Consider the following 43,367-nt stretch of genomic DNA (forward strand, 5'->3'; position numbering starts at 1 on the left):
CGTATGCATGTGGTTGCGCCGTCGGCTCGCTCCGACTTCATACATGCAAAAACCCACATGAATCAGGAACATGAAGACTACTGTTACCCAGTAATAAAACTCCGTGAACACTGTAGTTAGCGCATTTAAGTTGCCGTCCATCTGCGTCTCCCCATTCAGATATTCTGTTAATTCTCAGATTTGTTTTTCCGTCCACGATGCCGGAATTTTCTTATCTGTCAAATTTTTTTACTGGTAGGTAATGTTTGAGTCAGGGTGAATTGGCTGATAATTTGCCTTTGAGTCGACAATGAAATTTCCTAACAGTAAAAAAATATGAATGAAAATGTTGATTTTTGATCTGACTTCAGTCTGAATATTGCCAACGGGAAAAGTTCGGGGAGGATTTTGATGGCGATCATTTACAGGACGTCGGCGCTGGCTCAACGCCACGCCCAGATTGGCGGCCAGCTCGAAGATTGGAATGGCATGGGAACCGCTTGGTTCTATGACGATACTCCTGAACGCGCCAAGGCCGATTATGAGGCTGTCCGGACTAAGGCCGGCCTCATGGACGTATCTGGACTGAAGAAGGTCCACTTGAGTGGACCGCATGCTGCAGCTGTTATCGATCGAGCCACCACCCGAAATGTCGACAAGCTAATGCCCGGTCGTGCTGTGTACGCTACGATGCTCGATGACCGGGGCCTGTTTATCGATGATTGTGTGATTTATCGCTTGTCGGTCAACAATTGGCTCCTGGTTCACGGAACCGGTATGGGGCATGAAAGCCTTGCAATGGCTGCCTATGGCAAAAATGTCGCCATGATATTCGATGACGACCTCCATGATATGTCCTTGCAGGGTCCTGTAGCGGTAGATTTCTTGGCAAAGCACGTTTCGGGAATTCGGGATCTTGCTTATTTTGGCATTATGCAGACCAAATTGTTTGGCAAACCGGTCATGATTTCCCGGACCGGCTATACAGGCGAACGAGGTTACGAGATCTTCTGTGAAGCCCGCCATGCTCTCGAGCTGTGGGACGCGATCCTTGAGGACGGAAAAGACATGGGCATTGTGCCTGTTCAGTTCTCCACCCTGGACCTGTTGCGCACGGAAAGCTATCTGCTGTTTTACCCAGGGGACAACTCCGAGACGTACCCATTCCCGAACCAGGCATGTGGTGATTCCCTTTGGGAACTTGGTCTTGATTTCACGGTTTCTCCCGAAAAAACAGGGTTTCGTGGTTCAGAAAACCACTATGCCCTCAAGGGCAAGGAACGCTTCAAGATTTTCGGCGTCCGATTGGAAGGCACTACACCGGCAGGTGAGGGGGCAGAGCTGATCAAGGATGGTGAAGTGGTTGGTGCCGTGACTTATGGCATGAATTCCGATCTTAACGGCCATAATGTCGGCATCGCCCGTATGCCGGTTGCCTGCGCCGTAAACGGCACCCCCATGACCGTCCGCAATGCAGATGGAACTGAGATTTCCTGTGTGGCAGAAGAAATGCCTTTCTATGACAGGGACAAGGCCATCCGAACTGCCAAAGGATAACCATGCCTGTGAAAGCTGCGTGAATGCGGTGTTTTCATCTTTGCATCAACTGGTAGGGACGAGACGAAGAGAATGTCCAGATTCACATTCCCCGACAGTATTGCCAGCCGCCCCGTCTACGGCACATTGGAGCCCAAGCAAGGAAAGGCGCATCTGATGATTGCTGATGCAGAGGGGGCAGAAGCTTTGCTTGATCTAGGCATGCACAATCCAGACATTTTTAAAAACTCCCATGTGATCTTCATTCCGAAGGATACGGGGCAAACCTACATTGGAAGTTTGGCCGACCTTGATCCGGAACAATTTTATGTTGGTCCAAGCTATGACGCATCAGTCCCGCGCATTCGTCGAGTGTTGTCTGGCGCTCACATGGGATTGCAGGTTTATCTTGCGGGAACCGAAGGACTGATAGGTCAGGCGCAAAATGAGGCGATGCAAGCAGGTATTCCTCACACGGCAATACAGTCTGAACATCGGGGTTCCGTGGCCCGCCGGATGCAATGTGTGCATTGCAAGGGGATAACGGAAGATGTGACAACCGATCCGTTTGTGTGCAGTCACTGTGGCCTGAATCTGTTCGTGCGCGACCATTACTCCAGACGCCTTGCTGCGTTCCAAGGCGTCAGGGTCGATGCTGAAGATCCCGGAAACATTCCAGTACCCGTGGAGCTTTATTCATGAGCGCGGCGCCTCAGAAAGTCCGCGCAGGAGCGGAAAAGATTGACGTAACAATCAGTGCGGTCACGCCTTTGAACGAGTTGGTGACTAGATTCGAATTTGCGCGTTCGGACGGCGAACCTTTCCCGCCGTTTTCACCAGGGGCACACACAATTGTCGAGTTGAATGATGGCGGTCGAACCCGACTGAATCCCTACTCATTGATGTCGGATCCCTCAGATTTAAGCACATATGCCATTTCGGTGCGTCGTGACGATCACGGGCGCGGAGGGTCGCTGTTCCTTCACAGGAATGTCTCTGTCGGTGATGAACTCACCATCACGTACCCGGTCAATTTGTTTCCTCTTGATTTGCGTGGCAAAAAACATCTGTTTCTTGCTGGCGGTATCGGCATAACTCCATTTATGGCTATGATCGCTCATCTGGAACGGATGGGGGGGGCGTGGGAACTCCATTATTCGTGCCGTTCCCGAGCGCTGGGGTCTTACGCGGATGAGCTCAAGAAACGTTATCCCAGCAAAGTGCAAGTCTATTTCGACGACCAGGCACAATCCATAGCACTGGAAAACCTGCTCAATGGACAACCCCTCGGCACTCATGTCTATGTTTGCGGGCCCAAGGGTATGATCGACTGGGTGCATTCGATGACAGCCTCTCATGGTTGGCCGGAAGAAAACGTTCATTCTGAGGAGTTCTTGGCCCCTCAACCCGGCAAACCGTTCGAAGTGTGGTTATGCAAGTCAGACATGCTGATCCAGGTCGGCGAAAACGAAAGCCTGCTTGAAGCCATGGAACGAAGTGGTGTCGATGCGCCATTTTTATGCCGGGGCGGTGCGTGCGGCCAGTGCGAGACGAACGTCATCGAATCTGAAGGTGAATTTCTTCATCGTGACCACTGGCTTGATGATGACGAACACGCAAACGGAAAGAAAATCATGCCCTGTGTGAGCCGGTTTGTCGGCAAGAGCCTGATTTTGGATCGATAGGAACGGATGAACAATGACCATACAGTTCAACAAGGAAAGCTTCCGCGGCGATTACACGTTTCATAACTCTGACTGGGCCATCCAGCGTTTTCCGTTTCCATTCCATGAAGATAGCTACATGTATTCGGTCAACATGGAGCAGCATAGAGGTGGTCCGGAAGGCTCGGTCTATGAAAAGCGCTTTGATGTAGATGAGCACTATGTTTCAGAAATGCACGATCGAGCGCTTGTGCTGGCTGAAGATCCCTTGAGATGTCAGTCTCTGCCACACATGACACTGGCGGGATGGGACCTCCTTGAGTTGATTATGGTGGCTAAGTCAGAAGACTATCCAGAGCTATTTGAACTGCATCGCAATGGTGATACTTGGCGATGGGTCAATAAACCAATGGAGATTGACGACACATTCACGTTTCTGGACGAAACGACGTTGCCATACGGGCCGATGGAGTACATCACCAGGCAAGCACAAGGAGATTGGTGTGTCCTAGATCAGCGCGATGATATGCTCTGGATGGATGCAGGCATGGTGACAACCCAGGCTGATTGGTCTCTCGATTTTGATATCGGGATGAACTTCTTTGAATGGCACGCGCCAGTGCCGCTCGCGCATGAGATGGGTATTTTTAAACGGGCTTTGAAGTTCTTGTTGAACATTCAGCAGGGTGCGCCCGCGCGGCGCTTGAACTGGACCATGACGGTAAACCCGCTGCTTGATACAAGTCCTGAAAACTATCACAAATGGGGCGTGCAAAAGACCACACTGACGCCCAAGAATATCGGTGCCAAACAGCACCTGCGGGTTGAACTGCAGACTTTTTTCCGGCTACCGCGTTCAAATGCTCTGGTGTTTCCAATCCGGTGCTATTTGATCGCATTTCAGGATCTCGTTACTATTCCGAAATGGGGTCGTAGACTGCACCGGGTCATTCGGGATCTGCCTGACGAACTGGCAACCTACAAGGGGTTTATCGCTAACCGTCCAATGATGCTCGATTATCTGAGCCGATATGATGATGGTTTGGCGACATCTCCTGGAGTATGGCCTGACCTTGAAATAGAACCTGAGCTACAGAAGTAATGCTGATGATGCAAAGCATCAATTGGACGGAAGAGTTCAACCTTTTTGCGGGTAGCTGATGATCGACAGATAGCGCGCGGGAAGCTCTACGAGCTGTTCCGGTCCATGTGGCGCATCGGCATCGAAAAATAGAGTATCGCCCGGAGTGAGATCATAGAGTTCAACCCCATGGCGATAGGTTATGCGACCTTCCAGCATGTAGATGGTTTCAATACCAGCGTGTTGAAAGGTCTCGAATGTATCGGACTCTGAAGTCAAGACTATCAGATAGGGTTCAACGATAACTCCGCTGGAATTCGCACCAATGTGGCCGAGCAACTTGTACTGGTGACCTGCTCGTGTTCCATCCCGTTCGATTTCAACACCCTTGCCTGCCTTTGTGTGAATGGCTTCCCGGCGTTCCTCATACCCTTTGAAAAGAGCGGTGAGCGGAACAGAAAGCGCACGTGAAAGGTTTTGAAGCGTGGTGAGAGAAGGGGACGTATTTCCGTTTTCGATTTTCGACAGCATTCCAACGGATAGGTCAGTCAATTTGGAGAGTTCCGCGACAGTAATGCCGCGTTGTTTTCGAAAACTTCGAACCTTTCGGCCTATCGCGACCTCGAGTACTTTTTCGCGTTCTTCGCGGACACTGTGTGGATCTTGAAAGAACTCTGTCATCAAATTAACTGCTTCATTTTATGGCCAATTCCAAAGCACTACATTGTTTTTTGTGAAACTTCCACTTGTCTTACGAGCGTAGTGCAAAGTTTACTGTGTTGTAAAATAATTTACTGTGATTAAAATTTCTGACATCAGTGTGTGCGTGTTGGAGCAAAAAGTGACGACTAAAATTGGTTTTTTACTGTTCCCGGGTTTCCCAATGTCTTGCCTGACCTCAGTCATTGAGCCTCTTCGTGCAGCCAACGAAATATCTGGGACATCCGCATTCGAATGGTGTCTGGTTGGGGAGACGCTAGATCGTATTGAATCCAGCGCGGGCATTGTCTTTGCCCCTGAGTTTTCCCTAGAAGCAGCCAATAGGTTGTCATATCTCTTGGTACTTGCGGCGCCCTCCGTACAATTTACAGACAATCGCACTACGTCCAGACTTCGCAAAATTGAACGTCATGGCTGCAAACTCGGGGCGATCAGCGGAGGTGTCTTTCCACTCGCTCGCAGCGGTATTGTGGATCACGAACGTCTATCGGTTCACTGGTGTTATGAACTCGCGTTTGCAGCTGAATTTCCTCACATGGATCGTAGTAGCAATGTGATCGAGATTTCAAAACGACATGTCACAGCATCGGGAGCCGCTGCCGCCTTTGATTTGGCCCTCTGGATGATAGAGGAATCGTTGAATGAAGATGTCGCAAATGAGGTGGCTTGCTGGTTCCAGCATCCGGTTATTCGCAAACTTGGCGTGAAACAATCTGTTCCAGTAGAGAAGTTTGACTGCGAAGCTTCGAATGTGTCCAGTATAGTTAAACAGGCTATAGCTATATTCTCGGAAGACTTGTCTTTGCCTGTTTCAGTTGCTGACATCGCTGGACAGGTCAATCTGTCTCCGAGGCATTTGGAACGGGTTTTCAAACATTCAACCGGCCAGAATCCAAGTGGTTATTTCCGGCATTTGCGAATGAAAGCTGCCAGGCAAATTATCATGTACACAAATGATAGCATCGGTGATGTCGCTGCAGCTGTCGGCTATGCCAGTGAAAAGCCTTTTATCAAACAATATCGGTCGACATTCGGCGTCGCACCTCAGGACGATCGCAAACGTATCAATCTCTACAGGGTGGAGAGCAACAGGCCAGTACCCTCGGTCTGATCAAAAAACAGATCGAAAAGCCGTTACCAGCGCATGGTACAATGAACCGGCAGAAGAGCGAGGACCGATCACCGAGAAATGGTTCTGTGTTCTACACAATACAAAACATCCAAGATGTTCAATTGATGTGCGAACGGCTTCTCCGCCTGTAAATGCATGGGTGTCTGCTGCACATAACCGTTCGAATAGGTCTGATAATGATGGTCCTTTTAGGTCAAATCGGCACCAAGCGTCTGTTTGTTCCGTTACACTGTAGGCATTTGGAGAGGTGCCGGCTAGCCGAGCCGCAAGGTCTTCATGCGTCTCGAACGGGGCTTCAATCATCCACTGATCTGGCCCCATCCAAAATGCTGAAAGGTTATTACCGCAATGTTCAGCCGCTCCAGGTGGGGGCGTGCCGAGAAACGCCTCCAACGCGGCAGCTGTATCCTGTTCACGTCCCAGACGGGCAGAAACGGAAGCCAATGCAATATCTGTGATTTCTGTTAGCGTCACTGGGCCATATGTTTCTGTGACCGGTTCTTTGTTACCGAGTGGCGTAATTGCTTGTAGGTTAGGCACGAAGACGTTCTCCCTCAGGATCAATGAAATGGGCACTTACCACTTCAACGTCGTGATCAACGTTGGTCAGGGGGCTAACGAGACGAACAATTTCGCCTTTTCTAGTATCACCTGATTTTAGATATCCGATGCCAATGTGATGCCCGAGGTTGGGCGAATAACAAGCAGACGTCACATAACCCTGATCGTGTTTTGCATCGACCGGACTGCCCTTTGTCATCAAGTGAGCTCCAGCAGGAACCGGGTTGGCCAAGTCGACGGGCTTGAAACCGACAAGTTTTAGCGCGTCGTCTTCATTAAGGCCTTCACGTTCAGACAATGTAGAGCCGATGGAATCTTTCTTCTTGGAAACCATGCGTCCCATGCCAAGATTGAGAGCAGTTGTTGTCCCATTGAGTTCATTTCCGGCAGCATGACCTTTTTCAATTCGCATGACGCCGAGTGCTTCCGTGCCGTAGGGCACGACATCAAACTCTTCTCCCTCTTTCATCAGACAACGCATGAGAGCGTCTCCATAACGAGTGGGAACGGCGATTTCATAAGCAAGTTCGCCGGAGAACGAAATTCGGAACAACCGGGCTCTTAAACCTCCGCGCACCGTTATTTCGCTGCAAGCCATAAACGGGAATGCTTCATTGTCGATGGGAAACTCGGGGTCGACGATCTTTTGAAGCAACTTGCGTGAATTGGGACCGGCAACGGCATATTGCGCCCAGGCTTCAGTCGTTGAAATCAACTGAACATTCATGTCAGGAAACAGACACTGGCGCACGAATTCCATGTGCCTGTAGACGCCGATTGCATTGGCGGTGGTTGTGGTTACGACAAAATGATCCTCGGCCAGTCGAGCCGCGGTGCCATCATCCATGGCGACCCCGTCTTCTCTAAGCATGAGGCCGTAGCGCGTCTTTCCAACTGCCAGTTTGGCAAAGCCATTACAGTAAACCTTGTTCAAGAATTCAGCTGCGTCGTCGCCTTGTACATCAATTTTTCCGAGGGTCGTGACATCGCAGACACCCACGGAATTCCGGGTTTGTAAAACTTCGCGGTCCACACTCTGACGCCAGTGGGTTTCGCCAGCTCTTGGAAACCATTGGGCACGTAGCCACATACCCACTTCAACAAACACTGCGCCTTGTTCTTCTGCCCAGAAATGGCTGGGTGTTTTGCGAACTGGTCTGAAATGTTCGTCACGCGAACGACCAGCAAACGCACCAATAGCGGTTGGTGTGTAGGGCGGGCGGAACATGGTAGTTCCCACTTCCGGAATGTTCTTGCCGGAGACTTCTGCCATGATAGCCAAACCGGCAATGTTTGACGTCTTGCCCTGGTCTGTTGCCATCCCAAGGGTTGTGTAGCGCTTGAGATGTTCGACGCTGACAAAATTCTCTTGATGCGCGAGGGTGATGTCCTTCGCCGTCACATCATTTTGTTGATCCACCCAGGCCCGCTTCGCTCCCTGGACATGCCAAAAAGGTTCTATTTTTGCAGGTGCATCTTCAGCCTCCGGAAAGGCGATGGTTTCGCTCTTCTTTCCCAAATGTCCGAGGACTTCGGTTGCAGCTTGCTGTCCTGAACGCAATGCCCACTGTGTACTGAAAACGCCATTGGCGGCACCTGCGGGAACCAGCCCCTTTGGCAGCACGCCTCCCGGAACAAAGGCAGACAATGCCTCGTCCCACTGTGGTCTGCCGCGTTGATGACAGGTCAGTTGTACATTCGGGTTCCATCCGCCTGATACACCGAGCCCCTGAACTTCCAGCGACCGGATTGTACACGATGTCGTGGTCACCTCGACATGCGTCAGTCCGAGGCGTCCGGCCGTGTTTGTGATCCTGCCACCCGCTATCGTCTCATAAGAGCCTGATGAAGGCGCATTCTCTCGGCTGTCAATGACCGTCACCCTCACGCCAAGGGTGGTCAGATCAACAGCGGTTTTGTGACCGTCATCGTTGTTTGTGAAGACCGCAAGCGCCTTTCCGGGAGTGACTGCCCATCTGTTCGCATAGGAACGCATGGCCGAGGCCAGCATGATGCCTGGGCGATCATTATTTTCAAAGACAATGGGCCGTTCTGTGGCTCCGGCACTCAAGATGGCGTGTTTGGAATAAACCCGCCACAGGATTTGACGCGGCTTGCCGGTGAGGGGTTTGGGGCGATGATCACTGACGCGCTCCACAACGCCGTATACCCCGTGGTCGAACGAACCGATAACTGTGCTGCGGTTCATGACGCGGACATTGGGCATGGTTTGAAGTTCAGCCACCGTTTGAGCTGCCCAGTCAGCCCCGCTTTCGTCTCCAATGGTATGGGTTTCCGAATTTAGGCGGCCACCCAACAGATAATCTTCGTCCGCAAGGATGACGCTGGCCCCTGAATTGCCCGCAGTGAGGGCTGCGGCAAGACCGGCTGGGCCTGCTCCAATGATCAGCACGTCACAATGTAGGTAGCCCTTGTCATAGTTGTCTGGATCCGGCTGGTGGCTCAGTGTCCCGAGACCTGCAGCTTTCCGGATTATCGGCTCATAAACCTTCTCCCAAAAGGAGGTCGGCCACATGAAGGTTTTGTAGTAGAAACCTGCTGTCAGAAAACTCGAAAGACGGTCATTGATGGCCATTGCGTCCCATTTCAGCGAAGGCCATCGATTTTGAGACTTTGCAGTCAAACCTTCGAACAGTTCTGCGGTGGTCGCTCGTGTATTGGGTTCATGCCTCGCCCCTGTTCGAAGTTCGACCAGAGCATTCGGCTCTTCAGAGCCCGCGGTCATGGGGCCGCGCGGGCGATGATACTTAAAGGACCGACCCATGAGACGCACATTGTTTGCCAGAAGCGCAGAGGCAAGCGTATCTCCCTTGAAGCCTGAATACTGGCGGCCATCAAAGATAAAGTTGAGCGGTTGATCCCGATCTATCAGGCCGCCGTTTAATCGGTTCGGGCTTGTCATTTCGAGCGTCCCTCTGCACTGGCCACATCCCTGGCCATTTCGACCTTGCTGATTTCATGGGTCAATGTGTTGCGCGTTACGATCAGCCATGACCGGTCGCCTTGTTCATGAAACCAAAGTTCTCGATGCTCTCCGGCAGGATTGTCACGCAGATATCCGTATTTGGTGAATTGGGCGAGGGCGTCCTCTGCCTGCCAATCCGGTCGATGGATCAGATTGGCATCTCCCAAATAGACAAATTCGCTTGCATCGCGTGGGCCCAAGATGGGATGATTGATCAACATGTCCGCTGCCCCTTCAGTGCAGGTTGGGTTGGTTGCCCATGCCCTTTTCGTCAATCATCCGCCCTGTGGCGAAACGATCGAAACGATAGGCTGTTGCGGTTTGGTGTGGTGTGTCGGTTGCCAGAAGGTGTGCATATGCAAATCCTGAAGCCGGAGTTGCCTTGAATCCTCCGTAGCACCACCCACCATTGAAATAGAGGCCGTCGACATGAGTGCGATCGATGATCGGAGATCCGTCCATTGACATGTCCATAACGCCGCCCCAAGAGCGGAGAAGACGCGCGCGTCCAAGCATGGGGAGAATCGCCATCCCGCCTTCGCAAACATCTTCAATTACGGGAAGGTTGCCGCGCTGAGCATAGGAGTTATAGCCGTCAATATCACCGCCGAAGACAAGGCCACCCTTGTCCGACTGACTGCAATAGAAGTGCCCCGCACCGAAGGTGATGACTCCGGGCAGTAGCGGTTTTATACCCTCTGATACAAAAGCTTGTAGCACATGGGTTTCAATCGGTAGGCGCATAGAGGCCTTGGCCATTAGCCTGGAAGACGACCCCGCAACACAGGCACCGACTTTTTGAGCTCCAATAAATCCACGCGTTGTATCGACGCCGAGGCACCGACCGTTCTCAATCTTGAATCCGGTCACTTCGCAATTCTGGATGATGTCGACACCGCGCTGGTCGGCTCCACGTGCGTAACCCCATGCAACTGCATCGTGTCGAACAGTTCCGCCGCGGTGCTGGGCCAGTCCACCCATTATTGGAAAGCGAGCGTTATCGACATTCAAAAATGGGTAGCTTTTTAGTATTTGTTCAGTGCTTAACAGCTCGGCGTCTGCTCCGTTCAGGATCATGGCATTGCCACGACGAATGAATGCATCACGTTGGGCGTCTGAATGGATCAGGTTCAATATTCCGCGCTGACTAACCATCGCATTGTAGTTGAGTTCTTGTTCAAGACCTTCCCAAAGCTTGAGTGAGAACTCGTAAAACGGTTCATTGCCGTCCAACAGGTAGTTTGAGCGAATGATCGTTGTGTTGCGACCAACATTCCCGCCTCCGATCCAGTCTTTTTCGAGCACGGCGACGCGAGATTTCCCGAATTCCTTCGCCAAATAATAAGCAGTTGCCAGTCCGTGCCCACCACCACCAATGATGATGTAGTCGTAACTCGATTTGGGGTCGATGTCCCGCCAGGCGGGCCCCCACCCCCTATGCCCGGTCAAAGCTTCCTTGATGACCCTGAACCCTGAATATCGCATCGCTTCGGACTCCCTTTGGAGCATGATTTCAGCAATCGCGAAGCTTGTCTTGGCTCTATTCGGACCTTGTCGGGTTCAAATCGGACATTGAGATAAATAGTTGCATCTTAATATTCGATGATACTCGAAGATATTAATGAATGTCAGTTTGCGCCGTATTCAGATGCATGTGCCAGCACAATTTCGCGGAAAATCTGAGTCGCGGGCGGAAGGCGGGAGTTACTTCTTTGCAGGAGGTCAATTTGTCGCTTCAGCTGTTGTTCTGAAATTGGGATGAACAAGAGGTCATTTACCAGTGGGTCAACCACCAGACGTGGCAGTACAGTTAGTCCAATATTTGCGCGCACCATTGCCAAAAGAGAAGTCGTATTGCGAACCATCAATCGAGACGATTGAACCCGTTCCTGCAGATGTTCGTTCGGAATATGCGCGCAAAGACCATTGGCTATGAAGGGCCAAATTTGCAGATCTGTCCATTTTACAGGTCGGTCCAGGTTCGCGATTTCGTGAGACGTGTGACAAACGATGCCAAAATCATCGGAAAACAGCTCGTGGCTTTCGACCCGGCTGCTGAATTTGGAGCCGGTTGCGATGCCGAGGTCCACGCTCTCACGTTCCAATTCGCGCAAGACTGAATCTGAGTCCATATCCTGAATGTCAATGTGAACATCCGGGTGCATCTCTGCAAACAACCGGATAATCTGTGGCATCATGTTTTCGGCGATCGACGGGACAACAGCTATTCTGATGGTGCCTGCTTTTGCCTTGGCGTAGCTCTCAATTGCTTTGGTCGCCCTGTCAAAATGCTCAAGTTCTCGCGACGCTTCCTCTAACGCAAACATTCCAAGTGCTGTGAGTTTGTTTTTGCGATCTGTCTCAAAAAGTGGGGAGCCGAGATGTTCTTCCATTTGCTTGAGCATCATGGAGATTGCCGAAGGCGTACGGCCTAGCGCCTTTGCGGCATCCGATAGATTCCCGCATCGAGCAACGGTGACAAAGCTGCGCAACATGTCTGTCTTTAGTGCCAATTTCAGAAATCCTGAAGTTTGTTTCAGAAATTTGATTTTGACTGAAGTAATTTAAAGTGTCCATAGTGAAATCCTAATGAAGTCCTTCTAGACGCGACGGTATTTGGGGCGGGGATGAAAAACCAAAAATGCAACTATATCGCCGGAAAATGGGTTGCCGGTGAGACAGAAATCGAGAACCTCAACCCCTCTGACACTTCGGACCTGATTGGCACCTATGCTCAAGCCAGTTCATCACAATTGAACGATGCGCTTGAGGCTGCGGAAGCTGCCCAACGGACTTGGGGAAACAGCGGTCTGGAGCAACGTTACAACGCTCTGACGGCCATCGGTCAGGAGATGATGGCACGTTCTGCGGAACTGGGTGAGCTTCTGTCTCGTGAAGAGGGCAAACCGCGCGCTGAGGGCGTTGGAGAAGTCTATCGTGCAGGCCAGTTCTTTACCTATTACGCGGCCGAGTCGTTGCGGCAAATAGGGGATACGGCCGATTCAGTGCGTCCCAACATAGAGATTGATGTGCGTCGTGAGCCAATCGGTGTTGTCGCGATCATATCGCCCTGGAACTTTCCGATCGCGACAGCTAGCTGGAAAATTGCGCCTGCTTTGGCTTTTGGTAATGCTGTTGTCTGGAAGCCTGCAAATCTAACTCCGGCCTCTGCCGTCGCATTTGCGGAGATCATCGATCGACAAATCCTGCCTGCAGGCCTGTTTAATCTCGTGATGGGTAGTGGCGGTTCTATTGGCCAGCAATTGGTTGAAAGTTCCAGCGTTGACGCAATCTCTTTCACAGGGTCGGTGCCGGTCGGGCGGGGCATCGCGGCCGCAGCGCAAAACTTCACCAAGGTTCAGCTGGAAATGGGATCCAAGAATGCACTCGCCGTGATGGATGATTGCGATCTTGACCTTGCCGTTTCCTGTGCCTTGAACGGCGCTTTTGGCGGGACTGGGCAAAAATGCACCGCATCCTCGCGCCTCGTGGTTCACGAAAGTCTCCATGATGCCTTTGTTGAGAAACTGGTGGCAGGAGCCAAAGCTCTAAGGGTCGGACACGCTCTGGAGGAGGGCACACAAATAGGTCCGGTTGTGAGCGAGGAGCAACTGTCTGCAAATCTCGACTACATCAGCGCAGGAAATGCGGAGGGCGCCGAGCTTCTTTGTGGAGGAGATCGTTTGGAGCGAGCATCACAAGGCTATTTCATGGAGCCGGCGGTATTTGCCGGAACAAATAACTCTATGCGTATCAACCGTGAGGAAATGTTCGCGCCAATCGCCTGCGTCATTAAGGTTGGTTCGTATGAAGAAGCCCTGGATACCGTGAACGACACCTCATTCGGTCTCACCTCCGGTATCATGACCAAATCCCTTTCTCGGGCCAGCCATTTTCGGCGCAACGCGAAAACCGGCTGTGTCATGATCAACCTTCCTACCGCTGGAACTGACTACCATGTTCCCTTTGGCGGTCGTGGCGATAGTTCCTATGGACCAAGAGAGCAGGGCGGATACGCAAAGGAATTCTACACGACAGTCAAAACGGCCTACATTGCGTCTGGGGATCCGCAATGATGTCTCGCGAACGCCCAATCCGCGTTGATTGCCTGCAATACGCCAACTGGTCGGAGAAGGTCTTTCGGCAAATGCGAGAAGGCGGGGTTGATGGTGTTCATGTAACCATCGCTTATCACGAGAATTTTCGCGAGACAGTCCAAAATATCGAGCAATGGAACCGCTGGTTCGAAAGATATCCAAACCTGATTTTTCTGGGACGCACTGGCGACGATCTCACCCTAGCGCGTGAAACAAACCGAACAGCGATCTTTTTCGGATTTCAGAATCCGTCACCAATCGAGGACGATATCGGACTGATCGAGGTGCTTCACACGCTCGGTGCTCGGTTTATGCAGCTGAGTTACAATAATCAGTCTCTTCTTGCGACCGGATGCTACGAAGCGCAAGACCCCGGCATTACGCGCATGGGTCGACAAGTAATCAAGGAAATGAATCGTGTCGGCCTTGTTGTTGACATGAGCCACTCTGCTGAGCGCTCAACTCTTGAAGCGATTGAGATTTCCGAACGTCCGATTGCAATAACTCATGCAAATCCATCCTTCTGGCATCCTGCATTGCGCAACAAATCTAACGATCTCCTTCGAGCTCTGGGACAGTCGGGAGGAATGCTCGGCTTCTCTGTCTACCCGCATCATTTGAATGACGGTTCCGACTGCACTCTGGAGAGCTTCTGCCAGATGATTGCCAAAACGGCTGAATTGATGGGGCTCGAACGGATCGGGATCGGGACAGATCTTTGTCAAGATCAGCCAGACAGCGTTGTCGAATGGATGCGCGTCGGTCGCTGGACCAAGGAAATCGACTACGGCGAAGGTTCGAAAAACAGTCCGGGATTTCCAGAAATGCCTGTGTGGTTCCAGGACAATCGCGATTTCAACACGATTGAATCCGGCCTTTTGGCAGTTGGTTTCAGTTCGAATGAAGTCGCCAGGATCATGGGAGAAAACTGGCGTACTTTTTTTGACCAAAGTTTTGGTCCTGCTGACCGGCAGATCAACATGCTTGACAGAACTGCCGCCGAATAGTCGGCGCTAGGGAGGCCTCGTAGGAGGAATGCGGGGCTACAAATGAACACCTTGGGAGGGGAAAATGGCTATCAAGGCTCCGTATACGGACCTTCAGATCAAGAAGGCGCCATCTGGTTTTTATGAGGGCTACAGCATACCCATAGCCCTGATAAGCAAGTTCTCAATGGCCTTGTTGGTCATATGGGCATTGCTTTGGCCAGCAAACGCAAACGGCGTTTTGGGCAGTGTCAACGGGATGCTGCTGCAGGGCTTTAACAGCTTCTACATCGTCATTGTGGGGCTGTTTGCGTTCTTTCTGGCCGTGCTCGCAATCTTGCCCCAAAGCGGCAAAAGGCTAATGGGCCGTGAAGGCGAAAAACCGGAGTTTTCGACGTTTTCCTGGTTCTCCATGATGTTTGGGGCTGGCCTCGGTGTCGGTCTTATGGTGTTTGCAACCGCGGAACCGCTTGGTCTGTGGGGCTCCAATCCGCTTACAGTGTCAGGTGCTGTTGCGGGCAACACTGAAGAGGCTCTTACAAGCGGTTTTCGGTATACGTTCCTGCACTACGGCTTCCATGCTTGGGCCATCTATGTCGTTACCGGGCTCTCACTGGCATATTACGCCTACACGCGCGACATGCCTTTGACTATTCGTTCTGCCTTAACGCCATTGTTTGGCAAATACGTCAACGGCCTGTTTGGTCATATCGTTGATATATTGGGTGTGGTTGCGACCATCCTCGGTGTTTCCGTGACCATTGGCTTCGGCGTTAGCCAGTTCATTGACGGGATGTACGCGATCACCGGAATGGACTGGATGATGGATCTATCAGGAGAAGCTCCGAAGCCAGGAACTGTCGGTCTAATTGTCGGGCTTGTCACAATTATGGGGCTTTCCATCATTTCAGCCGTTTCTGGCGTTGGGCGCGGGGTCAAGTACCTTTCGAACCTCAACTTGGTTCTCTCTCTGATCCTGTTGCTGACCTTTGTGATCTTCGGATCATTCCTGTTTGCCATGACAACTTATGCGACGTCTCTGGTCGATTACCTGATCCATTTTGCGCAGATGTCCTTCGGGGCTTACGGGCCATTGTCACTGGAAGCCTATACGGCTTCTCTGCCTGCTGCAGCCCAGCCCCTAGCGAATGAACTCTATTCGGGCGCGACCAATGCCTGGGGATCTTTTGCAAGTTTCCAGTCAGGTTTGACCGGTGCAGCAGCTGAATTGCCTGCAGACGTTCAGCAAGCGGCTTATGCTGCTGGAAATGAAGGTCGCCAATTTGGTTGGCAATCAGGCTGGACGACATTCTATTGGGCATGGTGGATTGCGTTTTCTCCGTTTGTTGGTCTCTTTCTGGCCCGCATCTCCAAAGGCCGAACTGTTCGCGAATTCATCTTCGGCTGTGTAATTGCACCTGCACTTGTGTGTTTTGCTTGGATGACCATCCTCGGCGGAACCGCAATTGATCTGGAGCTGACAGGTTCTGCCGGTGGCAGCATCATTGCTGCATCGAACACGGCAAAACTGTTCGTCACACTTGAACAGATGATTTCGGGAGGTTTCCTCTCTGCAATTACCATCATGTGTGTTGTTCTGATCCTGACGTTTTTGGTGACCTCGGCAGATTCTGGCATTCTTGTGATGAACACGATCATGTCCGGTGGGGAGCAGGAGACAGGTATCAAGCACCGCATTGTCTGGGGTGTGATCCTGACACTTGTGATCGGAACACTTCTGGTCGCTGGAAAAACACAAGGTGGTGCTGATCCGATGGAAGCGCTCAAGAGTGCTATGATCATTGGAGCCCTGCCATTTACGATGGTCATGGGACTGATGTGCATTTCCCTGGCGAAGGCCATCTATCGGGACGGCCTTCGCGAAAAACACGCAGAGGCGGCAGTTGGACAACCTGCCGAATAAAAAAAGAATGCTCTCCCGGACCTTGTTTCGGGAGAGCGCTCCGTGTCTTCAAACCTGTAGGCTCGTTCATGACCAAGTTGGCAGAGCATCATTTCAAGGTTGAGCGCCGCTCCCCGAAGGTCGTCATGCGATTGAAACGTATGGGATCGTTTCATCAATGCCGTCTGTCCTTCATGAGAACCCTACTGCGACGTTTGAAACGGGACGGGTGGTGTTTTGAGCGTCCGGTGTTTTCAATTGATGAGACTGGAACAGGGGTCGCTGTATATTCAGGAATTGGACCTGAGCGAACCTACAGTTTGGTCTGTTTTGCGCATGACCTACCGGCAGACCAGAGATCCGATCGTGTTATCGCAGAAGCCTGGGATGCAACATTCACACTATTTGATGGAACGCCTGACACGGACGACATAGCGCGCTTGTCCAAAAACGTCCCCAAGCAGGAAGCAGGGCGGATTTCACAAAGCGAACTGACGCTTGCGCGGGCCAATCGGTCGGTCCGCCTGTTTGATTATGTGGTTGAGCGATTGGCATCGGGCAGTCAACCTGATCCTGAAATGGTCACCGACGTTGGCTATCTGATGCGAACAACCGCCGTTTATGGCTCGGGAAAGTTTGGCGCAGCGGACCGCGAAACCCTGGCGGACCGGGCAGAATTCTCAGGAGCCTTTCAGCCAGAAATGCTGAGCGTCTATCTGATCCGTGCCTTTGTTCTTGATCTTGTGGAGCATCTTGCCAAATTGCGGGCACCGGAAACGGCTGTCACTATCACCCCGGCTCTTCGCCGGCGATTTGGTGTCGGAAATTCAACTGGCCTGGGCATGGCGCCATTCATCGTCAACCATCCGGTTCTTTTGAACAATTGGATCAATGCTCGCGAAGAAGCACTTGCCCGTGTTTGTTCGTTGTCGAAGGCCACTTTGCAGGAACAGTCGACATTCCGAGAACTGGTGAAACGAGCCAGTAAAAATGTCGATGAATGGCGCTCCGCACACCCTGTTCAGATTCAAAAACTTCATGATCTGAAAGCAGACATGGAGATGTTGGATCAACATCTTTCGAAGGGGGGCTTGTCCCGGGAGCAGCCATGGTCAGCGCTTTGTAATTGGGCGGAAGAAACGCTTTCAGTTGAAGGGCAAGAATATCTGATTTCGTTGATGCTAGAACCCTACGGGGCCATTGTCGACGATCTGGTCGAGACTATGGGAGCTGATGAAACCAGCGTTTTTGCCATTCGAGGGGGCATGTCGATTGAGCGCCTCAAATCAATCCTTGAGACCACTTACGACTGGGCATTGAAAACCGACTGGCGAAATGCTGCGTGCAGGGCGCGTGTTTGGTACGTGTCGGAGGAAAAACTAGAACCGCGATTGGGGGAGCGGTTTGCAGAACCGGTTGAGCCTTATGAACAGCCGCTCGCGCCGGGGAGGGATGCGGCCAATCTCTACCAAGACTTACGCGAATGGAATGGCAACGAAACTGTCGCGGAGTTTCTCGCGCAACATGTCGAGCACCGCCATATTGTTCGCAGGGCACAAATCGCTGATCGTTTTCCCTATGCAGAAATTCGCGACAACACTATCGCATCTGATCTGATGCCGATTGACCTGCTTCGCTGCAAACTCAGCTTTTTCGGTGCGACACATTTTGATCCGCGATCTGACAGGTGGGTCCGGATCAACATGTTCCGAGATGCGCCGTTTCCAAACGAACTGGCGGATGTCGATGAAGATAACTGGTCCTATCCGCAGCTGGAGGAGGGAATTGCATGAGGACCTCCCTCAACGAAGTGGAAACAATGGCAAAGCGTGCCTGTAGAGGCGCCGGACTACCTTGGGGTATTGCAGAAGAAACTGGGAAGGCTGCCCGTTGGTTGGCTATTCATGGCTTTGATGCCGTGGGAACGATTGGAGACGTGCTTCAATTTCATGATCATGTGGACCACTCGGCGCTTTCGCCAGACACAGAAGGTGTCAATTGGATCGCTTCTGGTGGCCTAATTTCTCCGCTAATGGCGGGCACCGCTCTGTGTGATCATGCTGAGCGATTAACTGGTCAAAACGAAATTGTAATGGCGAACGTAGCCTACCCTATTGTTCTACTATCGTTTTCAGCAATAGCTGCAAAAGAACTAAACCGACCTATAGAAGTGCAATGGGAAAACGTAAGCACCGTTGTTCTTGGTGACGAATTGTCTATTGCGGGCAATTATACTGACCTAACACTCACCGATTCAGGCCAAATCCGCTGCGTGTTGGCTTCACCCAAACAAAGTGCTCGCAAGAAGCTGGACACAGGTTGTGAAACAACTGAGGTCGCCTGGCATCGGCTTAATTATTACGCACAAAGAACTTACGCGCCGGCGACAGAAGCGTCTCGGCTTGCTGGCGCTGGTGCAGGATCTAATGACAACGATTAGCTGTAGGTTTCTGGATGACTGAAATGGTCAAAATAACGTTCGATGAAATTCAAGAGCTCGCCTTTCGAGCGCTCGTTTCTGCTGGGACATCTGAAGAAAACGCAAGTCCTCTAGCTCTTGCCACGGCCTGGACTGAAGTTGACGGAATTGCGAGCCACGGTCTGGCCTACATCCCAATTTATTGTGAGCATGTTCAATGCGGAAAGGTTGATGGACAGGCGGTGCCGGTCTTGTCCCAAACCGCGCCCGCTGTGATCACAGTGGACGCGGCAACTGGATTTGCACATCCTGCCATCAAGGTCGGTTCGGAAAAACTGATTGAGACAGCCCGATCACAGGGTGTTGCGGTTCTCGCGATTCGAAACTCCTATAATTGTGGTGTACTTGGTTTTCACACCGAAGTTTTGGCTAAAAAAGGACTTTTGGGAATCGGATTTACAAATGCACCGGCTTCCATTGCCCCAGTTGGCGGGCGCAGACCGGTTGTCGGAACAAACCCGTTTTCCATCGCTGCACCGGATAAACAGGGCGAGGTAGCAATCCTGATTGACCAAAGTGCAAGTGTTATTGCCAAAAGCGAAATCATGAAACACGCCCGCGAAGGGCTTCCCATTCCCTCTGAATGGGCTCTCGACCCGGACGGACAACCGACAACCAATCCAGAAATCGCGCTCAAGGGGTCGATGGCACCAGCTGGAGGATACAAGGGGGTAGGTGTGGCCCTGCTGGTTGAACTCATGGCCGCGGCGATGACCGGCGCAACGCTAGGTGCGAACGCAAGCCCGTTTTCCGGCACTAAAGGCGGTCCACCTAAAACTGGTCAGTTCTTCATGGCAATTGATCCGAGCGCAACGTCTGGAAACGCCTTCGTTGAACGCATCGGTGCTCTTGTTGACGAAATGCGCGACCAGCCGGGAGTTCGGGTTCCCGGAGACGGGCGCAAGGCGGCTCGCCGGCGAAACCTGCGGGATGGAGTGGAGGTCAATCGGTCTACCATTGAGCGAATAAACGGGTTTCTCTAAAGGAGCACGCTGAGAAATCCGCTGAAGTCAGATTTTTGTTCGGACGATTTTATTTGCGCGGAAAATCTCAGTGCGAGCCCGCTCGAGATTGAGGCGGTTCGCCTCCAAACCAGCACGTTCCATTTCTGCCTTTAGTGGCACTTGGAAAATTTGGGTCCGGGCAAATTGCCGTTCTTGGCGAAATGGTTCGGCAATCAACGGGGTAAAATCGTCTGGGACGTTGTTCTTTCTCAAGCAGAGGCGTCATGGACAATCGCTATCGAAGGAAAGATCTAAAGCTGTACCGAATTTTTCAAGCAGTCGATATGCCCAGCCAACCATGAGGTCGGCCTCATGATGTCCTGGATCTATACGGCTTCCTGTAGTTTTTGCTGCTGTGACGAGATCACCGATCATATCATTCATGCGGTCGATTTCCGCTTTGAACAGTGCTTTAAGAGCTTCTTATTTCGTCACTTTCCAATTTCTTCGAAACCTCAGTCCTGCGAGCATCGTATTCAGGCGACGCGCCATATATCGTGCTCGATAGTGATCGGATTGTCTCAAGCTGAATGACAGCTTCTGGTTAAGGTTCGATTGCGAAACCCCTACACGAAGTCGGGGACGCCAATACCAGATGTTTCCCCGACGCTGAAGATTTGGAACGTTATGTCGACTAGCCGTGAGCGTTCGGTATTCCCGCTCTGACGGGGAGCGCAGTGGGGTGATAATGTCCATTTTCGTTAATGGACATTGTGAGGCACATTTTGGGTACGAAGAAGGGCAGCAAGAAGCGGTTTTGGTCGGATGACGAGAAGCGGTCGATCTGTTTGCAGGCCAGAGTGCCGGGGGTTTCGGTTGCGCAGGTTGCGCGCCGCTCTGCGATGAATGCGAACCTGATCCACAACTGGCTGCGTGATGAGCGGTTTGCGCCAGAAGACAGCGATTGCGTCCTTGATGGAGCGGCGTTTCTACCAGTGGAGATAGAGGGCCCGCAGGCCGCACCAGGCCACCAGATCGCGGCGCTTGCCTCGGATATGCCGTTGTCGGCTCAGCGGGTTGATATCACGCTGTCGGACGGGCGGCGGGTATTGGTGGAAGGGACGACGGCGCTGCCGACGGTGCTGGCTTTGGTTGAAGGTCTAATGCCGTGATCCCCGTGCCGTCCAACGCGCGGGTTTGGCTGGCTGCCGGGGTGACGGACATGCGGCGCGGGTTCAACACTTTGGCGGCTCAGGCGGAGAAGGTTCTGGAGCTTGAACCCTATTCTGGACATCTGTTTGTGTTCCGGGGACGGCGCGGTGATCTGCTGAAGATCATCTGGTGGGATCGACAGGGCGCATGCCTGTTCAGCAAGCGCCTTGAGAAGGGCCGGTTTGTTTGGCCTGCTGCGAAGGACGGTAAGGTCAGCGTGACGCCCGCGCAATTGTCGATGTTGCTTGAAGGCATAGACTGGCGGATGCCGCAAAAAACATGGCGGCCCCTGAGCGTCGGATAGGCCAATATATTGGCGTTTGCGCGCCTCTCGGGATTCAACTTACGCCCTTGATCTGATATAAGATCGAAGATGCTGAAGGACCTTGATATCACCCCGGAGGACCCCGCCGAATTGAGGGCGGTGAACCGCCTTCTGGCCGACGAGGTCAAGGCTCTGAGCCTCAAGGTCGAGCAGCTTCAACACCAGTTGCACGGGGCCAATCGGCATCGGTTCGGCTCCAAGTCTGAGGGTCTGGATCAGCTCAATCTCGATCTGCTCGAGGACGCCGAGATTGTTGAGGCCGCTGAAGACCAGGCAAAACAGCCCGCCCCGTCGCAGGAGGGAGTTGATCCAAAGCCGAAGCGCAAACACAGCCGCAAGCCCTTGCCGGATCATCTGGATCGGGAAGACGAGGAGCTCTCTCCCGGTGATGAATGCGGTCGTTGTGGTGGCAACTTGCGCACCCTGGGTGAGGATGTCACCGAAGAGTTGGAATACGTGCCGGGACGCTTCAAGGTGAAGCGGATCATCCGGCCCCGCAAAGCCTGTTCATGGTGCGAGGCGATTGTGCAAGCGCCGCTGCCATCGCGCCCCATTGAGCGTGGGCGGCCCGGACCGGGATTGTTGGCCCATGTTCTGGTAAGCAAATATGCCGATCATTTACCCCTCTATCGCCTGAGCCAGATCTTTGCCCGTGAAGGCGTCGATCTGGACCGCTCGACCATGGCCGACTGGGTTGGTCGCTCGACGGCCCTGCTGGAACCTCTTGCCGATGCCATCGGACGGATGGTGCGGCAAGGACCTGCGCTTTTTGCCGACGATACGCCCATCAAAATGCTGGCCCCCGGCAACAAGAAGACCAAAACGGCGCGGGTCTGGACCTATGTGCGGGATGAGCGTGCCTGGTCTGGCCAATCGCCACCCTGTGCATGGTATCAGTTCACGGTGGATCGCAAAGGAGAGCATCCCGTTGCTCATTTGTCGGGATACAAGGGCTGGGTCCATGCGGATGGATATTCCGGGTTCAACGGTGTGTTCGGTGACGACAAAGCCGATGAGATGGCCTGCATGGCGCATGTACGACGCAAGTTCGTGGATGTCTTCTCCTCGCAGGGCAGCGCCATTGCCGAAGAAGTCATCCGCCGGATTGCTGAGCTTTACGCTATCGAGAAAGAGATCAGGGGCATGCCCCCCGAAGACCGCGCTACCATCCGGCAGGCTAGGGCAAAACCGATCTTTGACGCCTTGGAAGAATGGTTGCAGACGCAATTGCCCAAAATCTCGGGAAAGTCACCACTCGCGCAGGCCATCCGCTATGCCTTGGGCCGAATGCCGAAAGCACGCCCATACCTTGAGCTCGGCCATCTGGAATTGGATAACAACACCGCCGAGCGCGCCGTTAAACCCGTCGCCATCGGACGCAAAAATTGGATGTTCTCAGGCTCCCAAGGCGGCGGCAAAGCCATGGCTATCGCTTATACCCTGATCGAAACGGCCAAGCTCAACGGTGTTGACCCTCAGGCCTGGCTGACCTGGGTCCTCGGTCAAGTCGCCGACCACAAAATCACACGCCTCGACGAACTTCTGCCCTGGCGTTACGCTGCTCAGGCAGCGTAACAGGCCGCATCGGTGTCGCGCCAGAGCGCCTTCGCCGGACGGTCACTTTGTTGCGCCATTTCAAGCAAATTGATGGGTCCTGGCCCTAGCGTCACATACAAAAAAGGCGACCCCAAAGGCCGCCTTTTCCATACTATGACACCAAAGTTGGATTAGAGCTTGTCAGAAACCGCTGTGCTGGTTGCGCCTTCCGGCTTTTTCGTAATTACCGGATCAGATCCCCCAGCCAGAAGCGTATCTACCGTTCTGTTGTAAGCCTCCATGTCCAACTTTCCATCAGACCCGGCTACGAGCTTGTTGATCTCGCCAACCATGCGAACCTGGTGCTTTTCGGTTTGCGCGCCAGTGGCATCGTTTTCCAGAACGATATCAGCAGCTTCTTCCGGGTTTTCGGCCGCATAGCTCCAGCCCTTCATGGAAGCCCGGACGAAACGCGCGAGTTTGTCGACCATGGCAGGGTCTTCAAGGCTGCTTTCCACTACATAGAGGCCATCTTCCAGCGTTGCCACGCCTTGGTCCTCATACTTGAACACCACCAGCTCGTCTGCCGGAATACCAGCGTCGATGACCTGCCAATATTCATTGTACGTCATCGTGGAAATACAATCGGCCTGCTTCTGGAGAAGCGGATCAACATTGAACCCTTGCTTTAATACCGTGACGCCGTTGTCGCTTCCGTCTGTTGGAATGCCGAGTTGGCTCATCCAGGAGAGGAAAGGATATTCGTTGCCGAAAAACCAAACACCCAAGGTCTTACCTCGGAAGTCTTCAGGCGACGTAATTCCGGTATCCTTCCGGCAGGTCAGCATCATGCCGGACTTCTGGAAAGGTTGGGCGATGTTCACCAGCGGCACACCCTTCTCCCGAGAAGCGAGCGCAGAAGGCATCCAATCGACGATGACATCCGCTCCACCACCAGCAATGACCTGAGGCGGTGCAATGTCCGGACCTCCCGGCTTGATCGTGACATCCAGCCCTTCTTCTTCATAGAAGCCCTTGTCCGCAGCCACATAGTATCCCGCAAACTGACCCTGAGTGACCCACTTCAGCTGCAGTGTAAGTTCATCTGCCGCGTTGGCTGCGCCGGCAAACATGGTTGCGGACACCGCGGTTGCTGCCATCGCCGCAACCCATGATTTGATTGCCATTCTCCCTGCTCCTCTTCCTCTCGCGAACTTATGTCAAAACATTTTGGTGGCGTGCGTCTCAATTGGCTATGCGTTTGGTTGTCGAAGCCCACTCACCGCCGGTATTTCTCTGCCCCTCCTCAACAAACATCCTGACCATTTGGTCAAGAAATCGTAGGCGGGAGTTCCGCTCGCGGTCAAGCGGAAACAATGAGTTCCGTAATTTCGGCGCCTGCCCAACTTTGCAGAGAAGGCGTTATTGTTCCATATTTACGCTACGTTATTTCTCTTATTCTACTTATTATCCTGCGCGACTTACTTAAATAGGGCTGCTGACTATGCGAAAAGGGCATACCCCACTCAGAATAGCCTTTCTATCTGCGCACGTTTTTCTGAATGGCTTTCGGAAGACCAGCGTTCACTTTGTAGCCGAAGAGTTTGCTAAACTCGGGCATACGGTTCACTTTACGACCATTAGCTACAGTATGATGAGCCGATTAAAAGGTGACGCTCGGTACTCCGCACTCAAATCTCATCAAAACAATCGATACATAGAAGTTTCCGAAGGACTTTATGCAGGAGCATACCTACCGGCCGTGCATCCCTTTAGTTCAACCTTACCCATTCCTGCTTTCATCGAAGAGGCGGCTTTTCGCGCTTACGACTAGCCATTGCCCAATATCCTTGAACCGGATGGAGCTCTTGGGCATCACATCCGGGGACCAGTGTTGGGCATCACTTGGCCGAATTAACTGAGAATGTGGATTTTCAGTCAAAAAATATTAATTATATCAATAATTTGACGTGTTTCTGGCTGAGCATTTTTTTATTCACGAACCATTCTCTAGTTTGATTGGCGGTTGCTCGGGATTTTGGCAAATGACTGCTGCTTTGAAGTTTAGAAAAACGGCGTCAAGATAGGGGCATATGGACCTGTATTGAAGTAAAAAACGAACAAAGGTATGGTGTCCAAGTGGTCAGGTAGGGGCGTCGACTTGCACGTATTTGGTGGTTAAATTCGGAAAAATTGTCATTAAGCGGAAATGGAATGTCATTTGACGGAAATCGATTGTTATCTCATGGGAAGCTGGTCCGCCCAAATGGAAATATTGACGTGAATGTTGTTGTTTGATGGGAATTGGCGTGGTCTTGAGGAATTTTGTTGGTTCTTGCTGAGGTGGAATTGTCATTCTTTGGAAACTGAGTGCGGTTTGGTATCTGCTAAATGACGATGTTGATGCGTTAGGCGGTTTGAGGCTAGAGAAGCGGTAAAGGGCGCGAGCGATTCAAAGCGCGTGTTTATTGGAAGGCCAATCTTTCAAAATTTGAACCTTTCGGAATGCGCTTGCCTTGGATGTGAAAATTACAAAATTGCCAAAACTAATCTTGCGTATGCAAATAGCAGTCCGTCCTATTTTGAGCGTGGGCTTTCCTATTTTCAAAACGTGAAGGTGCTCAAGGTTCGAGAAGGGGGTGATGAGCAAATAACGGGCATCGTGTCCGGGTCTCGCATTGCCGTTCTTAATGCGCTTTTTAGCTTCGAAAAATCTGCTGTGCTCCAGGGCTTGTGAAACTTGATGCTGCCTCAAAGTTACCCGAGCGCGCAAGGAGGGTTCAGCTACTGAAAATTCTTGATGAACTCATGAGTCAAAATCTCAAGGCTTTGGTGTTTTCCCAACTTATTAAGATTCTTCACTTGATCGAGACGGATGTTCGCCCACGAGGATGAACCCAATATCATTGATAGTTTTCGCATCGTCATAAGCTGCTGGCGCCTCAGTCGGCTCTCAAATTGGGTCAGGAGTGCTGATCCAAAGCGCTCTTAAAGCGGGTTAAATCGCGAAATTGTGACTTGAGATTGTGGATATGTGACGCTTGGTCAAATTTCACTCCATCAAGCGGTTGTATACTTCAGGTAGCAGCCAGTGCTGCCAGCCCTAGTGCAATGTGTGGCTATCTAAAAAGACCGGGGGAAGACGTGAAAATGAATAAAATTCATTGCTTTAGGGAATAGTCGCCCTGTCCGTACGGGCGGGACATGAAGCGGTGTCGCCTAAGAGTGGAAGTAGACAGATGGAGATTTATACTCGGTTCGTTGAGGACTATAGAAGCAATACCCTGGAGGAAATCTCAATCCAGGACTACCTGCTGGGATGCAGGGACAATCCGATGATGCGCGCAACCGCAGCCGAACGCATGATGGCTGCAATCGGGGACCCGGAGATCGTCGATACCAGCCAGGATCAGACACTTGGCCGTATCTTCATGAACAGAACGATCAAGCGCTACAAACCCTTTAAAAGTCTCTATGGCATGGAAAACACGATCGAACGGATCGTGGGGTTTTTCCGTCATGCCAGTCAGGGCCTTGAAGAGCGAAAGCAGGTCCTGTATCTGCTCGGGCCGGTCGGCGGCGGCAAATCCAGTATTGCCGAAATCCTAAAAAAGCTGATGGAAAAAGAGCCGATCTACGTCCTTAAGGCTGGGAACGAGATCAGCCCGCTTTATGAAACTCCGCTTGGCCTGTTCGATCCCGATCGCATGGGCGACCTTCTGGAAGACAAGTACAATGTCCCCAAACGCCTTTTGAAGGGGCTGGTTTCGCCCTGGGCAGCCAAACGGCTTAAGGACTATGAAGGGGACATATCGAAATTTTCGATCGTCAAACTCTATCCCTCGCGGCTGCACCAGATTGGTGTGACAAAGACAGAACCGGGCGATGAAAACAACCAGGATGTGTCCGCGCTGGTCGGCAAGCTGGATATCCGCAAGCTTGAAGAGTTCAGTCAAAATGACCCGGATGCATACAGCTATTCCGGTGCACTGAACCGAACGACCCAGGGCCTGATGGAGTTCGTTGAGATGTTCAAGGCACCGATCAAGGTGCTGCATCCGCTCCTGACGGCCACTCAGGAAGGGTCCTATGTCGGGACCGAGAACATTGGCGCCATGCCATTTCAGGGAGTGATCCTCGCGCACTCCAATGAATCGGAATGGCAGCAGTTCAAGAACAACAAGAACAATGAAGCCTTTCTCGATCGTGTGAGCGTGGTGAAAGTGCCTTATTGTCTGCGGGCATCGTCTGAAGCGCAGATCTACGACAAGCTTCTCCATGAAAGCGCCTTGTCGGATGCGCCGTGTGCGCCAGAAACCTTGCCTCTTTTGGCTCGGTTCAGCGTGTTGACCCGGCTGACGGATCACGAGAACTCAACGCTTTACTCAAAGATGCGGGTCTATGACGGTGAGATGCTCAAGGACACAGATCCCAAAGCCAAGTCGATGCAGGAGTATCGCGATGCTGCGGGCGTCGACGAGGGCATGAACGGCATTTCCACACGCTTTGCCTTCAAGGTTCTCTCCGAGACCTTCAACTACGATACCGATGAAGTCTCCGCTGATCCTGTGCATTTAATGCATGTGCTGGAATTGGCCATCCGCCGTGAGCAATTCGATGAGGACACAGAAACCAAATATCTGGATTTTCTGAAGTCGGAACTGGCGTCTCATTATGCAGAGTTCATCGGCAATGAAATCCAGAAAGCCTATCTGGAATCCTATACGGATTACGGCCAGAACCTGTTTGATCGCTACATCGCCTATGCCGACGCATGGATTGAAGAGCAGGATTACAAGGACCCGGACACAGGTCAGATTTTCGATCGAGACATTCTAGAGAAAGAGCTGGAGAAGATCGAAAAGCCCGCCGGCGTTTCGAACCCGAAGGATTTCCGCAACGAGGTCGTCAAATTTGTGCTTCGGGCCCGCGCGGAAAACAGCGGTCAAAACCCGGATTGGAGACAGTACGAGAAACTGCGCCAGGTCATCGAAAAACGCATGTTCGGCAAGGTGGAAGAGCTTCTTCCGGTAATCAGCTTCGGCGCAAAACGGGACAAGAAGACCGATGCCAAGCACCATGAGTTTGTCGAGCGCATGAACAGCCACGGTTACACCAAACGGCAGGTTCAGCGCCTTGTCGAATGGTACATGCGCGTCAACAAGGCCGGGTAGGACGGGGGAGGTCGAGCGAAACATGACTTACTTCGTGGATCGTCGGCTGAACCCCAAAGACAAGAGCCTGAGCAACAGGCGCAGGTTCTTGAAAAGGGTCCGGTCACAGATCAAGAAAGCGGTCGAAGAGGCAGTGCGCGACAGAGGCATTGCCGATGTCGATCGCAGCAAAAAGGTTTCGGTGCCAACAGAAGGTGTCTCCGAGCCGTCATTTCGCAATGGACGCGAAACCGGACGCCACGAGCGGGTGTACACCGGCAATAAGTCGTTCCAGACAGGCGACCGGATCTCCAAACCGCCAAGCGGGAGTGGCGGAGGCGGGGGCAAAGAGGGCGCTAATGAGGGAGAGGGCGAGGATGAGTTCTACTTCGCCCTGTCTCGAGAGGAACTGCTCGACTATTTCTTCGATGATCTGGAACTACCGGATCTTGTGAAGGAAACCCTCGCCGAGATTTCAAAGACCAAACCCTCCCGCGCGGGCTATTCTGTTCTCGGGTCGCCAGCCAATCTCAGTGTAAGCCGTACCATGAGGAACGCTTATGGTCGGCGCATTGGATTGAAGCGTCCGAAAAAGGCTGAACAGGAACAGCTTGAAACGGAAATCGAGGAGCTGGAAGCGCTCGAGACATCTGGCAAGAAGGAGAAGGATCGCCTGCTTTTCTTGCGAGAAGAGCACCAGAAGGTTGTTCGGCGGCGTCGGAGCATCGCGTATATCGATCCGCTGGATGTCAGGTACAACTATTTCGTTCAGGAGCCAGAACCCAACGCAAACGCAGTCATGTTTTGCCTCATGGATGTTTCAGCCTCCATGGGAGAGCGGGAAAAGGACCTCGCAAAACGGTTCTTCATGCTGTTGCACCTGTTCCTCAAACGCAGATACGACCGGACCGATATTGTCTTCATTCGCCATACGCATGATGCCAGCGAAGTGGACGAGGAAACCTTCTTCTACTCCCGGCAAACGGGCGGGACGGTCGTCAGCACGGCCTTGGTCAAGATGAAGGAGATCATTGCCGAGCGATACTCGCCCGCAGACTGGAACATTTACGCAGCACAAGCCTCCGATGGAGAGAACTGGAGCGGAGATTCAGATATCTGCGCCACACTCTTGTCGGAAGACCTCATGCGCATGTGCCAGTACTTTGCCTATGTCGAAATCATCGGCGAAGACGAAACCTTGATCATGAACAGCGAGGCTAGCGGCATGGAGCTTTGGGAAGCTTATCGCCGCGTTTCGGAACAGTGGCCGAATTTTGCACAAAAGCGGGTATCGAAACCGGGCGATATCTACCCGGTCTTCAGGGAATTGTTCGCGCGTGACAAGGTTGGAACGAATCATGGTTAGAAAGACCAAAGCTACAAGGAAAAAGCCGATATTCGAACAGGTTGACTGGGATTTTGACACGCTTCATCGGGCATTTGATGCCATAGAAGAGATCGCGCGCGATGATCTGGAACTCGATTATTATCCCAATCAGATTGAGATCATTTCCTCAGAGCAAATGCTGGATGCGTATTCCTCAATCGGCATGCCGCTGATGTATCACCACTGGTCCTTCGGCAAACACTTTCTCGGGCATGAGCGTCTTTACAGAAAAGGCGCGCGCGGGCTGGCCTATGAAATCGTGATCAACTCAAATCCGTGTATCAGCTATTGCCTTGAGGAAAATACGATGCCGTTGCAAGCGCTGGTGATGGCGCACGCGGCCTTTGGGCATAACCACTTCTTCAAGAACAACCACTTGTTCCAACAATGGACGGATGCTGACGGCATCCTGGACTATCTGGACTACGCGAGGAAGTTTATCGCGCGTTGTGAGGAGCGTCATGGCGTGGGAGAGGTTGAAGCTGTTCTGGATGCCGCCCATGCCTTGATGAACTATGGTGTTTTTCGCCATCGCCGTCCCCGGCAGATGTCAGTGAAAGAAGCGGACGCACAGCGCCGCGAACGCCTCGAAGCGTTGGAGCAGAGTGCCTACTATCTGGCCAACACCATGCCAACACCAGCAGGCGCTTCTCCGGACGAAACCGAGCTTTCCCTACGCAAACAGGAAATGCAGCTACCGGAAGAAAATCTCCTGTATTTCCTGGAAAAATACAGCCTGATCCTGAAGCCGTGGCAGAGGGAAACACTCGCCATTGTGCGAACCATTTCCCAGTATTTCTATCCGCAGAAGCAAACAAAGGTGATGAACGAGGGCTGCGCCTGTTTCGTTCACTACCATATCGTCAACAAGCTTTATGAAGACGGAAAGATGACAGATGGGGCGATGTTGGAAATTCTGCACAGCCACACCAATGTCGTCGCGCAATCGGATTTTGACGACCCACGTTATTCCGGCATCAATCCTTACGCGCTTGGTTTTGCCATGATGGAGGATATCAAGCGCATCTGCATCGACCCGGATGAAGAGGACCGGGAATGGTTCCCATATATTGCCGGGAAAGAGGACTGGCGTGGTGTCTTGAAGGATGCCTGGGCGAATTTTCGGGATGAAAGCTTTATCCAGCAATATCTCTCGCCAAAGGTGATGCGCCGGTTCCATATGTTCGCGCTGGCGGATGAGGTGAAGGAGCGGCACCACACGGTAACAGGCATACATGACGAACTGGGTTACCGGCATGTGCGCGATGTTCTGGCGCGCAACCATGACTACGCGACACTGGAGCCGGATATACAGGTGGTCGATGCCGACTTATTGGGAGACAGGTGCCTTCATTTGAAGGCTGTCAGATGCAATGGTATAGGGCTCGACAAATCCAGCCGCGAAGCGACGCTTACCCATGTCGAGAAACTCTGGGGGTACAAGGTCGACCTTCAGGAAGTTGATGCGCTCAACTGACTTTTTCAAAACCTTTGAGAAGCTGAAATGGCAGTGGCCGCGTAGAAATTGGGTGAGGCAAGCAGAGGATCTGCTACGTGAACATGTAGACGGCTACAGGCCAATCTCGCGGCGATGCGGTGTTTGCTTACGGTAGCCTTTTAGGCCTGCGATCTGAAAAGCGGTCAGGTTACATCGATATCAGGGATGCGCTATGGCGACGAGGACTACACTGTGCCGGTTGCTTTGGGCCGCAGCGCGGTTTGAATCAAGGGGTTCGTGACGTCTGGTCATCGGCAGTCCCACTGAGGCGATTGTCGACCTCCCTCGTATTTATGATTATGGTGATATCGTGTTTGAACCGGTGCATTACTTTGCGCCGTCTGAGCGCAATATTGCCTTGGGGTATCGCATTTGTCAGGCAGTCACTGCAGAGACCTTAATTGAGGAGATCAGCGAGAAGGAAGGACTGTCCAGACGCCGGGTGTTGCAACTGGTGGACCATGGACTTCTTGCGCCCGATCTTGTTTGCAAGGTTCTGGAAGGTCATCAGCCTGTCGGCCTGACATCGGAATGGCTTCAACGACATGCCCTGCCTCTGGACTGGCAGGAGAAGCGGCGGGTGATCGGCCTCTTGTGAATGGGCCGACTGGTCGGAGACACACAAATCCGCAAAATTCATTTTCAAGGAAATGAACATTCGGTCTTGATCGAAATAACTGCAAACTGTCAGCGGCTAACTGGGAATTAGAGACACTCGCCAAACTGGGTGATATTCGCCGATGTTTTGACGTCTCTGCGGGCGAGACAGGAGGATATGTCGCTGAAAACTCAACGGGAAAGACCAGAAGAACGAAAGAATATCAATGATATAGAACGGTTGGCTGAGCATTTTTTTATCCACGAACCAGTCTCTAGTTTGGTTGGCAGTTGTCCTGGATTTTGTCAGGGGTCTGTTGCTGCGAAATTCTGGAAATCGGCGTAAAAATAGAAGGTTATGAAAATGTGGTTAGGTAAGATACCAGTAAATGCATGGTGTGCCAGTGGGTTGGTGAGGGCGTCGATTTGGCCGTATTGTGTGGTCAAGATCGGAGAATAATTGTCATTAAACGGGAACGGATTGTCATTTGGCGGACATCGATTGTCATCTCGTGGGATTCTTTGCCTTAAAACGGAATAATCTTCGGCGTGGTGCGTTTTGGTGGGAACGTTTGCATTTTGGACGAAAGAAACAGCCGTTTGTTGGATACGAATTTTGATTTGGCGGAACAGGAATGTTTCTGGGTAAAGAAAGCGGGCAATTCCGGTATGGTTTTTGCGGTTCTAATTGCTCAATGGAAGACCAATGCCCTTATAAAGCCTCAGGGATTGTACTGTTGAAATGTAGTGCAATTGGCATTACTTTATACAAGTGGTCATGGAGGTGGAAAATGCTGGATCTGGACAACTTTGCAGAGGGGGGAGAAAAACAGACCCGGACCACACAGGTTCGCCATGGGGAACGGCTGGCGTTGTTGATTGAGCGGGCGACCGCTGCTCTGGGTGTCGATAAATCCGTGTTTTTACGCAATGCCATTGCGAGGGAAGCGCAGCGTGTCATTGATGATTACTCGCGTCATGTTTTAACGGCAGAAGATGCGAAGGTATTTGCCGCCGCGATGGATAAACCGCCAGTGCCGACTGCACGAGCCCGCGAGGCGGCCTCCTCCTATCACCGCCGTGTCGTCAATGCTGACTGAAGATTGTTTGGTTGTCATTGAGCAATGGGAACCGGCTCGCCATGATCGTTCCAGTTTTGACTGTGGCGTCGACCGACTGAACAACTTCCTCAAATTCTCGGCAAAGAAACAGCAGAAGGATGACATGACGCGCGTATATGTTGCTGTGTTGCCGGGAGAGACCATGATCCTTGGCTATCACACGATCAATGCGGGTGTAATGAATGTGTCGGAACTTGCCAAGCCGCCGAAGGGTGCAGCAAGCCATGGTGACATTCCGGTGCTGTTTCTGGGGCAGGTCGCCGTTGATAAAAGGGCTCAAGGGAATGGTCTGTGCAGCATTCTCATGCATCATGTTTTTGAAAAGGCTTGCATTGTTGGCGATGCGGTCGGGTGTTTTGCGGTATTGCTTGATGTCATGTCTGATGGTGGAGAAGATGCTTTTCGGCGCCGCAAGAATTGGTATGAGGAGTTTGGCTTCCAGAGCTTTGTTAGCAATCAGGCCCGTATGTTCATGACAATGAGGCAGGTGCGGCTAATCGTTGAAGGTTGAATGATCAATTCTCCATTTGGGATACTGTCATTCGGGAATTGAATGCACGGTGCCGGGGTTGATGGCGACAATCCACTAACAATAAAAATGGATTAGACTACAGAGACACCTCGGTTGCCCCTGATGTTCCGGGTTTAGGCTGGTGGACTTCGCCGATTTTTCCGTGTCAGTAGTGATATCTGCACTGAGCTATGAGGAGTTGATCGCCTTCGATCCTGTAGACGAGCCTGTGCTCTCGATTAATACGCCTGGACCACCAGCCAGAGAGTGATCCCTTGAGCGGCTCAGGTTTTCCTGTACCGTTGAATGGGTCACGCGTGCACTCCTTGATTAGAAGGTTCACTCTGATCAGTAATTTTTTATCTTTTTGCTGCCAACTCAGGTAATCACCCCAAGCTTGTTCGTGAAAGATGATTTTCACTCGACTAGCATTCGTGGGGTGCCTTGGCCCGCATCAAGTTCTTCAACGGCTTTCAAGAGTCGCTGTGCGTTGCCCGGGCTGCTGAGTAGATACCGAGTTTCTTCATAAGATGCGAAGTCTTCAAGGGACATCAACACAGCTGCAGGTTTTCCTCCGTTGCGGGTGATCAGAACGGGTTCATGATCATCTGCGACCTCATCCAGTGTGGCAGACAGGTTGCGTCGAAGGTCAGAATAACTTGTTGCTCTCATATCGGAAATTGTACTTGTTTTTGTACGTTATTTCAAGAGGAAACCTTTTTAGATATGTCTCACTCAATTGCCGTTGGTGCGGAACATGTGAGGGTAAGGTGGGCCTTGGATTGCTCGGTTGAGACCCTTGGTATCCATTCCATAAGTCCGGTCCTTCCTCCGCTCATTCTTTGACCAGGCTCCAGAAGCCTGATTTTCGTTTGTGTTTTTGCTTCAGGTTTTCGAGGAATTCCGTGTGGTCTGGAAAGCCGCAATAGTCTGTGATTGCCGGATTGGATGCCTTGCACTCGGCCAGATGTTTGGCAGCATAACGGTACCGTTTTGATTTGGCACCTTTGAGTGTGTCTTCGATCATTGCCCGTCGCAAAAGGGTTGCGGCAAGTGAGTGTTTGCCATCCAGGGAAGCTGCTGCGTCGGAGAGGATATAATAGGCATTTCCGTCAACTTCCTCAGCTCGTTTTATGATCATGCGTTCTGCCAGCTCATGAGCCGGCCATGTTACAAGGAAATTTATTGCAGTTCCCATGCGGGGATAGGTTTGTGCATGGTCGAGGGCTTTTCGCTCCGCTTCTATATCCTCAAAGTCTGGGAGAAGTTTGAGGTATTTCTGCAATGTACCTTTTTCCAGGTTCCTGCAGAACCTTTGCCATAGGTGGGCCTTGAGATCGTCGTGCTCACCCAGTTGTTCAAGGCAGTCCTCGTAGACGTCCTCAAGGTCATGGTTCATGATGTCGAAAAGGTCATGACCATAAAAATCTGTAAGATCGTCGGGACGACTTTTGGAATTTTTCTCTTGCGCCTCGCGCGAGCGGGTGACGACTTCAAGGGCCTCCTCTGCACGACCAGCTGCGAGAAGCCGCGTTGCCACACCGGGGGCGATGGTGTGATAATTGAGTTGTTCTGCAGTATATCGGGCCATATAGGCATCGACGTCACCTTCTGCGTCGGCAATATCCGCCAGAATGATGGACTGGGTTATGTCTTTGTTATCCCGTACCACTTTTTCAGGTGATCTGGAAAACCCATCGCCATATTCGCGAACTTTTCTGAGTTCCTCTTCTTCCGGCGCTCTGGCCGCCCACTCATTGGTGATCTTCTTGAGGTGGGATAGTCCTGATGCGCCAAGGGCATCTTTTGTTGCGGGTATGATATCATCAAACTCGCCATAGCCTGCATCTGCAACGGCAATCAGAATGCGCTCGGCCAGAGTTTTGCTGTTGATCGTGATTTTTGGAGCAATTCGCCCAATTGCCTCAACGGTGTCTGAGAAGACATCCCCAATCCTGCCACTGCTGTCATCGGTTCGCTCATGAATGGATGCGGCGAGATCCAGCAGCGACCATAACAGTTCGAAGGCTTCGTTTGCATCGTGAGGCGCGACTTTGGTCTCGACCATGGATGAGAAATTTTCGAGGTCCTTTACGAGGGACCTTTGGGCCTTCCAGTCGATGAAGGTCTTTGCTCGTCTTATGGAGCCAAGACGTTTGCGAAGCTCACTTGCAATGTCTTTGGGACCAAGATTGGCGCTTAGTTCCAGTCTGGCCCGCCTTTGCAGGGCGGCATTGCCCTTGACCAGGTCGAGAACGAGATCGGCGAGCCGATCAGCGCCGAGGTTTTTGAGGTTTTCCTTGTTGAGTGTTTTTTTGGACATGGACCCAGGTGCTGTGTGTTTGAATTGTGATGACAGTGGTGTGCCGCGCGGTTTAGGACAAGGCGATTATCGGGCCAATTTGATCCTCAGACGTCTGATCAAGGCGAGGTTTTGGAATAATGCGGGCGCAGGATCAGAGAACAATGGGGATAAATTTTGAAATTTTAAGGCGTTGACAGGCGTACTTGAACCTGATCTCCCATCGGGTGAGAAAAATTATTTCACTGTTCCATCTGATTTATTGCACCGGCTGTGACGAGCGGTTTTAAACACCCTTTAAATGGTCTTTAAATGGCATTTAAGAGTTTGGTCGTTTTAAGGTGAGGAATAATTTTCTTTTCCCCAGGGGCAAATACGGCATTTGGAGAATGAATTCCGTCAGAGCTACCGTTTTGAAGAAGAGGCGAACGATTGCATCGCGTATTTCTTCAAACAGGAGACGCTCTGTTGGACCTTCATCCCAAAATAGATCATTGCCGGGTCGACCAGCTTGTTCCCTATCAGGGGAATGCGAGAACTCATTCCCCGGCGCAGATCGACCAGATTGCGAAAAGCATTGAGCGGTTTGGCTTTACCAATCCAATCCTGATTGGTGATGATTACGGGATCCTTGCGGGCCATGGCCGGGTTCTGGCGGCTGCCAAACTCGGGCTTGAGAGTGTTCCGGTCATCCGGTTGTCTCATATGAGTGAAGCAGAACGGCGTGCCTATATCCTTGCAGATAACAAGCTGGCGGAAAACGCTGGTTGGGACAGGGAGCTTCTTGCCATTGAGCTGCAGGGTCTGCTTGACCTCGAGTTCGATCTTGACCTGACCGGCTTCTCCACCCCGGAAATCGATCTTGTGTTCGAAGAGTATGGGATGGGCTCTGAGGAGCCTTGTGACGAGAAGCTGGATCATGTTCCTGACGTTTTGGCAGACCATGCTGTTACAAGACGCGGCGACCTCTGGCTGCTCGGCGCCCACCGTCTCTTGTGTGGCGATGCCAGATCCGGGGAGGCTGTCAGGCTTTTGTGTCTTGGCGATGAAGGTGAGGGCGCAGCACAAGCGGATCGTGGGTTACACATGCCTTCGTTGTTGTTCACGGACCCGCCTTACAATGTTCCGGTCAACGGGCACGTGAGCGGCCTTGGCAAGAAAACCCATCGGGAGTTTGTTGAAGGGGCCGGGGAAATGAGCCGGGAGGGGTTTACCGGTTTTTTGACCGAGACCTTGTCGGCAGCTGCGTCCTGTCTTTGTAATGGGGCCATAGCATTTGTGTGCATGGACTGGCGTCACATGCGTGAGGTTCTGGATGCGGGCGAGGCCGCGTTTGATGAGCTGAAGAACCTTTGCGTGTGGAACAAGACCAATGCTGGGATGGGCAGTTTTTATCGTTCCAAGCATGAGCTTGTCTTTGTGTTCAAGAAGGGGCGGGGTGCTCACCTTAACAATTTTGGTCTCGGGGAAGAGGGGCGGTACCGCACCAATGTGTGGGACTATGCCGGGGCAAACAGTTTTGGCACCAGCCGGGACGAAGACCTTGCCATGCATCCGACCGTCAAACCGATTGCGATGGTCAAGGACGCGATACTTGATTGTTCAAAACGCGGCGATGCGATCCTGGACGTGTTTGGCGGTTCTGGGTCCACCCTGATTGCAGCGGATCAGGCTGGGCGTCATGCGCGGCTGATGGAGCTGGATCCGCTTTACTGTGACGTGATTGTCCGAAGATTCCAAAAGATCACGGGTAAGACCGCCCTTCATGCAGAAACGGGCAAATCCTTCAACGCGTTGGAGGAGGAAAGGGCGGGCAATGAGCCTGAACCAAGGCGGATATCTTGAAGCCGGTCACTCCCCGGAACCGTGGCCCGATCTCAAATGCTGGATCATCAAGGAACAATACCCATGAACAACAGAAAGAACAGAAATCGTCAGGCACTGGAAAAACCGCCTGAGCTAACTGAACAACAGCGCATTACCCTTGAGTTGGCGGATATGCTGCTGTCGTTCCGTCAAAATGGTGAGGTCAAGCGCACGAGTGCCCGTGAGGCGATGATTATGCGCCACCAGCAAAAGGCGCTGGAGGGATCTCCCCATGCGCTGAACCAGATGCACCGCCGCTTGCAGGAAGCAGAAGAAGCCCAGGCCAAGAGACGTGCCTATCATGAGGACCTGGGTCGGCGCTGGCTGGCCCACCAAAGGCAGGAGCTGGCAGATCTTGAGGCCAAATATCGTAGGGTAGGAATGAGTGCTGCAGAAATCCGGCGTCGAACAAATGACATGATCTTCCATCCAGACGACTATGAGCTGAGGGAAGACGGCCCGACCTTCAACGGTCCCTATGACGAGGCCAGTCTTGCCCGGTTACACAAAGTGTTGAAGATCCGGGATGCTTTTCTTATGCAGCATGAACTGGACCGGACAGAGCCTCTTGAGATGCCCGTTTATAGGGATGAAGAAGCCACACTCAGCAACGAAATGGATACAGAGATTTGTTGCGGTCGGTCGGCGATCCTGCTGGCCATGTTCTTTGAAGAGCTTGTGCCCGAACGGTTCCGGCGGAGCGATCTTGAACTTGACCTTCACATGCGCGACTACCGAATACAGACCACTCGGGAGTTGAAGAAAAACTGCTACCGGACCTGGAAGGAACTTGGCTTCAACTTGCCTCGGGGATGGCTAACGCCGCCGCATGATACGATGAAGAGAATGTTGGAGCTGCAGGTTCGGATCTTCAATGATGTCACAACACTGGGAAAACAAAAAGAACGGGAGAATGCCACGGTTACACTGGATGAGTGCTCCAGGATAGTTCGGCAGCACGTAGCGGAGCTGGGGTATTGAGGCCGAATAGCACGAAAGCCACTTGAGAGGGGCATCCGCGCGACGGTAGAAGCAGGTAGCTACCAATCCGTCCGTTGTGGAATGTTTGTCTTGATACAGAACTTTTGTACATTTCCTGATGGTATGGTGGCACATTTACAAAAGTGACGTAAGTGCTCATTCCGCTTCGAGAATATACAAAAATCTGATTCAATTATTGCGACCCGTTAAAATTGCGTATACATCGACCGCCGCGTTGGGTGGATTGATTCAAATTGAATATTATTTTTAAACTATTTTTATTTGCGTGTGCGTTGCTTGCCCTTCTTTCGCTAGCAGCTACGGCACAGGTTACCCCGACGCCGGGTGGCGTCGGACTTGATCCGCAGCGCCGCCAGCGTGATTTCCTGAATGAGCAGCAGCGTCGTCAGAACGAACTGGTACCCCCGGCGGCTGTTCCTGCTGACGACGTTGAGTCAAAACCTGCTGAGGCGAAGAAGAACTCTGACCCGAACGCGGTCTGTATCAACATCCAAAAGGTGATCTTTGAAGAGGCAACGCTGTTTGGTGAAGATGCCCTACATGTGAATGTTCCGGACAGTTCCTGTTTCACACTCGACCAGATTGTCGGTCTCGTTCGCGACACGACCAATCTCTACATTTCGGCAGGTTATGTAACCAGCCGCGCCTATTTGCCGGAGCAGGACCTTTCCTCGGGTACGTTGCGCCTTGTTGTCATTGAGGGGCGCATTGAAGCCGTCGAGCTTTATCAAAACGGTGTTCGGCGACATAGAGGGGAAGGGATCATCCCCGTTCGTAAAGGGGAAATCCTACACATTCGGTCCATTGAACAGGGGCTGGACCAGATCAACGGCTTGTCTTCGAAAGACGCCAAGATCAGCTTTCGCCCGGGTAGCGAGCAAGGCACAAGCATTGTCGTCATCGAAATAAAGTCCGGGCGTCAATGGCAGGCAACGGTGGGGTTTGACAATTCCGGTGCGGACAATACCGGCAAGGCCCAATTTGATGGCTCAATAGTCGTTGAAGACATATTTGGCCTTTTTGAGACAATCTCCCTATCGCACAAGAACAGTGACCCGACGATTGCGGAATCAAGACTGAGCGGTAACACGGCACTCTCGATTTCGGTTCCAAGGGGCAACTGGACAGGGCGCTGGACATCGACCTTCTACAATTATGTCTCCCAGATTGAGGGGCTGAATCAGCAGTTTGAACTTTCGGGAACCAACTGGTCCCATGATGCGCAGGTTGAGCGCCTCCTCATCCGTGATCAGGTCAGCAAGACCTATGCTCGCTTCGGCATGAGCGTCAAGGATGCAAGAAATTTTCTGGAAGACACGCTCATCGAAACGTCGAGCCGTATTCTGAGTGTGGCGCGTCTGGAGCTTGCCCATACGCGAAGGGTGCTCGGCGGCGCGTTGTCGCTGCAGGCGGGAATTGATCAGGGAACGACCCTGTTCGGTGCGCCGAATGACAGTCGTGCACCGGCAAGATCGCCCAAAGCCCAGTTCACGAAACTCGATGCTGAGGTCAGCTTTTTCAGACAATGGCAGGCAGGTCCGGGTACCGTGTCTGCGAACACCCGCTTGACAGGCCAGTATTCACCTCATCGCCTGTTCGGGTCAGAACAGCTCGGGATCGGCGGAATATCTAGCGTTCGTGGCTTTGACAGGGATAGCCTGTCTGCAGAAAACGGCTTTTATGTCCGCAATGAGCTTGGCTACACCCCTGAGATTTTTGAAGGCACCCTTGCAAAATACCTTGGCAAGCCAACCCTTTTTGCCGGTCTTGATGCCGGATGGCAACTCCCGGGTCCCACAACGCCAAAGCGCTACGAAACCGTAACAGGCGCTGCATTCGGAGCACGTCTGCAAGGTGGCATTGCCTATGGTGAAGTCTCCTATGAGTTGCCTCTCTCTTATCCTTCCAGTTTTAGCGGTGATCCGGTTTTGCGGGTCCGCGCAGGCCTTGTCCTGAGCAGATTTTAAGAAAGTTTCGAGGTTTAAAATGCGTGCTTCTTCTTTCCTGCACAAAGCAACGTCCTCTGCTGTCTCGATTGTAACAATCGCCAGTTTCCTGCTGCAGACAACGTTTTCCTCCTATGCTCAGGATATAACGGTGGACCCCAATGCCGGGGCGCACAATCAACCAAGTGTGACAGCAGCACGTAATGGCGTGCCGATTGTCAATATCGCAAAGCCGAATGCCTCGGGCCTTTCTCACAACAAGTATCTGGACTTCAATGTTGGCCAGCAGGGCGTAGTCCTTAATAACTCCAGGACGATTGGTACATCCCAGTTGGGCGGTGCCATGCTGAACAACCCCAATCTGGGGAGCGGCCCTGAAGCCAATCTGATCCTCAATGAAGTCACCAGCGCAAACCCTTCTCTGCTTGAAGGGGCGACGGAAGTGTTTGGTGGCAACGCTCAGTATATTCTGGCCAATCCCAATGGCATTACCTGTAACGGGTGTGGGTTTATCGGAACTCCCAGAGCCTCGCTGACAACGGGAACCCCGGAGCTCGATCCAGCAACGGGTGCGTTAACGGGCCTGTCTGTCGATCGTGGGCAGATCTCCATTGAAGGTCTGGGGCTGGATGCCAGCAATACCGACTTCTTCGACATTATAAGCCGCGGCGTAGCGATCAACGGGGCGATCCACGGACAGGACGTGAGCATCATCACGGGCCGCAATCACGTGGATTACGCTAATCGTGTCGTTCGCTCGGTCAAGGCCGATGACGGAAGCGCCAAGCCGGAATTCAGCGTGGATTCCTCGGCGCTTGGCGGGATGTATGCCAATCGGATTTCCCTTCAGGGAACAGAAGCGGGTGTTGGCGTTCGTACACCTGAAAACCTCTCGACCGGTTCCGGCGGCTTGGTGCTGACGGCGGATGGCAAACTGGTCATGCGCAAGGTCAAATCCAAAGGCGCAATCCGGGCGCGCTCAAATTCTGCAGGTGTTGAAGTTCAGGGTAATCTCCATGCCGGAACCACACTCGACCTTGAGGGGGCCACATCTCTGACCGTTGTGGAGCACGCCACATTAGGGGCGCTGAAGAAGAACGTTAAGCTCACGGCAGGTACATCCCTTGAGGTGAAGGGAGAGACGGTTGCCGCTGGTGTTACGGAGAGTGGTGACTTTGTTTCCGGACAGGGCGATCTAACCCTGAACTCGTCGGGAAGCCTTTCAATTGCAGCAGGCACAGCGCTTCATGCCGGAAACGCGCTGACGGCAACATCTTCAGGTGCCTCCGATGTTTCTGGAACGGTGACCGCTGGCAACAAGGTCAAGCTGACCGCCGGAACTCTTCTGGGGCTGAATGCTGGCCTGATTGGCGCCGGTGCAACGGCGAGTGGAAGCTTCATTTCCGGTCAGGGCGATGTGGAGCTGCAGTCTCTTGACGGGATTTCGGTTGCATCTGGAGCACAGGTCTATGGCGGTAATTCTGTTACGTCATCATCTGCTGGGCAAACTGATGTCTCTGGATCGGTCTCGGCAGGTCAAGCGGTCACGCTGACAGCTGGAGCATTCATGGCGCTCGGCGGCAGTCTTATCGGTGCAGGTGTCGATACGAACGGCGACTTTGTGACCGACGAGGGCGATGTGGAGATCAATTCGTCGGGCGGCCTATCTGTTGCATCCAATGCACAAGTGCATGCTGGAAACTCGGTTGGTACCACATCTGCGACAAACACGGAGATTGCAGGCAAGGTTACAAGTGATCAGTCCGTTTCGGTAACGGCTGGAACCAGTCTGACAACAGTGGCGGACAGTCTGATCACATCGCGTGCAGGTGATATTGATATCACGGCCCATGACTGGACCAATAGTGGCAAAGTGTCAGCTGCGCACGATACTCGTATCACCCTGTCAGGCAATGGAACCAACAATGCTGCGATTTCAGCCAAGCGAGATCTGACGCTGGCACTAGGTGGAAACTTTACCAATCTGGATGCGCTCCTGTCTGGCCGAAACATGGCCATCCACGGAACAACCGATGCTGACCGGGCAGGGATCGTCACCAATCAGGTGGGGCATATTGAAGCCATTGAAGGCACCTTGGCCATTCGGGCGCTGGAGTTCCACAACATCGGCACCGCACCGACTGTATCAGTTTCGGAAACGTCCAATACGGAGAGGGTTTTCAGTCATTCGGTTAAGGGAAGCACCAAAACCTGGTACATTTGGGATGTATTCACGACAGATATATCGACGGATACTCTGGATCAGGAAGGAGCCTCGGCGAAACTCGCTTCAGGTGGTGATCTGACAATTGATGCAGACACCATCCGAAATAGCTACTCGGATATTACTTCTGGTGGCGATATGGTGTTAACGGGAACAACCCTGTTGAATGAGGGGTTGGAGTTGACGAAAACAACAACCGTTCATCACGTCAGGAGTCTCTACAAGGGAAGCACGCACCGCCGCGATGATTTTATAAGTCAAACCTCCACGTCCGAATCAATCGACTCGGTTCCGGCTACAATATCGGCGGTCGGAAGTCTTACGGGCACGTTTACCGACAGGATCGATGGCGAGGTTATCAAGCAGAATTCAGACATTTCCGGTTCGGCAACAACTATCGATCTACCGGATATCGATCCGAGTGGCACCGCTCCGAACTTCGACATTAGACCATCCGCTTTAAATATCATTGTTCCCGATCCGCAGGCACCTTATCTTTTCGAAACAGACCCTCTGTTTGTTGACCTCAAGTACTTCTACAATTCTGATCGGTTTCTGGAGCGCTTCCTGAATTCGCGCCTGAATCACCCAAAGCGACTTGGTGATGCATATATCGAAC

37 protein-coding genes are annotated in these 43,367 nt (G+C 52.3%); 25 read left to right on the top strand and 12 right to left on the bottom strand.

Annotated elements, in window-relative coordinates; all coding sequences use genetic code 11:
* Positions 1–390: 390 nt before the first annotated feature.
* From TRICHSKD4_RS25395 to TRICHSKD4_RS25410, 4 genes are all read left to right on the top strand, one after another.
* A complete protein-coding gene (locus tag TRICHSKD4_RS25395) occupies positions 391–1,536 on the top strand; it encodes an aminomethyltransferase family protein (RefSeq protein WP_009760140.1) in 1,146 nt (381 codons plus the stop codon).
* 72 nt (positions 1,537–1,608) lie between these two features.
* Positions 1,609–2,217 (top strand): dimethylamine monooxygenase subunit DmmA, encoded by a 609-nt coding sequence (gene dmmA, locus TRICHSKD4_RS25400; protein ID WP_009760141.1) that lies wholly within the window; start codon positions 1,609–1,611, stop codon positions 2,215–2,217.
* Complete coding sequence (locus tag TRICHSKD4_RS25405) at positions 2,214–3,200, top strand: PDR/VanB family oxidoreductase (RefSeq protein ID WP_009760142.1); 987 nt, start codon at positions 2,214–2,216, stop codon at positions 3,198–3,200. The genes dmmA and TRICHSKD4_RS25405 overlap by 4 nt, the downstream gene beginning before the upstream one ends.
* Positions 3,201–3,213: 13 nt before the next feature.
* Positions 3,214–4,281, top strand: a complete 1,068-nt coding sequence (locus TRICHSKD4_RS25410; RefSeq protein WP_009760143.1) for a DUF3445 domain-containing protein — start codon at positions 3,214–3,216, stop codon at positions 4,279–4,281.
* Between the two features lie 36 nt (positions 4,282–4,317).
* Here TRICHSKD4_RS25410 and TRICHSKD4_RS25415 read toward each other — a convergent pair whose 3' ends face one another.
* Complete coding sequence (locus TRICHSKD4_RS25415; RefSeq protein WP_009760144.1) at positions 4,318–4,941, bottom strand: XRE family transcriptional regulator; 624 nt, start codon at positions 4,939–4,941, stop codon at positions 4,318–4,320.
* 115 nt (positions 4,942–5,056) lie between these two features.
* Here TRICHSKD4_RS25415 and TRICHSKD4_RS25420 point away from each other — a divergent pair, with 115 nt between their 5' ends.
* A complete protein-coding gene (locus TRICHSKD4_RS25420; protein WP_208993178.1) occupies positions 5,057–6,091 on the top strand; it encodes a GlxA family transcriptional regulator in 1,035 nt (344 codons plus the stop codon).
* Here TRICHSKD4_RS25420 and TRICHSKD4_RS25425 read toward each other — a convergent pair whose 3' ends face one another.
* From TRICHSKD4_RS25425 to TRICHSKD4_RS25445, 5 genes are all read right to left on the bottom strand, one after another.
* Positions 6,092–6,652 (bottom strand): sarcosine oxidase subunit gamma, encoded by a 561-nt coding sequence (locus TRICHSKD4_RS25425; RefSeq protein ID WP_009760146.1) that lies wholly within the window; start codon positions 6,650–6,652, stop codon positions 6,092–6,094.
* Positions 6,645–9,596, bottom strand: a complete 2,952-nt coding sequence (locus TRICHSKD4_RS25430) for a sarcosine oxidase subunit alpha family protein (RefSeq protein WP_009760147.1) — start codon at positions 9,594–9,596, stop codon at positions 6,645–6,647. Before TRICHSKD4_RS25430 ends, TRICHSKD4_RS25425 begins: the two co-directional genes overlap by 8 nt.
* Entirely contained in the window at positions 9,593–9,880 is a 288-nt protein-coding gene (locus TRICHSKD4_RS25435; protein ID WP_009760148.1) for a sarcosine oxidase subunit delta, read from the bottom strand. The genes TRICHSKD4_RS25430 and TRICHSKD4_RS25435 overlap by 4 nt, the downstream gene beginning before the upstream one ends.
* 13 nt (positions 9,881–9,893) lie before the next feature.
* Positions 9,894–11,144, bottom strand: a complete 1,251-nt coding sequence (locus TRICHSKD4_RS25440; RefSeq protein ID WP_009760149.1) for a sarcosine oxidase subunit beta family protein — start codon at positions 11,142–11,144, stop codon at positions 9,894–9,896.
* Positions 11,145–11,287: 143 nt separating this feature from the next.
* On the bottom strand, positions 11,288–12,172 hold the full coding sequence (locus TRICHSKD4_RS25445) for a LysR family transcriptional regulator (RefSeq protein ID WP_009760150.1): 885 nt from the start codon (positions 12,170–12,172) through the stop codon (positions 11,288–11,290).
* Positions 12,173–12,286: 114 nt separating this feature from the next.
* Here TRICHSKD4_RS25445 and TRICHSKD4_RS25450 point away from each other — a divergent pair, with 114 nt between their 5' ends.
* From TRICHSKD4_RS25450 to TRICHSKD4_RS25475, 6 genes are all read left to right on the top strand, one after another.
* Complete coding sequence (locus TRICHSKD4_RS25450; RefSeq protein ID WP_009760151.1) at positions 12,287–13,735, top strand: aldehyde dehydrogenase family protein; 1,449 nt, start codon at positions 12,287–12,289, stop codon at positions 13,733–13,735.
* Positions 13,732–14,763 carry a membrane dipeptidase gene (locus tag TRICHSKD4_RS25455; RefSeq protein WP_247642850.1) on the top strand — a complete coding sequence of 344 codons (1,032 nt, stop codon included), beginning with the start codon at positions 13,732–13,734 and terminating at the stop codon, positions 14,761–14,763. Before TRICHSKD4_RS25450 ends, TRICHSKD4_RS25455 begins: the two co-directional genes overlap by 4 nt.
* A gap of 64 nt (positions 14,764–14,827) precedes the next feature.
* Positions 14,828–16,666 carry a BCCT family transporter gene (locus TRICHSKD4_RS25460; RefSeq protein ID WP_009760153.1) on the top strand — a complete coding sequence of 613 codons (1,839 nt, stop codon included), beginning with the start codon at positions 14,828–14,830 and terminating at the stop codon, positions 16,664–16,666.
* Positions 16,667–16,734: 68 nt separating this feature from the next.
* Positions 16,735–18,438 carry a hypothetical protein gene (locus tag TRICHSKD4_RS25465; protein WP_009760154.1) on the top strand — a complete coding sequence of 568 codons (1,704 nt, stop codon included), beginning with the start codon at positions 16,735–16,737 and terminating at the stop codon, positions 18,436–18,438.
* Positions 18,435–19,085, top strand: a complete 651-nt coding sequence (locus TRICHSKD4_RS25470; RefSeq protein WP_009760155.1) for a DUF3726 domain-containing protein — start codon at positions 18,435–18,437, stop codon at positions 19,083–19,085. Before TRICHSKD4_RS25465 ends, TRICHSKD4_RS25470 begins: the two co-directional genes overlap by 4 nt.
* Positions 19,086–19,108: 23 nt before the next feature.
* Entirely contained in the window at positions 19,109–20,107 is a 999-nt protein-coding gene (locus tag TRICHSKD4_RS25475; RefSeq protein ID WP_009760156.1) for an Ldh family oxidoreductase, read from the top strand.
* Between the two features lie 243 nt (positions 20,108–20,350).
* On the opposite strand, the gene TRICHSKD4_RS31000 is transcribed toward TRICHSKD4_RS25475, so the two are convergent.
* Both TRICHSKD4_RS31000 and TRICHSKD4_RS32495 read right to left on the bottom strand, forming a co-directional pair.
* The gene (locus tag TRICHSKD4_RS31000) at positions 20,351–20,512 is read right to left on the bottom strand and encodes a hypothetical protein (RefSeq protein WP_009760158.1); all 162 of its coding nucleotides are present in this window, start codon (positions 20,510–20,512) and stop codon (positions 20,351–20,353) included.
* A 250-nt stretch (positions 20,513–20,762) separates the two neighbouring features.
* Complete coding sequence (locus TRICHSKD4_RS32495; RefSeq protein WP_009760159.1) at positions 20,763–20,993, bottom strand: hypothetical protein; 231 nt, start codon at positions 20,991–20,993, stop codon at positions 20,763–20,765.
* Here TRICHSKD4_RS32495 and TRICHSKD4_RS25480 point away from each other — a divergent pair.
* From TRICHSKD4_RS25480 to TRICHSKD4_RS25490, 3 genes are all read left to right on the top strand, one after another.
* Positions 20,971–21,240: a hypothetical protein gene (locus TRICHSKD4_RS25480; protein WP_009465502.1), complete on the top strand. Its 270-nt coding sequence runs from the start codon at positions 20,971–20,973 to the stop codon at positions 21,238–21,240. The genes TRICHSKD4_RS32495 and TRICHSKD4_RS25480 overlap by 23 nt on opposite strands.
* Positions 21,237–21,584 carry an IS66 family insertion sequence element accessory protein TnpB gene (tnpB, locus tag TRICHSKD4_RS25485; protein WP_009465501.1) on the top strand — a complete coding sequence of 116 codons (348 nt, stop codon included), beginning with the start codon at positions 21,237–21,239 and terminating at the stop codon, positions 21,582–21,584. The genes TRICHSKD4_RS25480 and tnpB overlap by 4 nt, the downstream gene beginning before the upstream one ends.
* 69 nt (positions 21,585–21,653) lie before the next feature.
* On the top strand, positions 21,654–23,180 hold the full coding sequence (locus tag TRICHSKD4_RS25490; RefSeq protein ID WP_009465942.1) for an IS66 family transposase: 1,527 nt from the start codon (positions 21,654–21,656) through the stop codon (positions 23,178–23,180).
* Between the two features lie 152 nt (positions 23,181–23,332).
* Here the strand turns inward: TRICHSKD4_RS25490 and TRICHSKD4_RS25495 are convergent, their stop codons facing one another.
* Positions 23,333–24,301, bottom strand: a complete 969-nt coding sequence (locus TRICHSKD4_RS25495; RefSeq protein ID WP_371256957.1) for an ABC transporter substrate-binding protein — start codon at positions 24,299–24,301, stop codon at positions 23,333–23,335.
* Positions 24,302–24,645: 344 nt separating this feature from the next.
* Here TRICHSKD4_RS25495 and TRICHSKD4_RS32500 point away from each other — a divergent pair, with 344 nt between their 5' ends.
* The 7 genes from TRICHSKD4_RS32500 to TRICHSKD4_RS25535 all read left to right on the top strand — a co-directional run bounded on the left by TRICHSKD4_RS32500 (position 24,646) and on the right by TRICHSKD4_RS25535 (position 33,408).
* Positions 24,646–24,975 (top strand): putative glucuronyl transferase, encoded by a 330-nt coding sequence (locus TRICHSKD4_RS32500; RefSeq protein WP_009760163.1) that lies wholly within the window; start codon positions 24,646–24,648, stop codon positions 24,973–24,975.
* Between the two features lie 1,405 nt (positions 24,976–26,380).
* The gene (locus tag TRICHSKD4_RS25505; protein ID WP_040617411.1) at positions 26,381–28,315 is read left to right on the top strand and encodes a PrkA family serine protein kinase; all 1,935 of its coding nucleotides are present in this window, start codon (positions 26,381–26,383) and stop codon (positions 28,313–28,315) included.
* 22 nt (positions 28,316–28,337) lie between these two features.
* Positions 28,338–29,660, top strand: a complete 1,323-nt coding sequence (locus TRICHSKD4_RS25510; RefSeq protein ID WP_009760167.1) for a YeaH/YhbH family protein — start codon at positions 28,338–28,340, stop codon at positions 29,658–29,660.
* Entirely contained in the window at positions 29,653–31,158 is a 1,506-nt protein-coding gene (locus TRICHSKD4_RS25515) for a SpoVR family protein (protein WP_009760168.1), read from the top strand. Before TRICHSKD4_RS25510 ends, TRICHSKD4_RS25515 begins: the two co-directional genes overlap by 8 nt.
* 331 nt (positions 31,159–31,489) lie before the next feature.
* The gene (locus TRICHSKD4_RS25520) at positions 31,490–31,777 is read left to right on the top strand and encodes a hypothetical protein (RefSeq protein WP_009760169.1); all 288 of its coding nucleotides are present in this window, start codon (positions 31,490–31,492) and stop codon (positions 31,775–31,777) included.
* Between the two features lie 790 nt (positions 31,778–32,567).
* Positions 32,568–32,876, top strand: a complete 309-nt coding sequence (locus TRICHSKD4_RS25530) for a DUF1778 domain-containing protein (RefSeq protein ID WP_009760172.1) — start codon at positions 32,568–32,570, stop codon at positions 32,874–32,876.
* 124 nt (positions 32,877–33,000) lie between these two features.
* Positions 33,001–33,408, top strand: coding sequence for a GNAT family N-acetyltransferase (locus TRICHSKD4_RS25535; RefSeq protein ID WP_208993179.1), 408 nt, complete (start codon positions 33,001–33,003; stop codon positions 33,406–33,408).
* A 166-nt stretch (positions 33,409–33,574) separates the two neighbouring features.
* Here the strand turns inward: TRICHSKD4_RS25535 and TRICHSKD4_RS25540 are convergent, their stop codons facing one another.
* The 3 genes from TRICHSKD4_RS25540 to TRICHSKD4_RS25550 all read right to left on the bottom strand — a co-directional run bounded on the left by TRICHSKD4_RS25540 (position 33,575) and on the right by TRICHSKD4_RS25550 (position 35,731).
* Positions 33,575–33,829 (bottom strand): Txe/YoeB family addiction module toxin, encoded by a 255-nt coding sequence (locus TRICHSKD4_RS25540; RefSeq protein WP_040617413.1) that lies wholly within the window; start codon positions 33,827–33,829, stop codon positions 33,575–33,577.
* On the bottom strand, positions 33,826–34,080 hold the full coding sequence (locus TRICHSKD4_RS25545) for a type II toxin-antitoxin system Phd/YefM family antitoxin (protein ID WP_009760175.1): 255 nt from the start codon (positions 34,078–34,080) through the stop codon (positions 33,826–33,828). Before TRICHSKD4_RS25545 ends, TRICHSKD4_RS25540 begins: the two co-directional genes overlap by 4 nt.
* Positions 34,081–34,243: 163 nt before the next feature.
* Positions 34,244–35,731, bottom strand: a complete 1,488-nt coding sequence (locus tag TRICHSKD4_RS25550) for a DUF6880 family protein (protein WP_009760176.1) — start codon at positions 35,729–35,731, stop codon at positions 34,244–34,246.
* 411 nt (positions 35,732–36,142) lie between these two features.
* On the opposite strand from TRICHSKD4_RS25550, the gene TRICHSKD4_RS25555 reads away from it, so the two are divergent.
* The 4 genes from TRICHSKD4_RS25555 to TRICHSKD4_RS31005 form a co-directional block, all read left to right on the top strand.
* On the top strand, positions 36,143–37,555 hold the full coding sequence (locus tag TRICHSKD4_RS25555) for a DNA methyltransferase (protein ID WP_009760178.1): 1,413 nt from the start codon (positions 36,143–36,145) through the stop codon (positions 37,553–37,555).
* A gap of 63 nt (positions 37,556–37,618) precedes the next feature.
* Complete coding sequence (locus tag TRICHSKD4_RS25560; RefSeq protein ID WP_009760179.1) at positions 37,619–38,557, top strand: hypothetical protein; 939 nt, start codon at positions 37,619–37,621, stop codon at positions 38,555–38,557.
* 254 nt (positions 38,558–38,811) lie between these two features.
* On the top strand, positions 38,812–40,545 hold the full coding sequence (locus TRICHSKD4_RS25565) for a ShlB/FhaC/HecB family hemolysin secretion/activation protein (RefSeq protein ID WP_139052274.1): 1,734 nt from the start codon (positions 38,812–38,814) through the stop codon (positions 40,543–40,545).
* 19 nt (positions 40,546–40,564) lie between these two features.
* On the top strand, positions 40,565–43,367 hold a 2,803-nt coding region (locus TRICHSKD4_RS31005; RefSeq protein ID WP_168157075.1), incomplete at its 3' end, for a filamentous hemagglutinin N-terminal domain-containing protein.

Origin of the sequence: Roseibium sp. TrichSKD4, from assembly GCF_000148725.1 — a bacterium.
Classification (GTDB): domain Bacteria; phylum Pseudomonadota; class Alphaproteobacteria; order Rhizobiales; family Stappiaceae; genus Roseibium.

What these genes read in the sequence shown, in the direction of transcription:
- TRICHSKD4_RS25395 (WP_009760140.1), top strand. Translation starts at nt 391, where the DNA reads ATGGCGATCATTTACAGGACGTCGGCGCTGGCTCAACGCCACGCCCAG.
- dmmA (WP_009760141.1), top strand. Translation starts at nt 1,609, where the DNA reads ATGTCCAGATTCACATTCCCCGACAGTATTGCCAGCCGCCCCGTCTAC.
- TRICHSKD4_RS25405 (WP_009760142.1), top strand. Translation starts at nt 2,214, where the DNA reads ATGAGCGCGGCGCCTCAGAAAGTCCGCGCAGGAGCGGAAAAGATTGAC.
- TRICHSKD4_RS25410 (WP_009760143.1), top strand. Translation starts at nt 3,214, where the DNA reads ATGACCATACAGTTCAACAAGGAAAGCTTCCGCGGCGATTACACGTTT.
- TRICHSKD4_RS25415 (WP_009760144.1), bottom strand. Translation starts at nt 4,941, where the DNA reads ATGACAGAGTTCTTTCAAGATCCACACAGTGTCCGCGAAGAACGCGAA.
- TRICHSKD4_RS25430 (WP_009760147.1), bottom strand. Translation starts at nt 9,596, where the DNA reads ATGACAAGCCCGAACCGATTAAACGGCGGCCTGATAGATCGGGATCAA.
- TRICHSKD4_RS25435 (WP_009760148.1), bottom strand. Translation starts at nt 9,880, where the DNA reads ATGTTGATCAATCATCCCATCTTGGGCCCACGCGATGCAAGCGAATTT.
- TRICHSKD4_RS25440 (WP_009760149.1), bottom strand. Translation starts at nt 11,144, where the DNA reads ATGCGATATTCAGGGTTCAGGGTCATCAAGGAAGCTTTGACCGGGCAT.
- TRICHSKD4_RS25450 (WP_009760151.1), top strand. Translation starts at nt 12,287, where the DNA reads ATGAAAAACCAAAAATGCAACTATATCGCCGGAAAATGGGTTGCCGGT.
- TRICHSKD4_RS25455 (WP_247642850.1), top strand. Translation starts at nt 13,732, where the DNA reads ATGATGTCTCGCGAACGCCCAATCCGCGTTGATTGCCTGCAATACGCC.
- TRICHSKD4_RS25460 (WP_009760153.1), top strand. Translation starts at nt 14,828, where the DNA reads ATGGCTATCAAGGCTCCGTATACGGACCTTCAGATCAAGAAGGCGCCA.
- TRICHSKD4_RS25465 (WP_009760154.1), top strand. Translation starts at nt 16,735, where the DNA reads ATGACCAAGTTGGCAGAGCATCATTTCAAGGTTGAGCGCCGCTCCCCG.
- TRICHSKD4_RS25470 (WP_009760155.1), top strand. Translation starts at nt 18,435, where the DNA reads ATGAGGACCTCCCTCAACGAAGTGGAAACAATGGCAAAGCGTGCCTGT.
- TRICHSKD4_RS25475 (WP_009760156.1), top strand. Translation starts at nt 19,109, where the DNA reads ATGGTCAAAATAACGTTCGATGAAATTCAAGAGCTCGCCTTTCGAGCG.
- TRICHSKD4_RS31000 (WP_009760158.1), bottom strand. Translation starts at nt 20,512, where the DNA reads ATGAATGATATGATCGGTGATCTCGTCACAGCAGCAAAAACTACAGGA.
- TRICHSKD4_RS25480 (WP_009465502.1), top strand. Translation starts at nt 20,971, where the DNA reads ATGAATGCGAACCTGATCCACAACTGGCTGCGTGATGAGCGGTTTGCG.
- TRICHSKD4_RS25490 (WP_009465942.1), top strand. Translation starts at nt 21,654, where the DNA reads ATGCTGAAGGACCTTGATATCACCCCGGAGGACCCCGCCGAATTGAGG.
- TRICHSKD4_RS25495 (WP_371256957.1), bottom strand. Translation starts at nt 24,301, where the DNA reads ATGGCAGCAACCGCGGTGTCCGCAACCATGTTTGCCGGCGCAGCCAAC.
- TRICHSKD4_RS32500 (WP_009760163.1), top strand. Translation starts at nt 24,646, where the DNA reads ATGCGAAAAGGGCATACCCCACTCAGAATAGCCTTTCTATCTGCGCAC.
- TRICHSKD4_RS25505 (WP_040617411.1), top strand. Translation starts at nt 26,381, where the DNA reads ATGGAGATTTATACTCGGTTCGTTGAGGACTATAGAAGCAATACCCTG.
- TRICHSKD4_RS25510 (WP_009760167.1), top strand. Translation starts at nt 28,338, where the DNA reads ATGACTTACTTCGTGGATCGTCGGCTGAACCCCAAAGACAAGAGCCTG.
- TRICHSKD4_RS25515 (WP_009760168.1), top strand. Translation starts at nt 29,653, where the DNA reads ATGGTTAGAAAGACCAAAGCTACAAGGAAAAAGCCGATATTCGAACAG.
- TRICHSKD4_RS25530 (WP_009760172.1), top strand. Translation starts at nt 32,568, where the DNA reads ATGCTGGATCTGGACAACTTTGCAGAGGGGGGAGAAAAACAGACCCGG.
- TRICHSKD4_RS25535 (WP_208993179.1), top strand. Translation starts at nt 33,001, where the DNA reads ATGACGCGCGTATATGTTGCTGTGTTGCCGGGAGAGACCATGATCCTT.
- TRICHSKD4_RS25545 (WP_009760175.1), bottom strand. Translation starts at nt 34,080, where the DNA reads ATGAGAGCAACAAGTTATTCTGACCTTCGACGCAACCTGTCTGCCACA.
- TRICHSKD4_RS25550 (WP_009760176.1), bottom strand. Translation starts at nt 35,731, where the DNA reads ATGTCCAAAAAAACACTCAACAAGGAAAACCTCAAAAACCTCGGCGCT.
- TRICHSKD4_RS25560 (WP_009760179.1), top strand. Translation starts at nt 37,619, where the DNA reads ATGAACAACAGAAAGAACAGAAATCGTCAGGCACTGGAAAAACCGCCT.